Origin of the sequence: Mycobacterium sp. SP-6446 (assembly GCF_001954045.1) — a bacterium.
Taxonomy (GTDB): domain Bacteria; phylum Actinomycetota; class Actinomycetes; order Mycobacteriales; family Mycobacteriaceae; genus Mycobacterium.
On the sequence record NZ_MBEM01000184.1, the window covers coordinates 1 to 57,671 of the forward strand.

Genomic DNA, 57,671 nt, shown 5'->3' on the forward strand with positions numbered 1-57,671 from the left:
CGGGCAGGTGCTCGCGGCGGTGACCGCCCGGCAACCCAACGAACTCGCCGCGCAGCGCGCCGCCGACCGCGGTCATGGCCACCAGGGCGGATAGCCCAATGATCAACTGGGACAGCCGGAATCGCCGCCAGGGTCGTTCTGGAGGCGGTTCGATCACGTTGAGACGCATCGACCAGCCGGACGGGCCATCCTCGTCGTAGGCGGCCGGCGTGTACGGCAACCGCACATCGCCGGGATATTCGGTTTGAGACCAAGCCAATTCGCGATCCGTCATCGCGTCGTGGTCGATCACCAGCACGTCGCCGGCCGCGAGTTCGGTGACGTCGCCGCCCGCAGACGTGGTGAGCAGGCCGAAGGATGTGCGCGTGCGGAGCTCCACTTCCTCACCCCGGGAAGCCAACATCAAAGCGCCGGCCGCCGCGGCGACCGCCGGCTGCGACGGTGTGACGACCGGTCGGCGGGAATGCACCGAAAGGCGCTCGGTGACAAGCGGAATGCTGGCGCCGCCACCGACGGTGACCACCGCCGCGAGGTCCGTCCAGCTCTTGCCCTGCCGGGCCAGCATGTCGTCGAACGCATAGATGAATCCGCTCAGGCGATCCTGTATCAGGTCGCCCAGCTCGTCGCGAGTGAGCCTCATGCTGCATCGGCGGCCACCGAGCTCGGCGCCGAATTCGATCACCGTCTCGGTGGACAGCCGCTCCTTGGCCACGCGGCATTGCTCGCTGAGCAGGCCGAGTTGGCCGACGGCCGCGGTGCTGGCGGGGTCGATACCGCTGCCGTGTCCGAGTTCCTCGAAGACCCGAAGCAACAGCGCCTGATCGATCTCGTCGCCGGAGAACTCTGCGTAACGCAATGTGGGACTGACGGGTTCGAAATCGCCGGCGATGCTCACCAACGTCGCGGACGTGCCGGATCCGCCGAAATCGAGCAGCCCGACCACACCGGTCGCCGCGAGGCACAGCTCGGCGTTCGCGGCCGTCAACGAGGCGATCGTGTCCGAGACCAACCGGGGCGCCACGCCGCTGCGGACGAAGCCCAGATGCGTTCGTAGCCCGTCACGCAGCGCCTGCACCGTCGACGGCTGCCAATATGCCGGAACCGCAATGGAGATCTCCGAGGAGGCCGCGTCCGCACCGGCGGCGAGCACCATCGCGTCCAGGGCCTCGACCAACAACAGGTCCGGGTCGTGAGCGGACCCGTCGGGGGAGATGAGCGCCACCGAATCACCGACCCGCTCCACGAAGCCGCGCATGAGCACGCCTTGTTCGCTCAACGGCAGATTGTCGTCGAGCAGACCGATTTTCGGCGCGCAGTGCGGATACAGCGTGAGCACAGCGCGGCGTGAAACCGGTGGACTTCCGTTACTGGCGGCGACCAGGTTTGTGGTCCCGATCGACAACCCGAGCGGGTCGTACATAGATCGAAAACTTTCGTCTATAGGGGTCGGTGGCCAGCGTTAACCTTAGCCGTGGACACGCTCAAAGCAGATGGCTTGCAATGCCATTGGTATACGCTCGATGCGGTTGTGTCACCGAAGCGGTACCGAAAACCCCTTGACAAGGGGCGTGAAGTCACACCACCGTCAGCGGCAGCGAACGCCTCGGCTCGAACTGGAATGACGCTCCGCGACTGACCTTCGCCACCGATACCTCTGGCAGTTCGGCTGCGGGCGTGTCGGTTTCAATCACTTCCGCGATCCAGTCGGTATCGGTGCCGCAAACCTCAACGGCGAGCCGCGGATTCACGGCCGTCGCAATCGCTTGCAGCGGGTGCGCGGATCCGGGTGAGCACAGCGATATCCAGGCGCCGTCGTCGTGTGCCGGCGAGGCGTGCACGACCAGGCGGTTAGCGTCGGTCTCCGCCACGACATAGCCTGCCGGGTTCAGCAGCGGGTGCAGCTCGAGAACCCGCATCGCCCCGTCGACCCCGTCGGGTAACCCGAGCGCGCGATGAATCCGCTCCGCGGCCAGCCCGGCCAGGCCGATCAGGCCGCGGGTGCCGATGGACACGGCTTCGGCGTTGTCGGCCGCGCGTGCCCGCACCGCGACCGCGAACGACAGGTACAGCAGGTGCATCTGCAGGCAGATCTCGTCGGCCATCCGGACCAGCGCCGAGTGAGAGAACGCGGCGAAGTCGAAGTCGGACAGCAGCGCACCGGAGTAATCCGGCTGGCCCTCGTCGGATCGATCGATGGGGTCGAGTTCCCATGTCGCAGCGCGGGTTTGACGGACGATGTCCAATGCCGGAATGCTCTTGGCCTCGGGATAGGACTCGTCGATGATCACCGTCCACGCACAATGCGGATGACGATCCGCGGGAACCCGCGGCGGCCGGTGGATGGGGCGCATCTGCGCGCGGGGGTTGGTCGCCACCGCGGTGGCGTCGAACGTCGGGTCCTCGATGGTGTGGCACATCCCGAACACGTATTCCTCGCCCATCGGCTCCACGTCGAGCAGGGCGCCGCAGTGGTCGAGTTGAAATTCGCCGTGCCAGCGGTCGTGAATGGTGTAGCGGAAATCCATGAATTGCGGCGGGGCACCGATGTCGAGCTGCAGGCCCTTGAAGATGGTGGGCACGTCGTCGCCCTCGTAGTTCAGCGCGCGCTGCATCCGCTTGGTGTAGATCGGGCTGGCGCCCGCCCACTCCTCGATGGCGATCTGCACCATTTCCTCGCGGCCGAACGCATTGATGCACCAGGCCATCCCGGAACGGTCGATCATGTGCCCGATCAGGAGCAGCTCGGGAACCAGGACGGTCAGCTGCTCGCGCGACAACGACGCGTATCGGGATCCGCTCACCGCCCAAAAATAGACTCGACTATGTTATAAAGTCAACAATGTCCATTGCCGCAGGCCAGACAACCGGGCGCACGGTCGGTCCCACCCGGCGCACCACCGCGCCGCGCAAACGCGGCGACGATACCCGCGCGAAGATCATCGACGAGACGGTCCGCTGCATCGTGGAGGAGGGCTTCGCCGCGGCCACCGCCAAGCACGTGGCCGAACGCGCGGGCGTGACGTGGGGGGTCATCCAGTACCACTTCGGCGACCGCCACGGCCTGTTGATGGCCGTCGTCGACGACGGAGTGGACAGACTGATCGAGAGCCTGTCGTCGGCGGACGTCAGCGAGCTGCCGCTGCGCGAGCGCATCGAAGTCGTCGTCGACACCGCGTGGAGCTGTTACAGCAGCCCCACTTCGATGGCCGCCTTCGAGATTCTGCGGGTGACGCGCGGCGGCCCGGGCGAATCCTCGCGGCGGCATCTGCTCGAGATGAACTCCGCGATCGGCCAGCTCGGCCGGCTGATCACCGAGGATCCCGCGAATGCCGGTGTGGCCGAGGTGATCTGGGCCGCGCTGCGGGGTGTGGTGCTGGCGCAGATGATCACCGGCACGCCCATCGATTGGAGCCTGGAACGACGCGCCCTGATCGACATGGTCACCCGTGTGCTGCAATGACGGGATGACCCCTCAAGACTTCGCGGACATCGAAGCCATCAAGCAAGTCAAATACCGCTACCTGCGTGCGCTGGACACCAAGCATTGGGACGACTTCGCGGACACGCTGGCCGAGGACATCACGGCCGACTACGGCCCGTCGATCGGCAACGAACTGCACTTCACCAACCGCGCCGACCTCGTCGAGTACATGCGGACATCGCTGCCCCTCAACGTCATCACCGAGCACCGGGTGACCCATCCGGACATCACCGTGGACGGCGACACCGCCACGGGCAGCTGGTATCTCCAAGACCGGGTCATCGTCGCCGACCTCAACTTCATGCTGATCGGCGCCGCCTTCTACCGCGACACCTACCGGCGCACCGACGCCGGTTGGAAGATCAGCGGAACCGGTTACGACAGGACCTACGACGCCACAATGTCGTTGGAGGGCATGGACTTTAAGATCAAGCCCGGCCGCGCGCTGGCGACATAAAGCCCGACTATTTCGTAATCGCGATTACCGCGCCGGGTTGCAGCCATTTCATGATCGACACCAGCTGCGCGTCGTCGATCGCGACGCAGCCCTCGGTGGGGGCGCCGTCGGTGGTGTGGAAGAAGAACGCCGCGCCGCCGCCGGGAACCTTGTTCTTGTTGACGCCCATCACAACCGCGTGCTTGTACTGCGGGATTTCCAGGTTCTCGCTGTCGGCCGTGTTGAACGGGCACTGCGACTTCTGGCAGACCTGCATGGAGTTGAACGTGGGGCTGTGGTCGTCGCCGCTCCACCAGTGGTTCGGTCCGACCTGCGTGTACGGCAGACCGGTGCCCGGATTCGGCGCCGTGCCGAAAGCGGAGTCGAGGGAGTAGACGCCCATCGGGGTGGCCGGAACCCCGCTCTTGGCCTGCGGCGCCATGCCCGCCGAGCCGACGTGGGTGGGAATGCCGCTCCGCAGGTCCTGCCAGCCGGCGGCGGTGCGTTGCCAGACGTCCATCGTCGCGTTCGAACCGCCGGTGCTCACCACCGAAACCACTTGTGTGGCATTGCCAACCGAGTTGGCGAACCAGGGGGTGGCCGCGCCGCTCACCGGCGCGAGGAATACCGACGCACATATCACGCACGCCGCGGCGCACAGCAAAGCTAGCAGTCGGCGCATGAAGTCAATGGTCAGGTGGCGGCAACCCCAGGTCAAGTTAAGTTTTGGGCCCGATTGTGTCACCCTGGCGTGATCAACCGGCGCCGAGCGTGGGCACCGGCGGCCAAGACGCGCGGGCTATACCGAGTCATACTGGCGTCATGGCGGTCTTTGTCCGGAGGTTGTTCGGCATCGGCAAGCTACCCGAAGACCTGCACGCTCAGGTCGAAGCGGAGGGCCTCATCTATCTCGCCGACTACGTCGCGGTGACCCGGCGGTTCAGCGGCGTGATACCGGGCGCGCGGTTGCCGCACAGCGTGGCCAGCTACTCGGGCTCGCTGGTGTTCACGTCGGAGCGGGTGCTGGCGACGTTGTCGATGCTGCCGAAGCTGGCCGGTCCGACCGTCGACGTGCGCTGGGACGCTCCCCAGACGGGCGCGGCGAAGGCCGAGATTTCGGCGACCGGATTGGAGGTCAACCTCGATGTCGCCGAGGTCGACCCGAAGTTCAGCGGCGAACTCGAGCTGCACTACAAGGCGACCATCCCGGAGGACGTCCTCGACGTGCTGCCGCTGCGGTCGCTGGCCTTCGACGTGCCGGCCGAATACGTGATTCGGGCGGTCGGCGTCACTTATAGTCCGTGAGCGTGATCCGGGGCCAGGGCGGCTGCCGGAGCACCGCCAAGCTGGCGATCACCGCCGCCAACAGGCCGGTAAGCACTCCGATCAGCGCGACCCGGTTGGAATCCACGGCCGCCACCCAGCGCGCCTCGCCGCCGCGGATCACGAACACACCGACCGGTTTGGCCACCGGGATCACCGTGGCGCCGTCGGGCGTCTGGTACGGCTGGCCGTAGCCACCTGCGACGCTGCCGTCGGTGGGCAGCTGCTCGAATGCGGGGAAATTACCGGAAAGCTTCACGCGACACTCCCTTCGTGACGAACCGCTCCGAAGCATTTTCCTCCGCCGCGATTCTTACGATGGCCGTGTGAGTGATCACGCATTCAATCCGCAGGAGCGCCGTGCCGTGTACCGGGTGATCTCCGAGCGCCGCGACATGCGCCGGTTCGTACGGGGCGGCGTGGTGCCCCATGACGTGCTGGTTCGTCTGCTGCAGGCGGCGCATGCCGCGCCTAGTGTCGGCCTCATGCAGCCGTGGCGCTTCATCCGGATCACCGATGACCTGCTGCGAAGGCGCATTCACGCGCTCGTCGACGAGGAGCGCCCGCGCACCGCCGCCGCCCTGGGAGAGCGGGGCGAGGAGTTTCTGGCGCTCAAGGTCGAGGGCATCCTGGACTGCGCCGAGCTTTTCGTGGTCGCGCTGGGTGACGACCGTGGTCGGCACGTCTTCGGCCGGCGGACGTTGCCGCAGATGGATCTCGCGTCGGTGTCGTGCGCAATCCAGAACCTGTGGCTGGCGGCCCGCTCGGAAGGCCTCGGCATGGGCTGGGTCTCCCTGTTCGAGCCGCGCCGGTTGGCGGACCTGCTGGGCATGCCCGACGACGCCGAACCGGTGGCCATCCTGTGCCTGGGCCCGGTGCCCGAATTTCCCGACCGCCCGGCGTTGGAACTGGACGGCTGGACCGTCGGGCGGCCGCTGTCGGAGTTCGTCTCCGAAAACCACTGGGGCCAGCCGGCGCGGGACAACGGCGCGGTGACGATGTGACGGAGTCGACGGGCGAGAACGTCCTGATCGTGCATTGGCACGACCTCGGACGCCACCTCGGCGCCTACGGCAACCCGGATGTGTCCAGCCCACGCCTGGACAAACTTGCCGCCGAGGGCATCCTGTTCACCCGCGCCCACGCCACCGCGCCGCTGTGCTCGCCGTCTCGGGGATCGCTGTTCACCGGGCGCTACCCGCAGAGCAACGGGCTCGTCGGCCTGGCCCACCACGGCTGGGAATACCGCAGCGGAGTCCGCACCCTTCCCCAGATATTGTCCGGATCGGGTTGGTACTCAGCGCTTTTCGGTATGCAGCACGAGACGTCGTATCCGAAGCGGCTCGGGTTCGACGAATTCGACGTGTCGAACTCCTACTGCGAATACGTGGTGGACAGGGTCCGGGACTGGCTGCATCAGGGCGCGCCGGCGCTATCCGAGCAACCGTTCTTGTTGACGGCCGGGTTCTTTGAAACCCACCGGCCCTTCTCGCGCGATCGCTATGCGCCGGCCGACCGCGCCGCCGTCGACCTGCCCGACTACCTGCCGGACACTCCCGAGGTACGCCAGGATCTCGCGGACTTTTACGGATCCATCGCCACCGCGGACGCCGCGGTGGGCGAGCTCCTGGACACGCTGGCCGAGACCGGACTGGACGCCAACACCTGGGTGGTGTTCCTGACCGATCACGGCGCGGCGTTCCCGCGCGCCAAATCCACTCTGTACGACGCCGGAACGGGCATCGCCATGATGATCCGCCCGCCCACCAACCGGAACATCGCGCCGCGGGTCTACGACGAATTGTTCAGCGGCGTGGACCTGGTCCCCACCCTGCTGGACCTGCTGGGCCTCGACATCCCGGCCGAAGTCGACGGCGTATCGCACGCGCACGCCCTGCTCACCCCGGACAACCACGCCGACCCCGTGCGCGACCACGTCTACACGATGAAGACCTATCACGACTCTTTCGACCCGATCCGCGCAATTCGCACAAAGGAATACAGCTACATCGAGAACTACGTGCCGCGGCCGGTGCTGGACCTGCCGTGGGACATCGAGGAAAGCCCGTCCGGCATAGCCGTCGCGCCCTTCGTCAAGGCGCCGCGTCCGCAGCGCGAACTCTACGATCTGCGCGCGGACCCCACCGAGACGGTCAACCTGCTGACCGGTGGCGGCACCGGGATGGAGGTGATCGCGTCCGATCTGGCTGTGCGCCTGCATGATTGGCGCCAACGAACCGGAGACGTCATTCCTTCGGACTTCGCCGGCACCCGCATCGCGCAGCGCTATACCGAGACATATCTACGGATCCACCACAGGGCGCCGACTAGCCGCTCGGCGATCGCCGTCGACCGCGGTGTCGAGGAAGAGGCAGCGCCGCCCGAGCAATAGTTGCGTTCAGCGTGAAGCTAATTCGCGGCGATTCTGCCGCAATGAGTTGCGCGGTAGGCTAATCCGATGTCCGCGACGTCCTATCTGGTACTCGCCACACAGCGCAGCGGCAGCACCCTGCTCGTGGAATCGCTGCGCGCGACCGGATGCGCCGGGGAACCGCAAGAGTTTTTCCAATACCTGCCGTCCACCGGCATGGCGCCCCAGCCCCGGCAGTGGTTCGCCGATGCCGAGGACGAGTCGATCCTGCGGCTGCTCGATCCGCTTGTTCCCGGCACCCCGGACCCCGCGACGCCGGAGGCGTGGCGCGAGCACATCCGTAGTTCCGGCCGTACGCCCAACGGCATCTGGGGCGGCAAGCTGATGTGGAACCAGACGCCGCTGTTGCTGGAGCGCGCGGCTAAGCTCCCGGACCGCTCGGGTGACACCCTGGGCGCGGCGATCCGCGATGTGATCGGCAGCGAGCCGGTCTACGTGCACGTCTATCGACCGGACGTGGTGTCGCAGGCGGTGTCGTTCTGGCGCGCCGTGCAGACCCAGGTGTGGCGGGGCCGGCCGGACCCCGAGCGCGACTCGCGGGCCGACTATCACGCGGGCGCCATCGCACACATCGTCAGGAACCTGCGGGGCCAGGAAACGAGCTGGCGCGCTTGGTTCGCCGAGGAAGCCATTGAACCGATCGACATCTCCTACCCGGTGCTGTGGCGCAACCTGACTTCGATCGTCGCCGACATTCTCATCGCCCTCGGACAGGATCCGAAGCTGGCTCCCCCGCCGATGCTGGAACGGCAGGCCAATCAGCGCTCCGACGAGTGGGTCGACCGCTATCGGGAAGAGGCGCCGGCGCTGGGGCTACCCACCTGAGGGTTGCGAGCCGCCGACCTGGGCGACGATGAACACCCGCCGGAACGGGAAGATCGTCGTCCCGTCGGACCGGGCGGGATAGGCATCGTCGAGCAACGGGATGAGTTCCTGGCGAAATTCCTCCCAGCTCTCGTCGTCGAGGCGCTCGCGGACCGGGACCAGCGCGGTGCCGGTGATCCATTCCAGCACCGGGTGCTCGCCGGTCAGCTGGTGCAGATACGTGGTCTCCCAGACGTCCACCCGGCATCCGGCGTCCATCAGAAGATTGGCGTAATGCGTCGGTGACTGGACCACCGCCCCGACACGAAATGGTATGTCGCGCATGGTTTTTGCGTAGTGCTCGCGGCGAGCCACCGCCCGCACCGCGGCATGCGACGGCGTGTCGAAGTTGGCCGGGATCTGGGCGCCGATCCAGGATCCGGGCGCCAGTTCACCGGTCCAGCGCAGCAGCAGGTCGGCGTGTTCGGGCACCCAGTGCAGCGCCGCGTTGCTGATCACCACGTCGGTGTCGGGCTTGGGCTTCCACTCCCGCAAGTCACCGGTGGTGGCGTCGATGCCGCGCTCCCGGGCGGCCGCGACCATCTCGGGTGAGCTGTCCATCGCCTCGATCACCGCGCCGGGCCAGCGCTTGGACAGGTACTTGGTCAGGTGGCCGGGGCCGCAACCGAGGTCGACGACGCGGCGGGCGCGCTCGGCACCTACCCGCGAAAGCAAGTCGTAAAACGGGCGGCTGCGATGGTCGGCAAACGCCAGGTAGACGTCGGGATCCCACATGGCGGTCCTCCTGATCGATACCGTCGCTAGTCCGCTGATAGACAGAACCGTATTACCGTATGCGCTCCCGGCGCCGCCCGAGTGGGCCCGCATTCCACAGCGCCGATCCGAAACCGGCCAAGCGCCCCGGCCCCTCGGGCTAGCATCGGCGTTCGTGACGTTCGATCCCACGCCCATTCCGCTTCCCGACGCGCCCGGCGCCGACGTCCCGCCCGGCGCCGAGGGATTGCCGCCGCGCTCTGCCTTGTCGCCCCGCGATCGGATGGTCGTCGAGGCATCCGCGGTCGGGGATCTCGCGCTGCGCACCTGGGTCTCGTCGGTGCTGGCGACCACGGTCGCACCGGTCGTTCTCGCCACCTCGGTGCGCCGGGCCGCCTCCACCGAACGCGACAACCTGAACTTCTACGCCGAGTTGGCGGCCGAGCACGACCCGGCGACGTCGTTTCCGGCGCCCACCGAACTGCCGCGGGTGTCGTCGCGGCCGGCCAGTCGGCTCGCGGAGTGGATTGCCCGCGGCACCGTGGACAACATCGCGTTCCCCAGCAGCTTCACGGCGATCAATCCCGCCATGCGCGGGCAATGGAGCGCGTGGGGGTCGAACAACACCGTGCGCGCGCAGCACTGGCGGCACGACGACGGACCGCGCCCAACGCTGTGCGTCATCCACGGTTTCATGGGATCGTCGTATCTGGCGAACGGGCGATTCTTCTCCCTCCCTTGGTATTACCGGTCCGGCTACGACGTCTTGATGTACACGTTGCCGTTTCACGGCCAACGGGCCGAAAGGTTCTCGCCGTTCAGCGGATTCGGCTATTTCGCCGGCGGACTGAGCGGCTTCGCGGAGGCGATGGCCCAGGCCGTGCACGACTTCCGTTCCATCGTGGACTATTTGCGCCACACCGGCGTCGAGCGCATCGCGCTGACCGGGATCTCGCTGGGCGGTTACACGTCCGCGCTCGTGGCCTCGGTCGACGACCGGCTCGAGGCCGTCATTCCCAACTGCCCCGTCGTCACTCCCGCGACGATGTTCGACGAATGGTTCCCCGCCAACAAACTTGTCGGGCTCGGCCTGCGGCTGTCCAAGATCAGCCGTGAGGAGCTAGACGCCGGACTGTCCTATCACTGCCCGCTGAACTACCGGCCGCTGGTCGACCGTCGGATGATCATCACCGGTCTGGGTGACCGGATGGCCCCGCCGGACCAGGCCGTGATGCTGTGGCGGCATTGGGATCACTGTGCGCTGCACTGGTTTCCGGGCAGTCATCTGCTGCACATCAGTCAGCTCGACTATCTGCGCCGGATGACCAGCTTCCTGCACGGATTCATGTTCGACTGACGGCCTCGGTCCGCGGTTCCCGGTGCTTCCCGGCCGCCGCGCTGGGCCAGCGCAGCCGTGTCAGCAGGTCGGCGGGTGCATCCGTGTGCCCGTCGAGGCGTTCCGTGGACGACAAATCCAGCGCCGCCAACGCCGGCTGGTGGTTTCCGTGTTGCGGCGTCAATCCGTCCAGCGGTGCACCGCTTTTCGGCGGGGCCTCGGTGAGGAATGCACATGCGGCCGCGATCGTGGCGCGGCTTCCCGGCCCGGAGGCGGCGATCTCCAGGGCCGTGCACGTCTCGCGCGCCGGATAGGACCGGATCGCGTCCAAAGTGTCCGCTAATCCGTCGTCGACGCTGACTTGGTATGCCGCAATGTAATCCGAGCCGCCGCGCTGCACACCGCGCCACGTCTCGCGGACATTCGGGGTGAGCAACCGAGGCACGTCGTCGGGCCCGACGGTGCCGGCCTCCCACCCGAGCTCACGAAGATGATCGGCGAGCCGGCGCACCGCGACCTCGGCCGTCTCGTGCAACGGGATCCGCGCCGAGCGCGCCCGCAGCGCCGTCAGATTGTCGGCGGCCGACACGGTGAGCCCGATCCAGGTCTCCCGGCGCGACGCGTCGGATTCGTTGCCGCGGCTGGTGATTCGGATCTTGTCGGCGCGGATGCCGTAGCGATCCAGATACCCGGCGATCACCGGCAGCGGCAGGGCATCCGAATCGCCGACCGGGGCCCCGATGCGCAGCAGCGCGGTGGTCTTGGTGGCGGGCCCGGACCGCGGTACGAATCCGCTCCGGCGTCCGATGATCGCGAGCCGGCGGCCCGCGATGGTGGTGAAGTACAGTCCACGCGACCAGCCGAATAGCACGATCACGGCGAAGGCGGCGATACCGAGCAGCCAGTAGTCGCGGGTGGACTGCCAGGGGTAGGCCAGCACCGCGGGCACGACGGCCAACGCCGCCAAGGTGATTCGGCCGCTTCCTGGAACCGGTGGCGCACTCACGGGGTGGTCTCCTTTCGTCGGACGATCGCGGCGATGCCGGCGACGGCCGCGACGAGCAAAGCCAGCGCGGCGGTCCCGACGAACGCGACGGTCCGTGGTGTGGTGTCTCTCGGCGCCGGCGCCGGCGGTACGGCCACCGGCTTCGCCGTGGCCGCGCCGGGCCCGTTGCCGGCGGGCAGCTCCCAGGTCAGCGCCGCCACCGCGTCGACGCTGCCCGCGCCGACGACATTCGACGGCGCGCGGGCACCGTTGTGCGCGGTCGCCGTGATGCGGTGGATCGCCTGGGCGGCCGTCAGATCTGGGTACTTGCTGCGGACCAGCGCCGCGACGCCGGCCACATAAGCGGCCGCATAGCTGGTGCCGCTCAGTGCGATCTGTTGCTGATGGTCGTCGGGCAGGCCGTTGGCGAGACCGCCGCCGTCCCGGTTGCTCAGCGACGCAATGTTTTCGCCCGGTGCCGCGACACCCACCCACGGTCCCGCCATGGTGAATTTCGAGGCCTGGCCATCCGGTGTCAGGGACGCCGCCGACAGCACGTACGGCTGCCACCACGACGGGATGGAAACCGACGCGACGCCGGCCCAGTTCCGCGGATCACCGGGACGCCCCAGGTCGGTAAGCGGGTTCGATTCGCAGGACGTTCCGCCGCCCACCGATCCCGTCGCCCCGGTATTGCCCGCGGCGGCCACGATGACCGCGTCCTTGTCCACGGCCGCATACCGGACCGCCGCACCCAGCGCGGCCTGGTCGACGGGCCGGTCGGCGGGCAGGCAGGTCACCGTGGAGATGTTGATCACCTTCGCGCCCAGGTCGGCCGCATGCACGATCGCGCGGGCCAGCGTCGCGACGTCGAAGGAGGCGCGCGCCAGCATCGGATCCCCGCCCGGCGTCCTCGGTGAGAACTTGGCCGACATCGCCCGCAGCGACAGCACCCGCGCCGCGGGCGCTACGCCCGAAAAGCCGTCTTCGCCGGCGGGCTGCCCGGCGATGATGCCGGCGACCAGGGTGCCGTGCCCGTCGCAATCGGTCAGGCCGTCGGTCGTCTCCACGTAGTCACCGCCGGGTTCGACGTTGGGCAGCCGCGGGCCGGGTCGTACCCCGGTGTCGATGACCGCGACCAGCTGGCCTTCGCCGCGGGAAAACTGCCAGGCCCCAGGCAGATTCAGCATCGCCTGGCTGCGCGTCACCACACCGGGATCGGTGCCGGGGATGACACCGGAGGTAGTGCACGGGCCGCGCTGCTCCATCGACTCCCCGGGTCCCGGGGTGCCGCCGGGCGGTGGCACGCCGGGGTCGACCGCCGGCGGACTCACCGCGAACGCGGGCGGAGCGGCCCACGCCGCGACGGCCAGAGCCGCCGTGGCGCAGGCTAATCCGGTTCGAATCATCGATTGAGTACCCAGCCGAACAGCCCCACCAGGTACGCCATGACCGGGATCAGCGAGCCGTCGAGCCCCGCCGCGACGAAGCCCAGCAGCCGGCGCGCCGGCAGCGAATAGCTTTCCGGCGACGCGATGCCCGGGTTCAGCGCGACCACCACCCACACGAGCATGAGCGCGGTCAGCACGAGCACCGCGCCCAGCGCGGCGCCGTAGCGTCCCGTCGCCGCGTAGAGCACGGCGAGGACGCCGGCCGCCAGATACGGCTGAGCGAGCAGCCACGCCTTGCACGCGGCCGAATCCCACACTCGGGCACGCAGGATCGATGCGGCCGCCGTCGCGGCCACCACGTACCAGCCCACCCCGCTCAATGCCTCCGGGCGCAGCGCGATCGCCACCGATCCCAGGACACTGAGCAGCACCGCGGCGGCAATGAAACCGCTCTGATGGGCGTCGCTGATGCGGACGCGGCGCGGGAAGTCCTCGAGCACCCGCAGCGACGGGGCGGACGGGGTTGGGTCGCCCGGCGCCGGGATGACCGGCAGCGGGAAGCGCGCCCACACCGCGGACAGCTGAGCCGCCTTGATGGTGACCAGCAGGGCCGCCACGATCAGGCCGCACCCGATGGTCAATACCGGTAGGCGCCAAATCAATTCGGCACCGGACGCGAGCAGCAGTCCGGCACCGACCACCGCGGTCGCGGTGAAGAAGCCGACGATCCGCTCGCGCTCGGCGCTGGGAACCATCAGGGCGATCAGGGACCAGGCGGTGACACCGGCCGCGACCAGCATCAGCTGCGCCGCTCCGAATTTCCCGGGCACCGCTAACGCCAGCGCGGCGCCGATCGGCGCCAGCGCCGTGATCGACAGCGCTGTCCCCGTCCCCCGGGGCCTGACCAGCAACCCGGCCAGCGCCGTGATGGCCGCGATCACACCGACCGCGATCAGCCCGGCCAGCGCGCCGGTCGCCACCCGGTAAGCGACCCCCAGGCCCGTCGCAAGTAGGGCCACCGTGATCACCGCGGCCAGCGCTCCACGCTGGATGTGCGCTGTGCCCCAGGGCTTTAGCCGCGAGGCCGAGAAGATCATGGCGGCGTCGGCGATGTCCTCGACGATCCCCGGCGCGGCCGGACCGACGGGCACCGGCTGCAACGCCAACAGATCCCCGTCGACGACCCCGACGGTGTCGAGACTGGCGTCCAGGCTGAACGGCGCCCCTCCCACGGGGGCGAGGCTCAGCTGGGAACCGGCCTGGATGTCGCCGGCGTCATCGGGCTCGTCGGGCGCCGCGGGAACCACCAAACGCTGTACCGCGGGCAGGATTTCGCGCAGCGGCAACTCCGCGGGCAGCGCCATCTCCGTCAACCTACTGTCCGCGAGGATGGCCACGCGGACGATAGGCATGACGGTGCCGGACGTCACTGGACCCTCGAATACTGGGGCCGTTCCTGGGACATCGTGCTCTCTTTCTATCTAGTTGCTGCTATGAGTATTGGGCGGAAAAGTCTCGGGACAGCCGCTGGCCGGGGAACCATTGGCCATCCGGCAGCTGGGCGGTCAGCTGTTCGACGGCGCAGGCGATGGCAAAGGGCGTGCCCGGGCTGAAGGTCGAAACCCACTCGCCGTCGAACGCGCGCGACGGGCTGACCAGTACCCGGCCCTCGGCGGTGTCGACGATGCTCATTCCGACGTCGGTGGTGGCGTGCTGCCCGTCGCGGCGGCAGCCGGCGACGATCTCGACGTAGCTGCGTGGACCGGCGAACACCGACTCCACCATGCGTCGTGCCGAGCTCGGGATGCCCAGGTAGTCAAGGACTTCGGCCAGCGGCGCGCCGGACCGCAGCCGCTCGTCGGCCCGCGCGCCGACGCGGGCCGGCATGCTGAACTCCTCGAACCGGGCCGGCGGCCGCTGCGCCAGCCCGACACCGAGGACCGGGACCAGCGCGCGGGGATCGTCGATATCCATCGCGGTAAACGTGATCAACTGCGCGCTGCGCAGCGCGACGATGGTTTTGGAGCCTGCGCCGGCGCGCCGCGCGACAACGCCGCGCAGCAGCTCGCCGGTGCCGGTGGCCGCGCCCGGGCCGATGTAGCGCAGGTCCAGCCACCGGTCCGGGAAGCACACCGCCCTGATCCAGTCCGCCACCGCCGGGTTGACGGTGCCGGTCTTGGAGCCGTCATCGGTCACCAGACCCATGCGGATCAGGTCGGCCCTCTGACGTTGGAGGAACGCGTCGCGTTGCGCGGCATCACGATACGGCGTGGTGATCGCCAGCACCCACGGGAAGCTTCCCGCCCCAATGCTTTCCGCGATGAACCACGCGTGATCGACCGTCAACTCGACGGCGTTGGGTTCGACGCTCATCTAGTCGGAACTAACCGCCCCATTTGGCGGCCTCGGCGGTGTCGCGAGCCAGCATGGCCATGGTGTTGGATTCGTGCGTGGTGGACATCGCCTGGTAGGCGCGCACGAGGTCTTCCATGGCCTGGTTCCACTGCGCTTGCCAAGCCTGGTAGGTCAGCCCGGTGTCGCCCTGCCACGCATTCTGCAGCGCGGCCTGTTCGGTGGCGATATCGGCGCCCAGCCCCTGCAACGTGCCGGCGTAGCCCGACATGTCCCCGGCGTGGGCCAGCATCGCCGGGTAGTTGTACATAATCTGCGACATCACAAGTCCTTTCGCGTAGGTCGGTGGGATCAGAACCCGGTGTAGCTCGAGGCCGCCGCGGCGTCGGTGGCCACATAGGTGCCCGCGGCGTCGCCGAGGTTGGCCTGGGCGATGTCCAGCAAGGTGTTGACGCGCGCCGCGACCTCCACGAAGCGGGCGTGGGCGGCCTGGAACGCGGCCGAGGCCTCACCCTGGTGGAACGCCTGCGCCGACAGTGCCTCCTGCTCGGCCTGGCTGATCGTGCTGCGCATCAACGCCGTCTTGGCGCCGAACGCCGATTGCGCGGCCACCAGCTGCGGAATATGAGCATCCAGAAGACTCATAGTGATTTCTCTCCCTTCGGATTTCGGTTACTGACTCCTGCTAGCCGTCTCGTGAACTATGTCCGGCCCCCTTCCCCGTCGGGTTCGCTCGGGCCGTCGTGTTCCCAGGTTCCCGGCACCATCGGCATCCGCGGGCCGCCGCCGAACTCGTCGCCGGCCAGCTTGGCCAGCCCCGCCGCCTGCAGCCCCTCGTCCTTGTGTGCAGTCCCGGCGAACCCCAACCGTCCGGCGCCATTCCCGGAGGCGATTGCGGCGGCGAGCCGCTCGTCGTCTCCGTAATCGGGAGGGACGCCGACGTCTGAGTCCATGTCCGCATATTCGTCGCCGTACTCGCGCATTGCGGCCCGCCGGCGCCGTCGCGCCCGCGCTTCGGCGCGACTGGGCGCCGCCGCGGCCGCCGCCGGAACGGTCGCGGCCGGCGCCTTGATGCCACCGCGGCCACCCACCGTTGGGCCGAGCCCGGTTTCGGGATCACCGCCGCCGCCCACGATGTAGGCGAAGCTCCCGGTAGCCGCGACCGGGGCCGGCGCAGTAGCCGCGGCGGAACTCGCGGCGGCCGTGGATGCCGGTGCCCCAGCGGGACTCGCGATCGGCGCCGCCATACCCGCCGCCGGCAACACCGAGGACCCCTTGGGGGCCACAACTGCCGGCGCACCATTGACGCCCGGCGCGACCGGCGCGAGCTCGGGACCCATCAACAGGAAGTAGCCGATGCCGATCGCCAGCGGCAGCACGAACGGGGCGCTCAAGATCATCGCCCACGTCGGCCAACCAAGCAGGTTGGTGATCACCTCGTAGGCGACGAAGAAGAGGAAAGGGAAGCCGCCCAGGGCCCCCGCCGGATTGGTCAGGAAATTCTGCAGGAGGTTGATGAAATCTTGAACGACATCTTGGAGGAATTTGAACAGCTGCCGCAGCAGGTTCGACAGCCAGGAAAAGGGACCGTCTTGCGTGGCGGTGACCGCGGCGTTGTTGACTTCACCGGCACCGGGATTCACCACGTTGGGCGCCGGCGTGGTTCTCGGCGCCGACGCCATCGCCAGTCCCGAGGCGGCCTGATAGGTGCTCATCACGGTCGCGGCCTGGCCCCACATCCGCACATAGTCCGCCTCGTTGAGGGCGATCGGAATCGTGTTGATCCCAAAGAAATTCGTCGCCACCAAAACACCGTGAATGATGTGGTTGGCTGCCAGCTCCGCCAGCGTGGGCATGGCCGCCAGAGCGGCGACGTAAGAGGCCGCCGCGACCTCGTGCTGCGCGGCCACACCCGCGCTGTCGACACTGGCCTGCTCGAGCCACGCCAGATACGGCACGTGTGCGGACACATACCGCTCCGCACTCGGGCCCTGCCATGCGGCGGCCTGCACCGCTCCCACCAGCCCACCGAGTTCGGCTGCCGCCGAAGAGTATTCGGCGCTGAGCGCGGTCCACGCGCTGGCGGCCGCCAGCAGCGGCCCCGGTCCAGGACCGGCGCTCAGCAACGCCGAATGTACTTCCGGCGGCGAAGCCATCCAGATGGGCGAGGTCATTGTCAGCCGCCCGCAACCCCGTACGTAGCGGCAGCCGCGGCGTCGCCCGCGAGATAGCTCGCCCCGGCTTGGCCGACGCCGACACCGGCGCGGCCCAGCTCCTCGACACCCTGGGCGGCGACGGCCTCGTGCTCCTGGCCCTGGGCGCTGAACCCGGCGGCCGTCTGCAGGGACACCGGATCCGCGGCCGGCGGTACCACCGCGGTGATCGCCGGCGCGGCGGCGGCATGGGCGGCCGCCAGCCGCGCGGTCAGCGCCTCCACCGCCGCGCTCGCCGCGGCCAGCCCCTCAGGAACCACTTGCAACGTCATGGCTACTCCTGTCCTCTCGTTTCACTAACCATCAGTGGGCGAAGCCGTCGCTGCCGCCCTCGATCACGGACTCGGCGACCAGCGGGTTGACCAGCTGCACGTAGGCCGGAGTGTCGCTGTCGCCCAATAGGATTGCCCGTCCGGCGGGCAACCGGGCAAACCGCTGGCCCCGGATCTTGCCGCTGTCCTGTGGGTTACCGGCGAGCATCAGCGTGGTCGCCTGCAAGTCGTTGAAGCGGCGCAGCAGCGGGTTGGTCATCAGTCCGTGCCCCGACCCGGTTGCGCGTGCCGTGACGATCACTCGCAGCCCCAGATCCGCGGCCTGCGCAAGCTGCCCGAGCAGCGGGGTCCACGGCCGCTGTCCGAGGTAGGGACCGCTCATCGCCGGGGCATCCGGCACCTGGTCGACGTCGTCGATGATCAGGTAGTGGGTGTGGCCGTCGAAGCTCCAGCGCGCCAGCTCGGCCGGCGACAGTCCCGCGGGCGGGCGGCGCGAATCGATGAGCTGGGACAGGCCAAGCATCGCGGGGATGATCCGGTCGATGTTGGCGGTGTATTCGTTGTCCGGGAACAGCGGTTCGTCGACCAGGTGCAGCCGCCGGTCCAGCACGGTGAAGGCAACCTGGTCGGGCGTGGAGTTCTCGCGGATGGTGCGGATGATGTGCCGCAGCAGGGTCGTCTTCCCAGACTTGCTGTCGCCGAACACCATTAGCAATGGGTTGTCGGTGAAGTCGAGGACGACGGGCGCCAGGTCCTCCTCGCGCTGGCCGATAACCACCCGCTCCGGGCCTCGGTAGAGCGCCCCGACCGCATCGGGCGTCAGGTTGGTGGGCAGCAACCGCACCGGCGGCGCGGCCATGTCGGGGTAGCGGGCGTTGATCGCGGCCACCTGGTCCAGCTCGGGAGCCGCGAACAGGAAATGCTCCGCGGCCATCGTCAGCCCACGGCCAGGCTGGTCGTGCGGCACCGCGTCGGCCGGGCGGCGCAGCGCGCCGACCATCCGTACGTTGCTGTCCCGCGCGTCGTGCAGCCTGAGCTCGAGGCGCAGACCCAGGCCGTCCCGCATGGCCAGCGGCACCTCCAGCCAGCTCGGCGTGGTGATGATCACGTGGATGCCGTACGCCAGCCCGACGTTGACCAGTTCGGTTACCTTGGCCAGCAACGGATTCCGGGTGTTGAACTGGTCGGTGTTGTCGCGGCCGAAAGCGTAGAGGTTGTCGATGATCAGGAACACCTCGCCGAAGCCGTCGTCAGGCGCCGAGCCGTACCTGTCCCGGAACACCTCTCTCCGCTGACGAGACAGCAGCAGCTGCTCGAGTTCGCCGAAGGTGCGGCGGATGCGTTCGGGCTCCAGCGCCGACGCGACGCTGCCGACATGCGCCAGGTCCTCCAGCGCCCGCAGCTGCCCGCCGCCGTAGTCCAGGCAATAGAACGTGACCTCGCGCGGCGAGTGCAGGCTCGCAGCCGACATGATGAACGTCTGCAGCGCGGTCGATTTGCCGGACTTGGCACCGCCGTGGATGACCATGTTCCCGGCCGACGAGGTCGCGTCGAACACCAATGGGTCGCGGCGCATCTCGAACGGTTTGTCGATCTCGCCCAGCGGCCAACGCCACTCCCGTTGCGGTATCCCGGCCCGGGCCAGCGCCGCGGTGAGCGGGATGGGTTCGTCGAGCGGCGGCAGCCAAAGCTGCGGCGCCCGCGGCCCATAGCGTGCCAGCTGTTCGCCGATCGTCGCGATCAGCTTGCGTGGCGGCCCGGTCGTCTCCTCGTCCGCGGCGTCGGAGATCACTGTTGTCTGATCCGGCTCCACCCGCGCCGCGGTGAACAGCTTCGGCTCGGGAACTGACTGCACCACAAGCGCTTTGGCCGTTTGTGGCGGATCGTAAATTCCGTCGACATAGGTGCTGCGGAATTTGATCGGGGCCGCGCCGGGGGCGGGCACCAGGAAGCCCACGCCCTTGTGCTCCTTGCCCGACTCGATGTGGTAAGCGTCCTCCACGCCGATGATCTGGCGAGAAACGCTGGGACTGGCCACCTTCAACCCGATTCGGTACGAGGTGTTCTTGTCGATGTCTTTGATCTTGCCCACGTCCAGCGTCTGGGACGCGAACAGTATGTGGATGCGGAACGAGCGGCCCTTGCGTGCCACGTAGTCGAACAGCTCCGCGTATTCCGGATGATCGGCCAGCATGAGGGTGAACTCGTCGGCGACCACGAACAGCGTTGGGATCGGCGGCAAGTCATGCCCGGCGGCGATCGCGTTCTCGTACTCGACGACCGAGTTGAACGCGCTGCCCTGAACCTGACGGCCGGCCTCGCGCAGCAGTGACTCGCGGCGCGCCACCTCGCCCCGCAGCGTGTCGGCGAACCGGTCGGCGAGCGACTTCTTCTCGGCCATGTTCGAGATCACCGCGACGACCTGCGGGAAGTTGCGGAAACTGTCCGCGCCGGCCTCGCCCTTGAAGTCGGCGTAGATGACGATCAACCGGTCCGCCGAGTGAGTCGTCAACAGCGACAACAGAATCGACATCAGGGTCTGCGACTTCCCGGAGCCGGTCATACCGATCATCAGGCCGTGCGGGCCCATGCCGCCCTCGGCCTCGTCCTTGAGGTCGAAGAACAGCGGCTCACCAGTCGCGGTGACACCGATCGGCACGCGCAACTCGTCGTCGCGTCGGCGCGGCGCCCACAGCGTCGGCACGTCCAGCTGCGACGCATCCGGGATGCCCAGCAGCGTGCTGAAGGTCGCGCCGCGGGTCGCCGCCGAGCGCAGCCCAGTGTGGGTGGGGTTGGAATCCCACCGCGACAACTGACGGGCCAGGTGGGCGGCCTCGTCCGCGCTGAGTTGATCGGCGGCGTCGATATAGCGCTGCCAGCCGCCGGTCTGCCAGCGGTCGATGGCGCCGCCCGCCACGCGCAGGATCGGCTTTTCGGGGTCCGAATACTGTTCGCGATGCGGCGGCGTGTCGGAGCAGTGCACGACCGTGACCCCCGCCCGGCCCAGGGCCAGCGTCGAGGCGTTCACGTCGAAGTCGGGATCGTCGACGACGATCAGCAGATGGCGCGAGGCATCTGCGGGCCCGCCGGTGAAGGCCGGGCGATCGACAAGGGCCGGTCCCAGCAGCGCGATCAGCTCGTCGGGTTTGCTCGACAGGTAACGCGCCGGCCCGACGCCGTCGAGCTCGCCGGGAATGTCGACGTGCGGCAACCACTTCAGCCAGGACCAGTCGCGGCCCTCCGGGTCGCGGCTCGCCAGTGCCACCCCGAGCACGGTCGGGTCGTGCCACGTCACGGCCTGAGCGATCCAGGCGCGCAACGCCGCCCGGACCTCGTCGGCCTCTCCCAGCACGGTGATCCGCGAGACCTTCGTCAGGTCGATTCCGGTCGGCACGTCGCGAACGGTGCGCTGGGTGTCGAGCAGGCTGCGTAGAGCGCTGTGCGACACCGGTTCCAGATCGATCTCGTCGGCGGTGTCCTTGACCCGCAGCGCGGTGGCCAGCGGCGCCTCGTGCCGGCCGGCCCGCACCACCAGGAAGTCGGCGTCGTGCGGGTCACGCTCCCACTGACGGCGCGATCCGGGCACCGTTGAGAGGGTGGTGGGGTCCGGGTGGGACCACAGGGCGGCCGCGCGTTGCTCGGCGGCCTGGGTGCGGATGTTGTCCCGCACCACCGACAGGTAGCGCAGGTAGTCGGCTCGTTCGGCGTCGACCTCTTCGGTGCGGGTCTTGTTGCCGGTGCCGCGGTACATCGCGGTGGCCGCCAGCAGCAACACGAACGGGAAGAACAGGGTCTGCGGCGAGATCACCCGCATCCCGGTGGCGAACAACGCGACGACCATGCCGACGATCAGCATCACGATCACGACAGGCATCGCCCGCCGCAGCATCGAGGGCGGAATCACCCGGGGCAGCTCGGGCGGCGGCTCGATGCTGATGCTGCCCTTGCGGGTGCTTGGCGGTGCCAGCCTGCGCCGGGCTTCGAAGATCAGTCGGCTCATCGGGGTTCTCCTTCGGCTCCCCGTTCAGCAGAAGCCGGCCGGCCGGGCCTGCTGTCGGGTGGCAAGCCGTCGTGGGCGAGCAGCGCGTCGGCGCGCGATAGCGTCGGGCCGTTCGCGAACAGCGACAGCATCGACCAGGGGATGGGGATTGCGGGCGCGTTGAGGCCAAGGGCTTCAACGGTTTTGCCGTGTCCGGCGGCTCCGGTCGCGCTGTCGGCCTCGTTGTCGATTCCGTAGCGCACCCCGGTGTCGGAGACCCAGAACAATGCCCCGGTGCCCGGCGACGTCGGGCCGCCGCCCACGGTCTGCGTGAAGTAGCCGGTGCCGGGCGCCAGCGCGACCCGGGTGGCTGTCGCTGGGGAACCGCCGCCGATCAGGTCGAGGGTGCGCACCGCGTCGGGCACCGGCAGCGCCGAGCCGGAGAGCAGGCTCAACGAGCTGGTGGCGGCGCCGGCCGGTTTGCTCCAGTACGCACACGTGACGGGGTTCTTGGACGCGTCGACGAGGGCGATCTGGCGGTCGGGATAGCGCGTGGTGTCCAGCATCCGCGAGACCGGGAGCTTCGCCACTTGGTCTGCGCCGATCCGCGGAGGTTGGTCCAGGCCATAGGAATTGGTGTTGCGCAGGATCGCGGCGAGCACCGGCGAGATCGGCTGCAGGCCGTCGGGCAATACCGCGTAGTAGCGCGCCGCGCCCGACGGGCTCTGCTCCAGGGCGTACGACACCACCACGGCGCCGATCGGGGCGGGGACGCCGAAGTTCGCGGGCGCACCGGCATTCGGGATGCCCGGCGCCGTCAGGGACGGAGCTTCGGGGATCGCATTGAACAACCCGGCGGCGATGGGCCGCGGCGCGGGCAGGTCGGAGGCACCCAGGCCCAGGGCGTTGGTGACCGCGTGGTTGGTCAGGTCGAGCTGGCTGCGCCGGCCGTCCCACAGCAGCCAGGTGCTGCTGCCCTTGTCGTTGGCGAAGTCGACCAGGACCGCCTGACCGGATCCGAGCGTCGCCGCCCGAGCGCCCCGACCGTCGGGGGGGCCGGCCATTACGGTGACACCGGTGCTGTGGGCGGCGTGTCCGCCTTGGGCGGGCTCGCTGACCGCGTCGCACACCGTCCAGTTCGCGTCGTGCGAGGCGTTCTGCACCATGCGTTCCGGGGCGCCCGGAATGCCGATCAGGTTGCCCCGCGGAAACCGGTCCAGCTCACTGCTTTTCACTGTGGTGGGGTTCACCGGATGGCCGACGATCAGCCGGGCCGACGTCAGGTTGAGCACCGGGTGCAGGTCGTCACCGACCCGCACGTACAGCGCGGCGGTGGAGCGGTCGGCGAGGACCGCGTTGTTGCCCACCTGACCGTTGGGCCGGATCAACGAGAACACGAAACAGCCCACCAGTCCGGTGGCCAGAATCAGGACGCCCATCAGCACCGCGCGCGACTGGGTGCGCAGCGGGTCGACGAGCATTCTGGTGTCGTGCAAGGCAATTCCGGAGGCGATGCGGCGCATCACGAAACGCCAGCCGGTCACCTGATGACGGGTGACGAAGCCGCGGCGGTAGACCACCTGGTCGGGGTTCTCGTTGACGGGGGTTCGCGAGGAGAACGAACGCCGCTCGTCCGGTGGCTCCGGGTTGGTCATGCCGGCTCCTGCAGACCGAGCCCTTGCAGCAGCGGCTCAACCGAATTGCGCACGTCCTCGGCGGTGATCGTCATCAGCTCCTCATCGGTGAACTCGCCGGTCTCGGCGTGCTCGGAGTGGTCTAGCCGGAATTCGCGTTCCTCTTCGGACTTCTCGACCACGTTGCGCACGAAGCGGCCGTTGCCTGCGATATCCAGGCCGCGCCGTTCGACGCCGGCGGCGTCCGGTTTCGAGGAGTCGGCCAGATGCGCGAACAATGCCTCGAGATCCTGCAGCGCGGCCTGGTCGAACGCGCTGTCGCGCTTGGCGGCCATGAAGTTGGCGATCTCGATCAACTCAGCCGGTTTGTATGACGGGAAGTCGATGCTGCGGGTGAAGCGCGACCGCAGACCCTGGTTGGTGTCAAGGAACCGATCCAGGTCGGCGCGGTAGCCGGCGACGATGACCACCAAACGGTCTCGGTCGTTCTCCATCCGCGCCAGCAGGGTATCGATGGCCACCAGGCCGAAGTCGTTCTTGGCACCGGTGGCAACCAACGCGTAAGCCTCGTCGAGGAACAGCACCCCGTCCAGTGCGCTGTCGATGATCGCGTTGGTCTTGGCCTCGGTCTCTCCGATGTGCTGGCCGATGAGGTCGGCACGGTGCACTTCCTTGATGTTTTCCCGCTTCAAAAGGCCTAGGCCGCAATAGATTTTGGCGACCACCCGGGCGATGGTGGTCTTGCCGGTTCCCGGCGGCCCGGTGAAGACCAGGTGGTGGGTGCGCTGCGCGACCTCGAGCCCGCGCTGCTTGCGCACCAGCTCCATGGCCACCGCGCTCTTCAACCGGGCCACCTGGTCCTTGACCTTGTCCAGGCCGATGAATTCATCGAGTTCGCGTTCGGCCTCGTGGAGCAGCACGCGCTTGCGCTCCTGCGCCCCGGGGTCGACGAAATCGCCGGGGCTGGGCTCGGTGTCCGGATCCCATGGGTCGGTGCGGGCTTCGATCCGGGCCGCGGTGGTGGTGACGATTCCAAAACTGGTGTCGGACAAGGCTTGTTCGACTTGCTCGTTCTCCGGGTGCGCCGCGTACAGATCCTGCAGCACTTCGGCCGCCGACTCCTCGTCGACGTGGGCCCGGAGCACCAGCGCTTTGGCCAGTGCGCCGTCGAGCGCCGCCACCGCGACGGGGCCCTCGGGTTCCTCGAGATACGACAGGGCCGGCGCGAACATGCCCAGCCGGGCCAGCGCGGTGCCCAGGGTGATCTTCGCCGCGTGGGAGAAGGCCTCGTCGAGGTCGGCGTCGTTGACGATCGGCGTCAAGAGCTTGACGACGTCCGACCAACGCGCGGCGCGGTAGTTGACCACCACCGAGACCCAGCGGGCCTCACGCCAACTCGGGCGGCGCTCGATGACGGCCGAAACCAACTTGTCGGCATCGGCGAATTTCCCGGCCTCCGCCAGGGCCGCCGCGTAGGCGAGGGCGAAATCGTCCGGGTCCGTCGCGCGGAACTGCAAATACAGGCCGGTGTCGTAGCGGAAGCCCAACGCCCCGGGCGCCAACTCCACCTCACGCTGCAACACCCCTGCGGTGCGCGCCGTGCGCCACACCGCGTCCAGCACCCGGAGGGACAGGTCGCCGGCGGCGGCCAGCCCCGTCCACGCGTCGCACTGCTCGTGAGCGATCCGGGTCAGCGCCGTGAAACCCGAACGCGCGGCCACCAGGTCGGCGGGACGCTGCCGTTCATAGATAGAGATGCCAAGCGCCCGGCAGCACGTGGCAAACCGGCTGACGATGTCGGCGTCTACCCTGCCGTCGGGCCGGGAATTGGCGGGCCGAGCCGTCAGCATCCCCGTGTCACCGCGTTCCACGGCAGCTTCCTCGCATTTGTGAGCCTCCCCTAACCTGACCGCCTGAAGTTAGCATTGCATAAGCTAACTGTCGAGGCTTCTGCGCTCCCTTGATTCGCCGCACAGCTCGCTGTCCGGGGGCCATTGATCAGGGCATTCGGCACCATCATCGACCCCCTTCCGGTTGCGCCCGACTAAGCAGGGCAAGCTTACTGAAAATGGTTTTCATTAGCAAAATATTTAGGTTGTGTCTTCCGGTCCGTCCGGTTGCCAGGTACTGGGCACCATCGGCAGCGCCGGCCCATCGCCGAATTCGTCACCCGCGAGCGTGGCCAACCCCGTGGCCGCGCCCGTCTGCCTGTGCGCCGTTCCGGCGAAACCCCGTGGCCCCGCGCCACGCTCGGACGCCACCGTCGAGCTCTCCCGGCTCGCGTCGGGACCCGCACCCCGTTCGGAGTCCAGATCCATGAATTCGTAGCCGCGGTAATGGTCGTCCATCGTTGCGCGCCGCCGCCGGCGCGCCCGTCGCTCCCCGCGCGCTGACGCGGCGGCCGCCGCAGCGGCCGAGGCTGCGTCGGGCTCCGACGCCTTCCGCCGCGCACTCGTGCTCAGGCCGGTGTCCGTCCCGATGGTGGGACCGCCGACCAGGTAGGGATAGGCGACGGCCTCGACACCGGTGACCGGCGGCGGCGGTGGGGGTGGGGGTACAGCTGTCGCGGCGGTCGCGGGGGCGGGCGCCGACGTCGGGGTGGAGGACGGCGCCGGGGCCGTGGCCGCGGGAGCGCTGACGACCGGGGTGGCGGTGACCACGGGCGCGCCGGGCGCTTGGGGCAGCGGTGCGGGCACCGCGGCGGCGGGGGCGGGGGCCACGTCGGGCTGGATCCCGGCCAGCAGGCCGAAACTTGCGATGCCTGCCCCAACTGCCGCCGGTACCAAGAAGGGAATCGTCGCGAGCTGGGGGAAGGTCTGCAGGGCCTCGCCGAGGTGCTCGAATTCGTCGGCGATGAGCAACGGAATGTCGCGGAACAAATCCTCTATCGCATCGAGCGGGTCCGTCTGAAATTCCTCCAAATCCCTTCCGATGGTTTGGAATATCTCGAGGATGCGGTTGACCCACCAGCTCAGCTGGGTCGGGTCGCCGCCGTCGTTGTCGACGATTCCGCCGTCATCGTCGCTGTCGTCGCCGCTGCCGTCGTCGGCATGCATGATGACCGGTGCCGGATCGGTTTGCGGTGCCGATGCCACCGCCGCGGTGGACACCGCTTGATAGGTGGTCATCGTGGTGGCCGCCTGGACCCACATGCGCGCGTAGTCGGCCTCGTTGACGGCGATCGGAATGGTGTTGATCCCGAAGAAGTTGGTGGCGACCAGTACCGCATGCACGGCGTGGTTGGTGGCGAGCTCGGGCAGCGTGGGCATCGCGGCCAACGCCGCGGTGTAGGCGGTGGCCGCGACGTCGTGCTGGGCGGCCGCCGCCGCGCTGTCGGCGCTGGCCCGCGTCAGCCACGCGAGGTAGGGCGCGTGCGCGCTGACATATTGCTCGGCGCTCGGGCCTTCCCACGCGCCGGACTGGACCGCCGCCAAGACTCCGGTCAGTTCGTCTGCCGTCTCGGCATAGGCGGCACTCAACGAACTCCACGCGCCGCTGGCCGCCAGCAGGGCGCCGGGCCCGGGCCCGCTGCTCAGCAGCGTCGAGTGGACCTCCGGTGGCAGTGCCATCCAAACCGGCGCGGTCATTCGCGGCCTCCCGGGACCCTGGGGGTGAGATCAACGGCCGCCTGGGCTGTTAGGCGGCGCAAGCATCACGCCGCTAGTAGTCGGCCGGCGGCCCGGGAAAGTTCCCGGCCGCGGCCGATTCATCGGAGATTCTTCGCGCGGCCTCAGGCCTTGACGGCACTCACCAGGGTGTTGCGGGCGATCATCGGGCCGGATTCGGTGTCCGGTTCGGGCACCGGCCTGCCCACTTCGCGCAGATAGTCGGCCAGCGGCGTACCGACCGCGGTCCAGCCCCGCCCGCCGAACCATTCGTCGGCCGGCGCGCACCGCTCGTTGTAGACCAACCGGAAAAACAGGCGCTGGTCGCCCTCGGCGGCGGCGGCGCGTTCCTCCTCGACCGCGGCCTCGAACTCGTCGGGCGGCAGCGGCGCCCCGTCCTCGACCGCGACGTGGCTGCCGTGGCCTGCCAGGCCGTCGACGCCGGCGAACAGCTGCTCCTGTGCGTCGGCGGGGAGATAGATCAGCAGGCCCTCGGCAATCCAGGCCGACGGCTTGGCCGGATCAAAGCCGCTGGCCCGCAAAGCTTGTGCCCAGTCCTCACGCAGATCGACAGCGACCTCCCGGCGCTCGGCACGCGGCTGCACACCGTGGCTGGTGAGCACCTCACGCTTGAAGTCGAGGACCTCGGGCCGGTCCAACTCGAAGATCGTCGTCCCGACCGGCCAGTCCAGCCGGTAGGCGCGGGAGTCCAGTCCCGCGGCCAGGATGACGATCTGCCGCACGCCGGCGTCGGCGGCCCGACGGAAATATTCGTCGAAGTACCTCGTGCGAGCGCCCTGGAAGTTGACGAAATGCCGGCCGAACTCCGCCGTCTTCAGCGGGTGATCGGGAGCCTTACCGTCGAGAACGTCGGCCGCTGGGCCGCCGACGGCGCGGCAAAACAACTCGGCATATTCGTCGACCACCAGCGGCTCGGGCTTCTGCGCCTCGAGCGCCCGCGCGGTCGCCACGAACAACGCCGTCGACCCGACACTTGTTGTGATATCCCAACTATCGCCTTCGCTGCGCACCCAACCGACACTACGCCGACGGGCCGTCACGGCCCGTTCTCATCGCTCCGGTCCGGGTCCCAGCTGCCGGGCAGCATCGGCATCTTTGGGCCGCCATCGAATTCGTCACCGGCCAGGGTGGTCAAGCCCGCCGCCTCGGCGGCCGCCCGCCCGGGCGCGGTGCCGGCGAACCCCAGATTGCCGGCCCCCCGTTCCGACGCCGCGGTCGGCGGCGACGCATCCCAGTCCGGGTCGACGTCGATGTTCATGTCCATGAACTCGTCGCTATGGCCACGTTGTCGCGACCGCTGGCGCCGCCGCGCCCGCGCCGCGTCGCGTGCCGCAGTCGCTGCGGCCAACGCGGCGGCATCGGGCTCCGAAGCCTTCTTCTTGGCGCCCGAGCTGGCGCTGGCGCCGATTGCCGTGCCGAGTCCGATGCGGGGAGGCCCCACGACGTACGGGGGCACGAACGCCGTCCCAGTTGCGGCCGGCGGCGCCGACGGTGGCGCGACGCTGGCCACCGCGCTCGCCGTGGGAGCGGGCGCGGGCGCCGGGGCCGGCGCAGCCGCCGCGGCGGGCGCGGCAATGGGAGTCGATCCGAGCACCGGTACCAAGGCGGGCGGGGCCGCGACGGGTGCCGGTGCCGGCACGACCGCGGGCGCGGGTAGTGCGGCGAGCCCGGCGAGCCCCGCGAAACCGCCCAGGGCCCCGAAGGGCGCCGCCACGATGAGGGCGGGAACCACCAGCAATTCCGGCTGGGTGCCCAGGAAGCTGGCGATCTGCGCGATGTGGGTCGGCCAGTCGAACATCTCGAGGGCGACCAGGTACTGAAAGGCCAACGCCGGATTTGTCTGCAGGTAGACGAAAAACTGCTGAAAGTCCTCAAAGAGCTCGAGGGCGCGGACGACCCAGTAGATCGGTTCTGCCGGATTCGTGTATTCGTCGTAGGGAATGCCATTCACCATCGCGTGGGCGGGGTCCCAGTTGATGCCGAAGTTCTTCAGAATGTTGGCGATGAAGTCATCGATCGGGTTGTCGACGGTGGGGTCGGGGAAGGGGTTCTCCCCCGAATCCTGGGTCGAGGCATCGCTTTTCACGATCTGCGGAGCGGGCGCGGTTTGCGGCGTCGCGGCCAACGCCGCGCTGGATACTCCTTGATAGGTCGCCATCGTGGTGGCTGCCTGGACCCACATCCGCGCATAGTCGGCCTCGTTGACGGCGATGGGGATGGTGTTGATCCCAAAGAAGTTGGTAGCGACCAAGACTCCGTGGACGACGTGGTTGGCGGCGAGCTCGGCCAGTGTCGGCATGGCAGCCAGCGCCGCGGTGTAGGACGTCGCCGCCGTCTCATGCTGAGCGGCAGCAGCAGCGCTGTTCGCGCTGGCCTGGGTCAGCCATGCGAGATAGGGGGCGTGGGCGGCCACGTAGGACTCGGCGCTCGGGCCCTCCCATGCGCCCGCCTGCACGCCGGCCAACAGCGTGCTGAGTTCCTGTGCCGCAGAGGCGTATTCGCCGCTCAGCGAGTCCCACGCACCCGCGGCCGCCAGCAGCGACCCCGGCCCCGGGCCACCGCTGAGCAGGGCGGAGTGCACTTCCGGCGGTAGGGCCATCCAAATCGGAGCTGTCACGGCCACCCCTCGGGCTGGAGAGTTTTACCAGACCGAGAGCTTAATGAAAATGATTGTCGTTATCAAGCGGACGCGCTGGGCGCTAGACCAGGGGGCGCCCCGTCCTGATCCGGCGGTCGACGTCCCACAGCAGGACGTTGAACGGGAACCGCCGAATGAATCGCGGCAACAGCCGGTTGGCCGTGCGCAAGACCGCCATCAGCCGATCGAACCGCCGCTGCCTGGCGGCATCCCACGGCAACCGCATCTCGTCGCGAAACCGCTGCGGCAAGAACCCCGTCGTGATCAGCAGCGCGAAGTCGTCCGACATGCGTTGCAGCGGGCCCGGCAGCGCCACCCCGCGCACCCGGCCCGCGGCGATCGGGTACAGGTAGTCGCGCACGGCGTCGTCGATGTGCACCTTGGCCAGCGACTCCTGCCAGTACCGGTCGAAGGCGGCGCGATCCGGCGGCCACATCTCGGGCGGCACCTGCAACGTGGTGGCCAGCGACATGCCCTCGCGGTAGTGGCGGTCGGCATCCTCGCCGTCCAGCTCACCGATGAAGATGCGGTAGATATCGACCCCGCCCTTGTACAGACACGCCCCCACCCACAACTGCAAATCCACGTCGAAAGCGTTGTATTGCACCGGGCTTTCAGGCGTGGAGTACACCTCCGCATGGGCCCGGTTCACCGCGCGGCGAAAGGCCTCCTTCTGCGCATCGCTGCCCGCCGTGGCCACCGCGAGGTAGGTGAAGGTGGTGCGCGCCCGTTTGATGGGGTGCAGATCGACGCGGCCACTCTCGACCCGACTCTCCAGCACGCCGTAGCCGACGCCCGGACGCGCCAGTTGCATGATCACGTTCGCCGGGCCGGCCAGCAGTGCCACGCCCATCAATCCCTCGTCGATCCCCAGCGACCGGACGCGCCGCCGCCGCTGCGGACGGGGCGGATCGGCGATCGCGCGCTCGACGTGCCGCTGGTGGACATGCATTGCCAAGGTGAACCTCCCGCGGCCGCCGCCGAGCTAAATGTGAGAACGCTTGTTTCCTGATATTGTCCTCACGCCGCGCCGCTGTCAAGATGGTCTTCATGAGCGAGAGCGCGCGGCCCTACCGCGGGGTGGAGGCCGCCGAACGGCTCGCGGCTCGCCGCGGCCGGCTATTGGCCGCCGGCCTGGACCTACTGGGGGCGGAACGGCAGGACGTCTCGGCCCTGACCGTGCGCGGCGTGTGCCGCCGGGCCGGCCTGGCCGCGCGGTACTTCTACGAAAGCTTCACGGACAAGGACGAATTCGTCGGCCGCGTCTTCGATTGGGTCGTCGCCGATCTGGCCGCCACCACGCAGGCCGCGGTCGCGGCGGTACCGGTGCACGAGCAGACGCGAGCGGGAATGGCCAACATCGTGCGGACCATTGCCGGCGACGCTCGCGTCGGGCGCCTGCTGTTCAGCACCCAGCTCGCCGATCCCGTGATCGTGCGCAAGCGCGCCGAGTCCACCGCACTGTTCGCCATGCTCTCCGGCCAGCACGCGGGCGACGCGCTGCGGATGCCGGCAAACGACCGCATCAAGGCGGGGGCGCACTTCGCGGTCGGCGGCGTCGGCCAGACGATCAGCGCGTGGCTGGCCGGCGACGTCCGGCTCGAACCGGACCGGCTGGTCGATCAGCTGGCCTCGCTGCTCGACCGGCTCGCCGACCCAAACCTGTACGGCCTCACGGAAACAACGGGAGCTGCCACAGCCGCATCCCGGGCTTCAGCAGCCAAAAGCGCATCATCGTAAGGCGCACGACCCGGAGCGCACCGGTGATCAACAGGATCGCCACCGGCACCTCGATCCCCAGCGCCGTGATCACCGACAGCCGCAGGTCGTTGGGGCCCGCGGTCAGCAGGTCGAACCATGCGTCGCAGATCAGCAACACCCCGGCGGTGAACGCCGCCAGCACCAGCAGCTGGCGACGCAGGTACCCCAACACGGCCGTGGCCGCCATGAAGACGACCAACAAAATGTCGAAACCCACCCACGTCACCGGCCAGTTGTGCGCGACGTAATTCTCCGGCAACGTCACCGACAGGTACACGAGCCAGGGGATCATGGCGATCGAGCCACCGATCATGACGCCCAACCGGATACGCCGAATCCGACTGATCAGGTCCGGGTCAATCAGCTCGCTCAGTGGTTGCTCGAGCCGCGAGATCAGTTCCCGCCGCTGTGCGGGCGTCAACGCCGCGATCTGTTCGTCGGTCAAAACCCCGTCGGTCATCATTGCCATCCCCCGGATTGCGCACGGTCTTGCCAGTCAGCGTACGGCCTGGACCCGAGGTCGCCGGTCGGCCGCCGTCTTCGGCACCGCCTGCGCGTCGCTGTCGGTGAATTCCTTGACCCAGCAAGCGAATTCCAGCGTGATGCCGTCGGGATCCTGGAAGTAGAACGAGCGCACGTACACGCCGGGATGCACCGTCGCCGACACCTGCATCTCACTCTCGTCGTGGTTGAGCACCGGACCCACGCGCACGCCCTTTTCCTTGAGGCGCCGCCGATAGGCGTCGAACTTCTCGGCCGGTACATGAAACGCCAGGTGGTTCATGGTGCTCACCGCGCTGGTGATGTCACCGATGCCCGGGATGGCGCCGGGCGACGAGATGCCGGGCACCCGGTCGGCGGCGTCGGCGAACCAGAAAAAGGCGACGCAGTCGCCGTTGCCGGCGTCGAAGAAGAAGTGCTGCCCCTGACCACCGGGCAGATCGAGCGATTTGATCAGCGGCATGCCGAGGATGTTGCTGTAGAAGTCCACGGTGCGCGCCATGTCCGAGCACACCAGCGCGACGTGATTGATTCCGCCGAGCTCGAATTCCGTGTTGGTGTTGTGCGGCTTGATCATCTTGCGGCTCCCATCGAGGTGCAGGCCCTGGCCAAGATTAAGATCTGAATCTAACATCAGGTTCAGTTTTGCTCCAGGGAGGTGCGCCACGTGTTGACCGCGGCAGAGCCCAATCGCCGGCCCGGCCAGGCCGCCGACTTCCCGACGCACCGGGGCCGCCGCACGCAAGCCGCGATCGACGCGGCCGCCCGAACGGTCATCGCGCGCAAGGGCATTCTGGCCACGACCATCGCCGATATCGCGGCGGAGGCGGGCCGCTCGGCGGCCTCGTTTTACAACTACTACGACTCCAAAGAGGCGATGGTCCGGCAGTGGGCCCTGCGCTTCCGCGACGAGGCCAACCAGCGCGCGCTGACGGTGACCCGGCATGGTCTGTCGCATCGCGAGCGGGCATACGAGGCCGCCGCCGCGCACTGGCACACCTACCGCCACCGGCTCGCCGAGATGATCGGCGTGTCCCAATTGGCGATGGTCAACGACGACTTCGCCCAATACTGGGCCGAAATGTGTGCGATACCAATCTCTTTCATCACCGAGACGGTGCGACGGGCCCAGGCCGAGGGCTACTGCCCGGAAGATGACCCGCGGCTCATTGCCGAGGCGATCGTGGCGATGTTCAACCAGTTCTGCTACATCCAGCTCAGTGGGGCACGCTCCGAGCCCGACGATCGGGCCTGCATTCAGACGCTTGCCAACATCTACTACCGGGCCATCTACTCCCCAGGAGAGCCGCTGAAGTGACTCGTCATACTCCTGCAGCAGGAGTCATCCGAGAGTTCATCGGGCTGCCGTCTCCCACCGCGGGACGCGCCGGCGCCGGGGGTCATCCGTGTCAGGGCCTGTACCACCGGGCAGTCGGGCGCAAGCCGAAGGTGGCGATGATCGCAACGCATTACCAGATCGACTTCTCCGAGCATTATCTCGCCGACTACATCGCGACCCGCGGCATCGGGTTCCTCGGCTGGAACACCCGGTTCCGTGGTTTCGAGAGCAGCTTTCTGCTCGACCATGCCCTGGTCGACATCGGCGTCGGGGTCCGCTGGCTGCGCGAAGTCCAGGGCGTGGATACCGTTGTGCTGCTCGGCAATTCGGGAGGCGGCTCCCTGATGGCCGCGTATCAGTCCCAGGCCGTCGAACCGAACGTGACCCCGCTCGAGGGCATGCGTCCGGCGGCCGGGCTGGGCGAGTTGATCCCCGCCGACGGGTACGTGGCCACCGCGGCCCACCCCGGGCGCCCCGAGGTGCTGACTGCGTGGATGGATGCCGCGGTCGTCGACGAGAACGATCCCGTCGCCACCGATCCCGAGCTCGACCTGTTCAACGAGGCGAACGGTCCCCCGTACTCGCCGGAGTTCCTGGCCCGCTATCGTGCGGCGCAGACCGCACGCAACCATGCCATTACCGACTGGGCCGAGATGGAGCTCAAACGCGTTCGCGCCGCGGGGTTTTCCGATCGACCGTTCACCGTCATGCGAACCTGGGCCGATCCCCGCATGGTCGATCCGAGCATCGAGCCGACCAAGCGTCAGCCGAATCTGTGTTACGCGGGCATCCCGGCCAAGGCCAACCGCTCCGCGCACGGCATCGCCGCGGCCTGCACGCTGCGCAACTGGCTGGGCATGTGGAGTCTGCGGGCGGCGCAAACCCGCGCCGAGCCGCATCTGGCCCGGATCTCCTGCCCGGCCCTGGTGATCAACGCCGACGCCGACACCGGCGTCTTTCCGTCGGATGCCCAGCGCATCTACGATGGGCTCGCCGCCACCGACAAGACCCAATGCTCGATCGACACCGACCACTACTTCAGCACCCCGGGCGCGCGCACCGAGCAGGCCGATACCATCGCCAAGTGGATATCCAAACGGTGGCGCTAACAATCTCGTGAGAGTACTGGCCCATTTTGTCCCCGGCGACAAGGTCCTAAATTTTGTTGCGCCCGAAGCGGATTGGCTGGACATTCGTTGGTGCGCCGACGATGACGAGACCGCCTTCTACCGGGAGCTGCCGGACGCGCAGGTGATCTGGCATGTGCTGCGGCCCCTGTCGGGCGCCGACCTGCGGCGCGCGCCACGGCTGCGGTTGGTGCACAAACTCGGCGCCGGAGTCAACACCATCGACGTGGAGACCGCGACGAAATGCGGTATCGCAGTGGCCAATATGCCCGGCGCCAACGCGCCGTCGGTGGCCGAGGGCACGGTGTTGCTGATGCTGGCCGCCTTGCGCAGGCTCCCGGCGCTGGACCGCGCGGTGCGCCGCGGTGCCGGCTGGCCGGCCGATCCCGAACTCGGCGAGACGGTACGCGACATCGGCGGCTGCACCGTCGGCCTGGTCGGCTACGGCAACATCGCCAAACGTGTCGGCGACATCGTCACCGCGATGGGCGCCACCGTGCTGCACACCAGCACCCGCGACGACGGGCGGCCCGGCTGGCGGCGGCTACCCGAATTGCTGGCGGCCAGCGACATCGTCTCGCTGCACCTACCGTTGCGCGCCGACACCGTCCATCTGCTGGACCGCGACGCGCTGGCCCGGATGAAACCGGATGCGGTGCTGGTCAACACGTCACGCGGAGCCGTCGTCGACGAAGTCGCCCTCGTCGACGCGTTGCGTGGCGGCCGGCTTGCCGCGGCGGGCCTGGACGTCTTCGACGCCGAGCCGGTCGGGCCCGACAATCCCCTCCTGGGCTTAGACAACGTGGTGCTCACGCCGCACGTCACCTGGTACACGGCCGACACCATGCGGCGGTATCTGGTCGAGGCCGTTGCCAACTGCCGCCGGCTGCGCGACGGGCTTCCATTGGCCAATGTGGTCAACCAACCCACCGGTTGTTAGCTTGGAAGGCGCTGGCCGAAACACAGCGTGGGAAGGCGACCAATGCCGATCGCGATAACTCCTGAGCATCAAGACCTGGCCGATTCGGTGCGATCTCTGGTGGCGCGCGTCGCGCCGTCGGAGGTGCTGCACGAGGCCATGGAAACACCGATCGAGAACCCGCCACCGTACTGGCGGGCGGCGGCCGAGCAGGGCCTGCAGGGGGTTCATCTGGCGGAGTCCGTCGGCGGGCAGGGATTCGGCATCCTCGAGCTGGCCATCGTGCTTGCCGAGTTCGGCTACGGCGCGGTACCCGGACCATTCGCGCCGTCCGCGATCGCCAGCGCACTCATCGCCGCGCACGACCCGGACGCCAAGGTGCTCGCCGACCTCGCCTCCGGCGCGGCCATCGCCGCCTACGGGCTGGATTCCGGGCTGACCGCCACCAGGCAGGGTGACGCGCTGGTGATCCGCGGTGAAGCGCGCGCCGTGCCCGCGGCGGCGCAGGCGTCGGTGCTGGTGCTACCGGTGGCGATCGACAGCGGTGACGAATGGGTGGTGCTGCGCGCCGACCAGCTGGAGATCGAGCCGGTGCAGAGCGTCGACCCGCTGCGCCCGATCGCGCATGTGCGGGCCAACGCCGTCGAGGTCGGCGACGACGCCGTGTTGAGCAGCCTGACCATGGCGACGGCGCACGCGCTGATGACCACGCTGCTGTCCGCGGAGGCGATCGGTGTGGCGCGCTGGGCCACCGACACCGCGTCCCAATACGCCAAGATCCGCGAACAGTTCGGCAGGCCGATCGGCCAGTTCCAGGCCATCAAGCACAAGTGCGCGGAGATGATCGCCGACACCGAGCGAGCGACGGCCGCGGTGTGGGATGCCGCGCGCGCCATCGATGAGGCAGGCCAAAACAATTGGGACACAGCCGGTTCCGGGGTCGAGTTCGCCACCGCCGTGGCCGCGACGCTGGCTCCGGCGGCCGCCCTGCGCTGCACCCAGGACTGCATCCAGGTGCACGGCGGCATCGGGTTCACCTGGGAGCACGACACGAACGTCTACTACCGCCGGGCGGTGATCCTCGCCGCGTCCTTCGGCCGCCGGTCGGAGTACCCGCAAAGGGTGGTGGACACCGCGACCACCACGGGGATGCGCGCCGTGGATATCGACCTGGACCCCGATACCGAAAAGCTGCGATCCGAAATCCGGGCCGAGGTGGCGGCGCTCAAGGCGATGGACCGCGAGCCCCGCAAGGTCGCGATCGCCGAGGGCGGGTGGGTGCTGCCCTACCTGCCCAAGCCGTGGGGCCGGGCGTCGAGCCCGGTCGAGCAGATCATCATCGCCCAGGAGTTCACCACCGGACGGGTCAAGCGGCCCCAGGTCGGCATCGCCGCCTGGATCATTCCGTCGATCGTCGCGTTTGGTACCGAGGAGCAGAAACAACGTTTCCTGCCGCCGACCTTTCGCGCCGAAATGGTCTGGTGCCAACTGTTTTCCGAGCCGGGTGCCGGGTCGGATCTGGCGGGGCTGACCACCAAGGCGACGCGAGCCGACGGCGGGTGGCGCATCACCGGGCAGAAGATCTGGACCACCTACGCGCAGTACTCGCACTGGGGCGCGCTGCTGGCGCGGACGGATCCGTCGGCGCCGAAGCACAACGGCATCACGTACTTCCTGTTGGACATGAAGAGCGAGGGCGTCACGGTCAAGCCCTTGCGCGAGCTCACCGGCAACGCGATGTTCAACACCGTCTACATCGACGACGTGTTCGTGCCCGACGATTGCGTGCTGGGTGACGTCAACCGGGGCTGGGAGGTCAGCCGCAACACGCTGACGGCGGAGCGGGTCTCGATCGGGAGCAGCGACGCGAATTTCCTTGCCACCCTGCCGGAGTTCGTCGAGTTCGTCCGTGACGGCCAGTTCGACCAGATAGCGCAACATCGGGCCGGGCAATTGATCGCCGAAGGTCACGCCGCGAAGGTGCTCAACCTCCGCTCGACGCTGTTGACACTGGCCGGCGGCGACGCCATGCCGTCGGCGGCGATCTCGAAGCTGCTGTCGATGCGCACCGGTCAGGGTTACGCCGAATTCGCGGTGTCCTCGTTCGGCACCGACGCCGCGATCGGCGACCCCGAACAGTTGGCGGGCAAGTGGGACGAGTACCTGCTGGCCAGCCGCGCCACCACCATCTACGGGGGCACGTCGGAGGTGCAGCTCAACATCATCGCCGAGCGGCTCCTGGGCCTGCCCCGCGACCCATAAGAAGAATCCATGCCGACCCGAGGCCGGTCTCGGGTCGGCATGGATTGCCTTTGGGTGGGGGGCCATGCCGGCCGCGCGGTGGTAGGCCGGCATGGCGCTTCCCCCCTCAGCGTGGCCGGGTCAACCTAAACGCTCGGCAGGACAAGGCTGACCACGCCACGCAGTGCTAGCGGCTGGCTCACCACCACCAGTTCCACCACTGCTGCGCGGGCCCCCACCAGTGCCCGGGAGCCCAGAAGCCGCGACCAGGCGGGATGTTGCCCCAACCGTTGCCGGGATGACCCCACCATCCGACATCGGGGCCGTGCCAAACCGGGCCGGGAACCCAACCGGGGCCTTTACCCCAACCGGGACCAGGTCCGTGACCCCAACCGGGGCCGGGGCCAGGGCCATGGCCTCCGCCGCCATGGCCACCTCCACCCCCGCCGGGGCGGTCGGGGATCACGCCGGGGCTAAGCGGCGCGCCGCCGTGCGGCCCGGCGTTGTCGAAGCTTGTCGCTGGGGTCGGCGCTGGGGCGGCTTGTGCCGCGGGTGCGCTGCCGACCAGCATCGCCCCGGCCAGCGCGCCGGCACCTACCGCGGCTGCCGCGGCGTTACGCATGGATCGCAGTGAAATCATTTCTCGACCTCCCTCCACGATCCGTCAAAAACTGATACTTAAAACGTTACCCACAAATTCTCAGGCAAACAACAGCCGATACGCAAATCACAGTAGTAAATTAGTTCGGCATCGTATTTCATGATATTTCCAAATACTGAGATCAGTAGAGTTAACTTTAGCGTCGCACCAGTAAGACAACCATCTACTGACTTACTGAGGTACGTATCTCCGGCTTTACGTAACTCCTGAATTAATGCCGAGGTGGAATGGTAGTAAATTCGCCTTCGCGGATCGCCCAGCGAACTTCGTAATTACGTCCTGCGGGTATCGGGGCCGTCCCCCGCCGGCGGGCCGGATGCGTCGGTGGCTCGCGGCGCGACTCGGGGCGACTTTAGTGACAGAATCGGTAGCAGACACATACTGATTTACTGACTTGCCTCCACGAAGGGACGGCCGCCGCAGTGAGCTTCAACCCCAGCCGCACACCCGGCACGCCTTCGGACGACGCGACGACGACCGAGCGCCTAACGAGCTTCCGGCAACCGGGCGCCCCACGGATCACCGGCCCAACCCCGCGGTCACGCGACGCAACCGAACGGCCGATCCGCATCCAGCGCACCCGGCGCACCGTGGATCTCCCGGCAGCCACACACCGGGCCCTCGACATTTGGCAACGGGACGCGGCCGACCGCCTCGGGGTCGCGAGGGTAACCGGACAAGAGGTCCTCACCGCGCTGATAGACCGGCTACTGGCCGACCCAAAGCTCGGGGCCGAGATCACCCGCGCCATCCAGGAACGGCGCTGAGCAGCCGCCCCGTGACCGGCCGCTAGTCGATCTCCATCTCCCGCAGCTCGCGCTTGAGCACCTTGCCCGTAGGGTTGCGCGGCAGCTCATCGAGGAAGACCACTTCCCGCGGCACCTTGTAGCGCGCCAGGTGGTCGCGCACGTAGTGCTTGACGGTGTCCTCGTCGAGGTCGGCGTCCTCCTTCTTGACCACGAAGGCGCGCAACCGATGACCCCACTCCTTGTCCTCGACACCGATGGCGGTGGCCTCCACGACGTCCGGATGCCCGCTGATCAGGTCCTCCACCTCGGCGGGGAAGACGTTCTCACCGCCGGAGACGATCATCTCGTCGTCGCGACCGCTGACGTACAGCAGGCCGTGCTCGTCGAAGTACCCGACGTCGCCGGACGACATCAGGCCGTCGATGATCTGCTTGTGGCCGCCACCGGTGTAGCCCTCGAACGGGAACGCGTTGCCGACGAAGATCCGTCCCACCTCGCCCTGCGGCTTCTCGTTGCCGTTGTCGTCGAGGATCTTGACCTTGACGCCCTTGACCACCGGTCCGACCGTCGCCGCATTCTTTTCCAGGTCCTTGGGCCCGGCGATGGTGGCGAACGCGATCTCGGTCGAGCCGTACATGTTGTAGATGACCGGACCGAAGTCCTTGAGCGCGCGGCTCGCCAGCTCGGCGCCCAGTTGCGACCCGGAGATGAAGATGATCTTCAGGCTGGACAGGTCGGGCTTCTTGTCCATCTTCTCGATCGCGTCCAGCAGCCGCGACAGCATCACCGGCACGACCACCATCGCCGTCGCCTTGTGCTTCTCGATGTCCTCCAGCACCAGCGGTGGCTTGAACTTGCGCCGCAGCACCAGCGTCGACCCCAGGAACATCGCGATGGTGCCGTGCAGAAAACCCAGCGCGTGGAACATCGGGGCGGGCAGCGAGGTCACCTCGCCCGCCTTGAACGGCACGTGCGACAGGATGCCCCCGATTGGCGCCAGCGTTGGCGGGGTGCTGCGGTTGGCGCCCTTGGGGGTGCCGGTGGTGCCGCTGGTCAGGATGATGATCGACGAGTGCTTGCTCGCCTTCGGGGCGGGCTTGTTGCTGCTGCGCTCGATCAGGTCGGCCAGCGTTTCGTCCTTACTTCCGGACGACTCGTCGCTGTCGGGGTTGGTCCCGAGGGCGCGCAGCTTGCCAAGCTCCGGTTCGGCTTTGCTGACGGCCTTGGTGTACTCGTCGTCGTAGATGATCAGCTTGGCGCCTTCGCGCTCCGACACCTCCTTGATCTGCGGGCCGGAGAACTCGCTGTTGAGCAGGATGATGCGCGCGCCGACCCGCGCGGCGCCGAAGTAGGCGATCAGGAACCAGCGGGTGTTGCGGGCCAGGATGGCGACGCCGTCGCCGCCCTTGACGCCCTTCTCGAGCAGCCCATTGGCCACCGCGTGCGCGGCCTCGTCGAGCTCGCGAAAACTGAATTCGCCGTCTTCGTCGATGCACGCCGCACGGTCCGGATGACGCCGGGCATTGAGCGACGGCAGCATGCCGAACTCGCCCCACTTGTAGATGTCGGCGGCCATCGCGGCGACGTTCTGCGGCGGCTCGATCCGGAATGCACCCGCTTCGAAGATCTTGCGCACGTAGTGCAGTTCGGCCGAACCGCGCTCGAGATACTGCTGAACTTTCGCCACGGTTTGCCCGGGCAGGCCGATGAGGTTAGGCATGACTTCACCATATGTGACGCAGGTCGCAATGGGCCGAGAAAATTTTCCCGGAATTACCATGAACCCCATGACCGCTCCGGTGTCACTCGACGTGGCCGGGCGCGAGGTCACCATCACCCATCCGGACAAAGTGGTCTTCCCCGGCGACGGCGGCGCGGGCCGCCACACCAAGCTCGACCTGGTCCGCTACTACCTATCCGTCGCCGACGGGGCGCTGCGCGGTGTCGCCGGCCGGCCGATGATTCTGAAGCGCTTCGTCAAGGGGATCTCGCAAGAGGCGGTGTTCCAGAAGCGTGCGCCCAAGAACAGGCCGGACTGGGTGGACGTCGCCGAGCTGCGCTACGCGTCGGGCACCTCCGCCGAGGAGGCCGTCATCCACGACGCCGCCGGGCTGGCGTGGGTGATCAATCTGGGCTGCGTGGACCTCAACCCGCATCCGGTGCAAGCCGTCGACCTCGATCACCCCGACGAATTGCGGGTCGACCTGGATCCGATGCCCGGGGTGCCCTGGCAGCGGATCGTCGACGTCGCGCTGGTGGCCCGCGAGGTGCTGGAGGACTACGGGCTGACGGCGTGGCCGAAGACGTCCGGGTCGCGCGGCTTTCACATCTACGCGCGCATCGCCCCCCGCTGGGGCTTCCGTCACGTACGGCTGGCGGCCCAAACCGTGGCCCGGGAGGTGGAGCGCCGGGCGCCCGAGGCGGCGACGAGCCGCTGGTGGAAGGAGGAGCGCGAGGGCGTCTTCGTCGACTTCAACCAGAACGCCAAGGACCGCACGGTCGCGTCGGCCTACTCGGTGCGGGCCACCGCCGATGCCCGGGTGTCGACGCCGCTGCATTGGGACGAGGTCGCCGGCTGTAAGCCCGAGGCGTTCACCATCGCCACCGTGCCGGACCGGCTGGCCGACCTCGGTGATCCGTGGGAGGGCATGGACGACGCCGTCGGCGAGCTGGATCGGTTGCTGATGCTGGCCGAGGAGCTGGGGCCGGCGGAGAAGGCCCCGCGAGGGGCGAAAGGCAGCACGTCGCGCGGCGACGGCCGTCGCCAGTCCTCGAAGCCGCTCATCGAGATCGCCCGCACCAAAACCCGGGACGAGGCGATGGCCGCGCTGGACATCTGGCGCGGCCGCTACCCCGCCGTCGCCGACCGGCTGCACCCGGCCGACGTTCTGGTCGACGGGATGCGCGGGCCGAGCTCGATCTGGTACCGGATCCGGATCAACCTGCAGCACGTGCCGGCCGACCAGCGCCCGCCGCAGGAAGACCTGATCGCCGACTACTCCCCTTGGGAGGGCTACACGCCGCCGGCTTCCAGACGGGGCGCCGCGGATGCGGGACAATCGCCTCATGCAGGCGACTGAGCCGCCCCTGGGTCTGCGGGAGCGCAAGAAGATCAAGACGCGCCAGGCCATCAGGCGCGCGGCGTTCCGCCTGATCGAGCAGAACGGCTACGCCGCCACCACCGTCGAGCAGATCGCAGAGGCCGCCGAGGTGTCGCCCAGCACCTTCTTCCGGTACTTCCCCTCCAAGGAGTCGTTGCTCTTGGCCGACGATCTGGACCCGCTGATATTGGCGGCCTTCGAGTCGGCGCCGCCCGACCTGTCGCTGATCCAGGCGTTCCGCCGGGCCTATCAGGACGTCATGGCGCAGCTTCCCGCCGACCAGCTGGAGTTCGAGAACACCCGGCAGCGGCTGATGTTCTCGATACCGGAACTCAAGGCGGCCATGTACGACGAGTACTACCGCACCGTCAACGTCATGGCCGAAGCGATAAGCCGCCGAATCGGCCGGCCCGCAAGTGATTTCGAGGTCCGGGTGTTCGTCGGTGCGCTGACCGGCGCGATGATGGCCGCCTTCGACAATGCGCCACAGACGGCCGAAACGGTCTATCGGGCGATGGACTTCGTGGATGCCGGAATGCCGCTGGGCTGAGCGGCTAAACCGCGCGGCGCCGCAGGTGAGAGGGCGAAACGCGATACTCTCACGCGATGAGGAATCGGCGAGGATTCTTGCGGCTCGCCGGGGCCGCAGCGGCGGTCGGGGTCGCCGCCGTCTCGCCGGGTTGCTCGTCGCCCAGGCCGTCGCCGGGTTCCGCTCCCCGCGGATCGGTGACGGTCAGCCACCTGTTCGGCCAGACCGTCGTCAAAGAGCCACCCAAGCGCGTCGTCAGCGCCGGCTACACCGAACAAGACGACCTGCTCGCGGTGGGCGTGGTGCCCATCGCGGTCACCAATTGGTTCGGCGATCAACCGTTCGCCGTGTGGCCGTGGGCCCAGCCCAAACTCGGCGACGCACATCCGGTGGTGCTCAACCTCGACAACGGGATTCCGGTCGACCAGATCGCCGGGCTGAAACCCGATCTGATCGTGGCCGTCAACGCCGGGGTGGACGCCGACACCTATCAGAAGCTGTCGGCGATCGCCCCGACCATCGCGCAATCGGACGGCGACGCGTTCTTCGAGCCGTGGAAGGAGCAGGCCACCGCCATCGGGCAGGCGGTGTTCCAGGCCGACCAGATGAGGTCACTGATCGACGCCGTCGACAAACAGTTCGTCGCGGTCGCCCAGAAGTATCCGCAGTGGCAGGCCAAGAAGGCATTGTTGATGCAGGGCACGCTTTTTCAGGGCACGGTGGTCGCAACCACCGCGGGCTGGCGCACGGACTTCCTCAACCAGATGGGCCTCGTCATCGCCGACAGCATCAAACCGTTCGGCACCGATCATCGCGCCGTCATCCCGCGCGACCAGATCAAGACGGTGCTCAATTCCGCCGACGTGGTGATCTGGACGACGGAAAGCCCGGACGACCAAAAGGCGATACTCGCCGACCCCGAGGTGGCGGCTTCGCAGGCGACCGCGCAGAGTCGCCACATCTTCACCACCAAGGACCAGGCCGGGGCGATCGCGTTTTCCTCGCCGCTGAGCTACCCGTTGGTCGCCGACCAACTGCCCCCGCAGATCAGCAAGATCCTGGGTTAGATCCCACTGTTTGAGCGTTTGCTAAGGCACCTCTGGCAGTGCTCGAAAATCCCCCGGCATTCCCTCGACCTGCCCGGATTCCGAGGTTACCGTCGAGTAATGAGCGTGACTGACCTCAGCAGCGGCCTTTCCCGGGGCCTGCCCACGGAGCTGGTCGGCAACACCGTACTCGACTACGGCGACCGAGCTCTGATGGTGCAATGTGGCAGCACCGCAGAGGTATTGGCGTGGGCCGACGCGTTGCGCGCCGCGGCGCTGCCCGGCGTGGTCGACATCGTCCCGGCCGCGCGCACCGTGCTGGTGAAGCTCGACGGCCCGCGTAACCAAGGGGTCATTCGGCGACGCCTGCGCAAGATGCCGGTCACCGCCACCGAGACCGCGCCCGCGGATCGCCGCGCCGACGTGGTGATCGACGTCGTCTACGACGGCCCGGACCTCGCGGAGGTCGCCAGCCACACCGGGCTGTCCACCGCACAGGTGATCAACGCCCACACCTGCACCCTCTGGCGGGTCGGATTCAGCGGATTCGCACCGGGTTTCGCGTACCTGGTGGACGGCGATCCACGCCTGCGGGTACCGCGCCGCTCCGAGCCGCGCACCTCTGTGCCGGCGGGTTCGGTCGCCCTTGCCGGCGAATTCAGCGCGATATACCCACGCCAGTCGCCCGGCGGCTGGCAACTCATCGGCCACACCGACGCGGTGCTGTGGGACCTCGAGCGGCCCAATCCGGCGTTACTGACGCAGGGCATGTGGGTCCAGTTCCGCGCGGCATGACCAGGGAGGGCGCCGTGACAAATCCAGACATCCAGCTCGAAATCCTGCGCACCGGACCGCTGGCCGTCGTCCAGGACCTCGGGCGCGCCGGGCTGGCCCACCTCGGTGTCGGACGCTCCGGGGCCGCCGACCGCCGTTCGCACACACTGGCCAACCGGCTGGTCGCCAACCCCGACGACCGCGCCACCGTGGAGGTGACGTTCGGGGGATTGTGCGCCCGGGTCCGCGGCGGCGACGTCGACATCGCGGTGACGGGCGCCGACACCGACCCCACCGTCGACGGAATCACGTTCGGCACCAACAGCATTCAGCATGTTCGCGACGGTCAGGTGATCTCCCTGGGCGCCCCTCGAGCCGGACTGCGGACCTATCTGGCCGTGCGCGGCGGCATCTGTGTCGAACCGGTCCTGGGCTCGCGCAGCTACGACGTGATGTCCGCGATCGGCCCGTCGCCCCTCGCGGCTGGAGACCGGCTGCCGATCGGCGAGCACACCGACGACTACCCCGAACTCGACCAGGCGCCCGTGGCGGCGATTACCCGGCATCTGGTGGAACTGCGGGTGGTGCCCGGGCCGCGCGACGACTGGTTCGTCGATCCCGACGCACTGGTGCATACGATCTGGATGGCCTCGGACCGCAGCGACCGGGTGGGGATGCGGTTGGAGGGCCGCCCGCTGCAGTATCGCTACCCGGATCGCCAGCTGCCCAGCGAGGGTGCGACCCGGGGCGCAATTCAGGTGCCGCCCAACGGTTTACCGGTGATCCTGGGACCCGATCACCCGGTCACCGGCGGCTACCCCGTCGTCGGCGTGGTGATCGACGAGGACGTCGACAAGGTCGCCCAGGTGCGGCCGGGCCAGTACGTGCGGTTCCACTGGGCGCGGCCCCGCATTCCGGTCGGGGCCGGGGCGCAGGTTAGCTCGGCGGATTGGCAGTTCTCGTAGTACCAGGCTATGGACAGGGCTGGTAGACAAGGGGTGTGACCGCCCAGGTTCACACCGCTCGCCTGGTCCATACCGCCGATCTCGACATCGAGACTCGGCAAGACGTCTGCCAGATGGTCACCACCGCCTTCGCCGGCGACTTCACCGAAAACGATTGGGAGCACGCACTGGGCGGCATGCACGCCCTGATCTGTCGGCACGGCGCGATCATCGCGCACGCCGCGGTGGTGCAGCGGCGACTGCTCTACCGCGGAACCGCGTTGCGCTGCGGCTACGTCGAGGGTGTCGCGGTGCGGGAGGACTGCCGCGGCCAGGGCCTGGTGCACGCGCTGCTGGATGGCGTCGAGCAGGTGGTCCGCGGCGCGTACCAAGTGGGGGCCCTCAGTTCGTCGACCCGGGCGCGCGGGCTCTACGCGGCGCGCGGCTGGTTGCCCTGGCGCGGCCCCACGTCGGTACTGGCCCCGGCCGGACCGACCCGCACACCCGACGACGACGACACGATATTCGTGCTGCCGGTCGGAATCAGTCTGGATACCTCCGCGGACCTGATGTGCGATTGGCGCGCGGGAGACGTGTGGTAACTGCTATTCGGCGAAAGCCCTATAGCACGAAATGTATTGCAGCTCACACCGAATTCCACAGCGCGGCCTGCGTCATAGAGCGTTCGCGAATCCGCTTGTCCTTCAGCGATTTACCAGATAACTGGGATTCAATTGACAGGCGATTTCGGCGGAATCGAGTTGACTGGTTTCCGTCGCGAATGTGAGCATCGAAACCTGCGGCGCACGACGCGGCCGCCTTACCGCGCCAACCCAAATCCCGTCCACGAAAGGCGAATACCGCATGGGCCGCAGCCACCGCATCACGGACTGGGATCCCGAAGACACCGCGGCCTGGGAGGCGGGCGACAACAAAATCGCCCGCCGCAATCTGTTGTGCACGATGGCGGGTGACCACGCCGCGTTTTCCATTTGGTCGCTCTGGTCGGTGATGGCGCTGTTCATGCCCGCGTCCGTGTATGGCTTTTCCGCGGGCGACAAGCTGTTGCTCGGTGCCGTCGCGACGCTGGTCGGAGGTTGCGCTCGCATCCCTTACACCCTGGGCATCGCGTCCTTTGGTGGCCGCAACTGGACGGCCTTTTCCGCTTTCGTGCTGCTGATCCCCACCGTCGGCACCATCGTGCTGCTGGCCAATCCCGGCCTGCCGCTGTGGCCCTATGTCGTGTGCGCCGCGCTGACCGGGCTGGGCGGCGGCAACTACGCGGCCTCGCTGGCCAACGTCAACGCCTTCTACCCCCAGCGCCTCAAGGGCGCCGCGCTCGCGATCAATGCCGGCGTCGGCAACCTCGGCGTCGCGGTGATCCAACTGGTCGGCCTGCTGGTGCTCGCCACGGCCGGTCACCAAGCGCCGTACATCGTGTGCGCGGCGTATCTGGTCCTGCTCGCGATCGTCGGCATCGCGGCCGCGCTGTGGATGGACAACCTCGACCACGGCATCGAGGTGCACACCATGCGCTCGGTCCTCTTCGAACGCGACACCTATGTGATCTCGCTGCTCTACATCTGCACCTTCGGCTCCTGGATCGGGTTCGCCTTCGCGTTCGGCCAGGTACTGCAGGTCAACTTCGTCGCCGGCGGCGAAAGCGCGTCGCACGCATCGCTGCACGCCGCGCAGATCGCTTTCGTCGGACCGCTGCTGGGATCGCTGGCGCGGATTTACGGCGGGAGGCTGGCCGACCGGTTCGGCGGCAGCCGGGTCACCCTCGGCGTCCTCGCCGGCATGATCCTGGGCGCCGGGTTGCTGGTCACCATCAGTACGCTCGACGACCGCAGCGGCCGCGGCGGTCCCTTCGCGATGATCGGCTATGTCGTCGGCTTCGTCGTGCTGTTCATCCTGTCGGGGATGGGCAATGGCTCGGTGTTCAAGATGATCCCGTCGGTCTTCGAGGCGCGCAGTCGCTCGCTCGACGCCGGCGAGGCACAACGCCGGCACTGGTCGCGCGCGATGTCGGGATCGCTGATCGGTTGGTGCGCCGCGGTCGGCGCGCTCGGCGGCGTCGGGATCAACTTGGCGCTGCGCGAGTCCTACCTCCGCAGCGGCACCGAAACGTCGGCGTATTGGTTGTTCCTCGCGTCCTATGTGGTGGCCGCGATCCTGACGTGGACCACCTATGTTCGCCGGCCGGTCAGCGCGCAGAGCGTCGGCGGAGCGGCGCTCGACGCCGAGCCGGCACGGGTGTGACGGTGGTCGCAGCGAGGGCAATGCGTCAGAAATTGTGCGGTAACGCGGCGGAAACGTCCTAGGCATACACAGTTGATATGGCCCAGCAGCCCTCTGCGCCACTGACCGGCTATCGCATCGCGGTGACGTCCGCGCGCCGCGCCGAGGAGCTGTCCGCGCTGCTGCGCCGCAACGGAGCCGAGGTCTTCAGCGCGCCCGCGATCAACATGATCGCACTGCCCGACGACGATGAATTACACGGCAACACCGAGGCGTTGATCGCCAAGCCACCCGACATTCTGGTCGCGCACACCGGCATCGGCATGCGCGGCTGGCTGGCCGCCGCCGAGGGGTGGGGGCTGGGCCATCAGCTCGTCGAGGCGCTGACGTCGGCCCGGATCGTGGCGCGCGGACCGAAGGCGACCGGTGCGCTGCGCGCCGCCGGGCTGCACGAGGAATGGTCGCCGAAATCCGAATCCTCCACCGAGTTGCTGAAATACCTGCTCGAATCCGACATCTCGGGCATGCGGGTGGCGGTCCAACTGCACGGCGCGGCCGACGCCTGGGATCCGTTCCCGGAATTTGTCGGCGGATTGCGTTCGGCGGGCGCGGAAGTGGTGCCCATCCGGGTGTACCGGTGGAAACCGACGCCGTTGGGCGGCGAGTTCGACCAGCTGGTCACCGAGCTTGCGCGACGGCAATTCGATGCCGTCGCGTTCACGTCGGCGCCGGCCGCGGCGGCGGTGCTGGAGCGCAGCCGCGACTTGGACATCGAGGACCAACTGCTGAAGGCCCTGCGCACCGACGTGCACGCGATGTGCGTGGGCCCGGTGACCTCCCAGCCGCTGATGCGACAGGGCGTCCCGACGTCGTCCCCCGAGCGAATGCGGTTGGGGGCCTTGGCCCGCCACATCGCCGAAGAGCTGCCGCTGCTGGGCTCATGCAACGTGAAGGCCGCCGGTCACCGCGTGGATATCCGGGGAACCTGCGCTCTGGTGGACGGTTCGGTCAAATCGCTGTCGGGGTCCGGGATGGCGATCCTTCGTGCGCTGGCGCAACGGCCGGGTGATGTCGTCGCCCGCGACGACCTGTTACGGGTGCTGCCCGGCACCAGCAACGACCCGCACGCCGTGGACACGGCGGTGCTGCGGTTGCGGACCGCCCTGGGCGACAGGAACATTGTCGCGACGGTGGTCAAGCGCGGCTACCGGCTCGCCGTCGACGAACCGGCTGGACTGGCATGAACCTGATACTGACCGCACACGGCACCCGCGCACCGGGCGGCGTCGCGATGATCGGAGACCTTGCGGCGCAAGTGAGTACGCTGCTGGACCGGACGGTGCAGGTGGCGTTCGTCGACGTGTTGGGGCCCACGCCCAGCGAGGTGCTCTCGCAGGCCACAGATGGACGGCGCGCCATTGTGGTGCCGGCGTTTTTGTCTCGCGGATATCACGTGCGCACCGATCTGCCCGCCCACGTGACGGCCAGCGGGCATTCCAACGTCGTCGTCACCCCGGCGCTGGGGCCGAGCGGCGAGATCGCGCGGATTGTCTTTTACCAGCTGATGGAATCGGGTTGGCGTCCCGGCGATTCCGTGATCCTCGGTGCGGCGGGCACCTCCGATTCCCGGGCGCGCGCGGACCTGCACACCACCGCGACATTGTTGTCGGCGCTCACCGGATCACGGGTGACGCTGGGCTTCGCGGCCACCGGCGGTCCCTATGTGCATGAGGCGGTCGAGCACGCTCGCCGCGACGGCGCCCGTCGGATCGCGGTCGCCTCGTACTTGTTGGCCGACGGGCTGTTTCAGCAACGGCTCCGTGATTGCGGCGCCGACGTCGTCAGCCGACCGCTCGGCACCCATCCCGGCCTGGCGCGGTTGATCGCGAACCGATTCCGTAGGGCCGTGCCGCACCCGAGCCAACGGCCGCGGCTGAGGTCGAAATCCGTGGAGCACAAAGCCTTGCACCCGAGGCGCGCCGAGGCTCGCAACGCTTGATCTTTGCTTGCTGACGGGTGATCCTGGCACCATGTCCCGTCGCGAAGAGCCGTCGCGTGGGCTCCTTGACCCGGTCGCCAAGATGCTGCGTTTGCCGTTTGGCACACCGGAGTTCATCGATCGGATCGTCACCGGCGGGGCCAATCAGGTGGGCCGCCGAACGCTGCACATGCTGATCACGACCTGGGATGCCGCCGGCGGCGGCCCGTTCGCTGCGAGCGCGGTCGCGTCGACCGGCATGGCCAAGACCGCCGAAATCGTCCAAGGCATGTTCATCGGCCCGGTTTTCGGACCGCTGCTGAAAATCCTGGGCGCCGACAAGGTCGCCGTGCGGGCGTCGCTGTGCGCGTCCCAGCTGGTCGGCCTGGGCATCCTGCGCTACGGCGTCCGATCCGAGCCGCTGCACTCGATGTCGGTGGACGCGCTCGTTGACGCGATCGGGCCGACGATGCAGCGCTACCTAGTCGGGGATATCGACTAATCGATCAGGGGGTTACGCGCGCGACCTCGATGAGGCGATCGTCCGTGACGCGCACCGGGTACACCGGCACCGAGACCTCCGGGTCGTCCAGGCAAATGCCGTCCTCGAGCGCGAAAGCCTGCTTGAGGATGGGTGATTGGACGGTGGCGCGGCCACCGCGGTCCCCGACGATGCCGCGCGAGATCACCGCCGCGCCGGAGAACGGGTCGACGTTGCCGACCGCGTGCACTGATCCGTCGTCCAGCCGGAACAGCGCCACCTGCGAGCCGTCGTCGAGCAGCACGCCGACACCGCGACCCGGAATGAGGTGGTCGTAGGCGCAGGCGATGGTCCACACCTGAATGTCGTTGAGAAGTGTCATAGTTCCTCCCTCGTCACCCGCGGACCCGCGGCATCCCAATAGGCACTGGTACTTTGCGACCGGCGCGCTCGGTAAACGCCACCGTCGAGTCGACGGCGTCTGGGGCGTTGACGAAGGACACGAACCGCGACATCTTGTCCGGGTCCTCCAGCACGCCTTTCCATTCGCACTTGTAGTTCTGCACGTGCCGCGCCATCGCGGCTTCGAATTCCTCGGCGAGTCCCAGCGAGTCGTCGCACACGACCTCGCGCACGTGATCGAGCCCGCCTTCGAGCGATTCGACCCAGGGCGCGGTGCGCTGCAGCCGGTCGGCGGTGCGGATGTAGTACATCAAGAACCGGTCGATGTAGCGGACTAGCGTCTCGGTGTCGAGGTCGCTGGCCAGCAGCTGCGCATGCCTGGGAGTCATGCCGCCGTTGCCGGCGACGTAAAGGTTCCACCCCTGCTCGGTCGCGATGACGCCGACGTCCTTGCTGCGCGCCTCGGCACACTCGCGCGCGCAACCCGAGACGCCGAGCTTGATCTTGTGCGGCGCCCGCAGGCCCCGGTAGCGCAGCTCGAGGTCGATGGCCAGCTGCACCGAATCCTGCTGCCCGTAACGGCACCAGTCGCTGCCCACGCAACTCTTCACCGTGCGCAGCGCCTTGCCGTAGGCGTGGCCGGATTCCATGCCGCCGTCGACGAGCCGCTTCCAGATCTGCGGCAGCTGATCTACCCGCGCGCCGAACAGATCGATCCGCTGGCCGCCGGTGATCTTGGTGTAGAGCCCGAAGTCCTGGGCGATCTGGCCGATCAGGATCAGATGCTCGGGCTTGATGTCGCCGCCGGGGACCCGCGGCACCACCGAGTAGCTACCGTTCTTCTGAATGTTGGCCAGGAAGTGGTCGTTCGAATCTTGCAGCGACGCCTGCTCGCCATCGAGGATGTGCTCGGAGCCGGTCGAAGCGAGGATGGACGCGACCACGGGCTTGCAGATGTCGCAACCCTTTCCGCGACCGAAGCGCTCCAGCAGGCCCGAGAAGGTCCTGATCTCGGTGGCGGAGATGATCTCGAAAAGTTCGGCACGCGACTGGCTGAAGTGTTCGCACAGCGCCTTGGACTGTTCCACGCCCTCGGCTTCCAACAGCTGCTTGAGCAGCGGCACGCACGACCCGCACGAGGTGCCGGCCGCGGTGCACGACTTCAGCGACGGAACATCGGCGCAGCCGTCGGCGATCGCGCACTTCAGCTCGCCCTTGGTGACGTTGTTGCACGAGCAGATCTGCGCCGCGTCCGGCAGCGCCCCGACCCCCAAAGCCGAAGCGCCCCCGGCGGATTGCGCCGGGGCGATCAGTGCCAGCGGGTCCCCGGGCAGCTCGCTACCGACCATCGGCCGCAACACGCCGTACGACGAGGCATCGCCCACCAGCACCCCGCCCAGCAGGGTTTTGGCGTCGTCGGAGAGCACCAGTTTGGCGTACGTCTGATTCACCGCGTCGTTGATGGCGACCTCGAGGCAGTTCTCGGTCGTCCCCATGGCGTCACCGAAGCTGGCGACGTCGACACCCAGCAGCTTGAGCTTGGTCGACAGGTCCGCATCGGGAAACTCCGCGGCGCCGTCCAGCAGCCGGTCCACCACAACCTCGGCGGAGGTGTAGCCGGGGCCCACCAGGCCGTAGCAGCGCCCCTCGATCGCGGCGACCTCACCGATGGCGTATATGTCGGGATCGCTTGTCTGGCAAGACAAATCGGTCATCACGCCGCCCCGCTCGGCGATCGTCAGCCCGGCGGCCCTGGCCAACTCGTCGCGGGGCCGGATGCCGGCCGCGAAGATCACCACGCCAGCGTCGATGACGTCGCCGTCGCTCAGGCGTACCCGCACCGAGGTCGAGCCGTCCGGATGCTGGATGTCTTCGATCGAGTCGGTGCCCGTGCCGACGTGTACCGCGATCCCAAGCTCGGTGATCATCCGGGCCAGCAGCGCGCCACCGGCCTCGTCGATCTGTTGAGCCATCAGTCGCGGCATCATCTCGATGACGTGTGTCTGCAACCCGAACTGGCGCAGCGCATTCGCGGCCTCGAGTCCCAGCAGGCCGCCGCCGATCACAACGCCGGCCAGGTTGTGAGCGCAGTCACGGGCGCGCTCGGCGCCGGCGCGGATGGCGTCGAGGTCGTCGAGGGTGCGGTAGACGTGGCACGCGGGCAGGTCGTGACCCGGCACCGGCGGCACGAAGGCGAACGAGCCGGTGGCCAGCACCAGGGCGTCGTAGCTGTGCCGTTGGCCGTCCGCGGTGATCACCGACTTTGTCGCGCGGTCGATTTCGGTCACGCGCGTGTTCAGCAACAGGCGCACCCGCTCGTCGCCGGAGTAGTCGTTACCGGGCAGGGCCAGCAGGCCGCGGTCCCAGCTTTCGGTGTACGACGTCAGGCCGACACGGTCGTAGGCCGCATCGGCCTCCTCGGCCAAAACCGTAACCCGCCAAGACCCGTCGGCGTCGCGGGCGCGGAGCGCCTCGACGAAGCGGTGCCCCACCATGCCGTGCCCGACCACGATGATGTGGCGCGCGGCACAGGGTGCGGACGGGGTTCCGACGGAAGCCATGCCAAGAGAGTAGAAGCGAGAAATTAAGGAAACGTCGCTCAATGTGACACTCGTATGACGGCCACCTCACACCTCACGCGCGCCGTTGTGAATGTGTTCTCTCACGGTGAACGGCCAGGTGGAACTTTAGCGTGACCGACTCAAGTTTGTACTAGTAGCCGGCCGGCAAGGCGCCGGTCACAGCAAACTCACAACAGAGCTCAAGGAGACGGACATGAGTAACCTCGCATTGTGGTCGCGACCGGCCTGGGACACCGACCGGTGGCTGCGTGACTTTTTCGGTCCCGCCGCGACGGCGGACTGGTTCAAGCCGGTAACCAGTGGCTTTACACCCGCTGCGGAGATCGTCAAGGAGGGCAACGACGCGGTGGTGCGTCTGGAACTGCCCGGTGTCGACGTCGAGAAGGACGTCAACGTCGAGGTGGAGAATGGCCACTTGGTCATCCATGGCGAACACCGTGACGAGCGCTCCGAGGAGGAGAACGGCCGCACGTTGCGTGAGATTCGTTACGGTTCGTTCCGCCGGTCGTTCCGGCTGCCCGGCCACGTCACCAGCGAGGCCGTCGCGGCTTCGTATGACGCCGGCGTGCTGACGGTCCGGGTCACCGGCGCCTACGCGGGGGCCCAGCCGCAGCGCATCGCGATCAGCAAGTAATTCCGGCAATCAAGAGTGAATCCGGCGGGGCCGCAACGGCTTCGCCGGATTCACCGTTTCCGGAGAACACCAAAACGTTTGATCGACAACGGTTTCCGTTGCCGGGTCAACCCCAGCGGGCGAGCAACTCGCGCGCCCGGCCCGCGAGCGCGGCCTGCAGGAACGGGCCGAAGCTGATCCGGCCGACGCCCGGCGGGCCGAATGACGCCGGGTCATCCTGGTCGGGCAGCGCGATCGCGTTGATCGGCAGCGGCAACTCGGTGGCCAAGCGCCGCAACGTCTCCGGGTCGTGACGCCCCACCGGGTAGAGGACATCGGCACCCGCGGCGGCGGCCTCGGTCAGCCGTGCCACGGCCCGGTCGACGCGGTCGGCGTCGTCGCCGTCCTTGCGCAGGAAGAGATCGGTGCGGGCGTTGATCACCATATGGACGCCGGCCGCGTCGGCGGCCGACCGCAGCGCACCCACCAGTTCGGCGTGCTCGGCGGCGGACCGCAGCCGCTTGCCCTCGGAGTGCACGGTGTCCTCGATGTTCAGTCCGACGGCGCCCACGCTGAGCAGGCCCTCGATCAGCCGCCCGGCCGGCTGGCCGTAGCCGGACTCGATGTCCACCGATACCGGGGCGTCGACGGCCGCGGTGATCTGGGCGACCCGGGCCAGGACGTCGTCGAACGACATGCCCTCGCCGTCGGGTTTGCCGATCGAGTCCGCGAGCGGATGGCTGCCCACGGTCAGCGCGACGAATCCGGCGTCCGTGGCGAGGCGCGCCGACCAGGCGTCCCACACCGTCGGAAGGATGACCGGGTCGCCCGGCCGATGCAGTTCGAGCAGCGCTGCGGCGCGGCGCACCAGTGCGGTCTGACCTGTCATGGTGTTTGCCCCCTGGGGCGTGCGGAGTGACCTGCCTCACGCGCGGTCGGTGGGGTGGATAGTATCGGGAGCGTACTGTGATCCGTAACACCCTTCTGCCCTAGGAGATCCGTTGTCGAGCCCCGCTGACACCACCGAACTCGCCGAACTGCACGACCTCATCGGCGGTTTGCGGCGGTGCGTCAGCTCCCTGAAGGCGCGCTATGGCGACAGCCCGGCGCTGCGCCGCATCGTGATCGACGCCGACCGGATCCTGTCCGACATCGAACTGCTCGATACCGACGTCTCCGAATTGGATTTGGCTCGCGCCACGGTGCAGCAGTCCGGCGAGAAGATCACCATTCCCGACACCCAGTACGACACCGACTTCTGGCGCGATGTCGACGACGAGGGTGTCGGGGGTCACAGCAGGTCCTGACAACCAAGCCCCCCGTAAAAGGGAGGGCTCTCTCTGTGTACCCTTCGACCAGACAGCCCGTTCGAAGAGGAACACTAGATGAGCGCACCAACGGCGAACCGTCCTGCGTCCGGCGTTTTCTCAGCCACCCGCGCGCAATTGCCCGAAAGGACACTTCGCACCGACCGCTGGTGGCAGCCGCCGCTGGTGACCAACCTCGGTCTGTTGGCGTTCATCCTCTACGCGACCACCCGCGCTTTCTGGGGCAATAGCTATTGGGTGGACAAATACCACTACCTGACGCCGTTCTACTCGCCGTGCGTCAGCGCGTCCTGCGAGCCGGGTGCCAGCCATCTGGGCGTCTGGTTCGGCCATTTCCCGTGGTGGATTCCGTTGGGAATGCTGGTATTACCGTTCCTCCTCGGGTTCCGGATCACCTGCTACTACTACCGGAAGGCCTACTACCGCTCGGTGTGGCAGTCGCCCACGGCATGCGCGGTGCCCGAACCGCGGGCCCACTACACCGGTGAGACCCGGCTCCCGCTGATCATTCAGAACAGCCACCGCTACTTCTTCTATGTCGCGCTGGTGGTCTCGTTGATCAACACCTACGACGCGATCATGGCGTTCCACTCCCCCTCCGGATTCGGATTCGGTTTGGGCAACGTCATTCTGGTGACCAACGTGCTGCTGCTCTGGGCCTACACCGTGTCCTGCCATTCGTGCCGGCACGTCACCGGCGGGCGGCTCAAGCATTTCTCCAAACACCCGGTGCGGTACTGGATCTGGACACAGGTCAGCAAGCTGAACACCCGGCACATGCAATTCGCATGGATCACGCTGGGGACGCTGGCGCTCACCGACTTCTACATCATGCTGGTGGCCAGCGGCACCATCACCGACTTGAGATTTGTTGGCTGATAAGCCAATTCGCCGATTACTAGATTAGAAAAGCTGAGCGAGGTTTCATGACTGAGGTCGAGCGGCACAACTACGACGTCGTCGTCATTGGTGCCGGCGGCGCGGGTCTGCGCGCGGTCATCGAGGCGCGCGAGCGTGGCCTCAAGGTCGCGGTGGTGAGCAAATCCCTGTTCGGCAAGGCCCACACCGTGATGGCCGAGGGTGGCTGCGCGGCGTCCATGGGCAACACCAATCCCAAGGACAATTGGAAGACCCACTTCGGCGACACCATGCGCGGCGGGAAGTTCCTCAACAACTGGCGGATGGCAGAGCTGCACGCCAAGGAGGCACCCGACCGGGTCTGGGAGCTGGAGACCTACGGCGCGCTGTTCGACCGCACGAAGGACGGAAAGATCAGCCAGCGCAACTTCGGCGGCCACACCTACCCCCGGCTGGCACACGTCGGCGACCGCACCGGCCTCGAGCTGATCCGCACGATGCAGCAGAAGATCGTCTCGCTGCAGCAGGAGGATTACGCCGAACTCGGTGACTACGAGGCGCGGATCAAGGTGTTCGCCGAGTGCACGATCACCGAGCTACTCAAAGACGGCGACGTGATCTCCGGGGCCTTCGGTTACTGGCGCGAAAGCGGGCGGTTCGTCGTGTTCGAGGCCCCGGCCGTGGTGCTGGCCACCGGCGGAATCGGCAAGTCGTTCAAGGTGACCTCGAACTCCTGGGAGTACACCGGTGACGGCCATGCGCTGGCGCTCCGGGCCGGCGCGTCGCTGATCAACATGGAGTTCGTGCAATTCCACCCGACGGGCATGGTGTGGCCGCCGAGTGTGAAGGGGATCCTGGTCACCGAAGGCGTCCGCGGTGACGGCGGCGTGCTGAAGAGCTCCGACGGCAAGCGGTTCATGTTCGAATACATCCCGCCGGTGTTCAAGGGCCAGTACGCCGAAACCGAGCAAGAGGCCGACCAGTGGCTCAAGGACAACGACTCGGCCCGTCGTACCCCCGATCTGTTGCCCCGCGACGAGGTCGCGCGCGCGATCAACTCGGAGGTCAAAGCCGGCCGCGGCACCCCGCATGGCGGGGTCTACCTCGACATCGCATCCCGGCTCACGCCCGAGGAGATCAAGCGACGGCTGCCGTCGATGTATCACCAGTTCAAGGAGCTGGCCGGGGTCGACATCACCAAGGAGGCAATGGAAGTCGGGCCGACCTGTCACTACGTGATGGGCGGTGTCGAGGTCGACGCCGACACCGGTGCGGCCACGGTCCCCGGGCTGTTCGCCGCCGGCGAGTGCTCCGGCGGCATGCACGGCTCCAACCGGCTGGGCGGTAACTCGCTGTCGGACTTGCTGGTGTTCGGCCGCCGCGCTGGCCTCGGCGCCGCTGACTACGCGCGGGCGCTCAGCAGCCGCCCGGCCGTCTCCGACGAGGCGATCGAGGCGGCCGCGAAAAGGGCGCTGGCCCCGTTCGCGGGACCGACGAATGGCGCCGCCGCCGAGAACCCCTACACGCTGCAGCTCGAACTGCAGCAGTCGATGAACGACCTGGTGGGCATCATCCGCAAGGAGAACGAAATCTCCCAGGCGCTCGAGCGGCTCGCCAAGCTTCGCGAGCGGTTCAAGAACCTGCACGTGGAAGGCCACCGCCAGTACAACCCGGGCTGGAATCTGGCCATCGACCTGCGCAACATGTTGCTGGTCAGCGAGTGCGTCGCGAAGGCCGCACTGGCGCGCACCGAGAGCCGCGGCGGGCACACCCGCGACGACCACCCGTCGATGGACGCGTCCTGGCGCAAGGTGTTGCTGG

The 57,671-nt window shown here is 68.0% G+C and carries 54 protein-coding genes (1 of these 54 running past the window's edge); 27 read left to right on the forward strand and 27 right to left on the reverse strand.

Annotated elements, in window-relative coordinates; genetic code table 11:
* Positions 1 to 1,420 (reverse strand): Hsp70 family protein (locus A5736_RS16670; protein WP_076247434.1); only part of this gene is annotated, 1,420 nt, incomplete at its 3' end.
* Positions 1,421 to 1,574: 154 nt separating this feature from the next.
* Positions 1,575 to 2,801, reverse strand: a complete 1,227-nt coding sequence (locus A5736_RS16675; RefSeq protein WP_076247435.1) for a hypothetical protein — start codon at positions 2,799 to 2,801, stop codon at positions 1,575 to 1,577.
* Positions 2,802 to 2,839: 38 nt separating this feature from the next.
* Between A5736_RS16675 and A5736_RS16680 the strand changes: the two genes are divergently transcribed.
* Both A5736_RS16680 and A5736_RS16685 read left to right on the forward strand, forming a co-directional pair.
* Positions 2,840 to 3,460: a TetR/AcrR family transcriptional regulator gene (locus A5736_RS16680; protein ID WP_076123689.1), complete on the forward strand. Its 621-nt coding sequence runs from the start codon at positions 2,840 to 2,842 to the stop codon at positions 3,458 to 3,460.
* A complete protein-coding gene (locus A5736_RS16685; RefSeq protein WP_076123688.1) occupies positions 3,447 to 3,938 on the forward strand; it encodes a nuclear transport factor 2 family protein in 492 nt (163 codons plus the stop codon). The genes A5736_RS16680 and A5736_RS16685 overlap by 14 nt, the downstream gene beginning before the upstream one ends.
* Positions 3,939 to 3,945: 7 nt before the next feature.
* Here the strand turns inward: A5736_RS16685 and A5736_RS16690 are convergent, their stop codons facing one another.
* Positions 3,946 to 4,599, reverse strand: a complete 654-nt coding sequence (locus A5736_RS16690; protein ID WP_076247437.1) for a L,D-transpeptidase — start codon at positions 4,597 to 4,599, stop codon at positions 3,946 to 3,948.
* Between the two features lie 140 nt (positions 4,600 to 4,739).
* Here A5736_RS16690 and A5736_RS16695 point away from each other — a divergent pair, with 140 nt between their 5' ends.
* A complete protein-coding gene (locus tag A5736_RS16695) occupies positions 4,740 to 5,222 on the forward strand; it encodes a hypothetical protein (RefSeq protein WP_076123686.1) in 483 nt (160 codons plus the stop codon).
* On the opposite strand, the gene A5736_RS16700 is transcribed toward A5736_RS16695, so the two are convergent.
* Complete coding sequence (locus A5736_RS16700) at positions 5,206 to 5,499, reverse strand: hypothetical protein (protein WP_369805046.1); 294 nt, start codon at positions 5,497 to 5,499, stop codon at positions 5,206 to 5,208. The two genes, A5736_RS16695 and A5736_RS16700, sit on opposite strands and share 17 nt — an antisense overlap.
* Positions 5,500 to 5,566: 67 nt before the next feature.
* On the opposite strand from A5736_RS16700, the gene bluB reads away from it, so the two are divergent.
* From bluB to A5736_RS16715, 3 genes are all read left to right on the forward strand, one after another.
* Positions 5,567 to 6,244 (forward strand): 5,6-dimethylbenzimidazole synthase, encoded by a 678-nt coding sequence (bluB, locus tag A5736_RS16705; RefSeq protein WP_076247438.1) that lies wholly within the window; start codon positions 5,567 to 5,569, stop codon positions 6,242 to 6,244.
* On the forward strand, positions 6,241 to 7,632 hold the full coding sequence (locus A5736_RS16710; RefSeq protein ID WP_076123684.1) for a sulfatase: 1,392 nt from the start codon (positions 6,241 to 6,243) through the stop codon (positions 7,630 to 7,632). The genes bluB and A5736_RS16710 overlap by 4 nt, the downstream gene beginning before the upstream one ends.
* Positions 7,633 to 7,698: 66 nt before the next feature.
* Positions 7,699 to 8,496: a Stf0 family sulfotransferase gene (locus A5736_RS16715; RefSeq protein WP_076123683.1), complete on the forward strand. Its 798-nt coding sequence runs from the start codon at positions 7,699 to 7,701 to the stop codon at positions 8,494 to 8,496.
* Here A5736_RS16715 and A5736_RS16720 read toward each other — a convergent pair.
* Positions 8,485 to 9,270: a trans-aconitate 2-methyltransferase gene (locus A5736_RS16720; RefSeq protein WP_076123682.1), complete on the reverse strand. Its 786-nt coding sequence runs from the start codon at positions 9,268 to 9,270 to the stop codon at positions 8,485 to 8,487. The genes A5736_RS16715 and A5736_RS16720 overlap by 12 nt on opposite strands.
* A gap of 154 nt (positions 9,271 to 9,424) precedes the next feature.
* On the opposite strand from A5736_RS16720, the gene A5736_RS16725 reads away from it, so the two are divergent.
* A complete protein-coding gene (locus A5736_RS16725; RefSeq protein WP_076247493.1) occupies positions 9,425 to 10,606 on the forward strand; it encodes a S9 family peptidase in 1,182 nt (393 codons plus the stop codon).
* Here A5736_RS16725 and eccE read toward each other — a convergent pair.
* The 15 genes from eccE to A5736_RS16800 all read right to left on the reverse strand — a co-directional run bounded on the left by eccE (position 10,593) and on the right by A5736_RS16800 (position 30,627).
* Positions 10,593 to 11,591, reverse strand: a complete 999-nt coding sequence (gene eccE, locus A5736_RS16730; protein WP_083667509.1) for a type VII secretion protein EccE — start codon at positions 11,589 to 11,591, stop codon at positions 10,593 to 10,595. The two genes, A5736_RS16725 and eccE, sit on opposite strands and share 14 nt — an antisense overlap.
* The gene (mycP, locus tag A5736_RS16735; RefSeq protein WP_076247440.1) at positions 11,588 to 12,979 is read right to left on the reverse strand and encodes a type VII secretion-associated serine protease mycosin; all 1,392 of its coding nucleotides are present in this window, start codon (positions 12,977 to 12,979) and stop codon (positions 11,588 to 11,590) included. Before mycP ends, eccE begins: the two co-directional genes overlap by 4 nt.
* Complete coding sequence (eccD, locus tag A5736_RS16740) at positions 12,976 to 14,373, reverse strand: type VII secretion integral membrane protein EccD (RefSeq protein ID WP_139333372.1); 1,398 nt, start codon at positions 14,371 to 14,373, stop codon at positions 12,976 to 12,978. Before eccD ends, mycP begins: the two co-directional genes overlap by 4 nt.
* A 79-nt stretch (positions 14,374 to 14,452) precedes the next feature.
* Positions 14,453 to 15,334, reverse strand: a complete 882-nt coding sequence (locus A5736_RS16745) for an ESX secretion-associated protein EspG (RefSeq protein WP_076247443.1) — start codon at positions 15,332 to 15,334, stop codon at positions 14,453 to 14,455.
* A gap of 10 nt (positions 15,335 to 15,344) precedes the next feature.
* On the reverse strand, positions 15,345 to 15,635 hold the full coding sequence (locus A5736_RS16750) for a WXG100 family type VII secretion target (RefSeq protein WP_076116046.1): 291 nt from the start codon (positions 15,633 to 15,635) through the stop codon (positions 15,345 to 15,347).
* Positions 15,636 to 15,664: 29 nt separating this feature from the next.
* Positions 15,665 to 15,958: a WXG100 family type VII secretion target gene (locus A5736_RS16755; protein ID WP_076123678.1), complete on the reverse strand. Its 294-nt coding sequence runs from the start codon at positions 15,956 to 15,958 to the stop codon at positions 15,665 to 15,667.
* A gap of 56 nt (positions 15,959 to 16,014) precedes the next feature.
* On the reverse strand, positions 16,015 to 17,487 hold the full coding sequence (locus A5736_RS16760) for a PPE family protein (protein WP_076247445.1): 1,473 nt from the start codon (positions 17,485 to 17,487) through the stop codon (positions 16,015 to 16,017).
* Between the two features lie 2 nt (positions 17,488 to 17,489).
* Positions 17,490 to 17,798 carry a PE family protein gene (locus A5736_RS16765; protein WP_076123676.1) on the reverse strand — a complete coding sequence of 103 codons (309 nt, stop codon included), beginning with the start codon at positions 17,796 to 17,798 and terminating at the stop codon, positions 17,490 to 17,492.
* Between the two features lie 31 nt (positions 17,799 to 17,829).
* A complete protein-coding gene (gene eccCa, locus A5736_RS16770; protein WP_076247446.1) occupies positions 17,830 to 21,798 on the reverse strand; it encodes a type VII secretion protein EccCa in 3,969 nt (1,322 codons plus the stop codon).
* Positions 21,795 to 23,432 (reverse strand): type VII secretion protein EccB, encoded by a 1,638-nt coding sequence (eccB, locus tag A5736_RS16775; RefSeq protein WP_076247448.1) that lies wholly within the window; start codon positions 23,430 to 23,432, stop codon positions 21,795 to 21,797. The genes eccCa and eccB overlap by 4 nt, the downstream gene beginning before the upstream one ends.
* Positions 23,429 to 25,282 (reverse strand): type VII secretion AAA-ATPase EccA, encoded by a 1,854-nt coding sequence (eccA, locus tag A5736_RS16780; protein ID WP_076247450.1) that lies wholly within the window; start codon positions 25,280 to 25,282, stop codon positions 23,429 to 23,431. The genes eccB and eccA overlap by 4 nt, the downstream gene beginning before the upstream one ends.
* Before the next feature lie 219 nt (positions 25,283 to 25,501).
* Positions 25,502 to 26,998 carry a PPE family protein gene (locus A5736_RS16785; protein ID WP_076247452.1) on the reverse strand — a complete coding sequence of 499 codons (1,497 nt, stop codon included), beginning with the start codon at positions 26,996 to 26,998 and terminating at the stop codon, positions 25,502 to 25,504.
* Positions 26,999 to 27,141: 143 nt separating this feature from the next.
* Complete coding sequence (locus tag A5736_RS16790; RefSeq protein WP_076123671.1) at positions 27,142 to 28,047, reverse strand: class I SAM-dependent methyltransferase; 906 nt, start codon at positions 28,045 to 28,047, stop codon at positions 27,142 to 27,144.
* Between the two features lie 26 nt (positions 28,048 to 28,073).
* Entirely contained in the window at positions 28,074 to 29,654 is a 1,581-nt protein-coding gene (locus A5736_RS16795; RefSeq protein WP_076247495.1) for a PPE family protein, read from the reverse strand.
* An 82-nt stretch (positions 29,655 to 29,736) separates the two neighbouring features.
* A complete protein-coding gene (locus A5736_RS16800; protein WP_076247454.1) occupies positions 29,737 to 30,627 on the reverse strand; it encodes an oxygenase MpaB family protein in 891 nt (296 codons plus the stop codon).
* A 98-nt stretch (positions 30,628 to 30,725) separates the two neighbouring features.
* Between A5736_RS16800 and A5736_RS16805 the strand changes: the two genes are divergently transcribed.
* Positions 30,726 to 31,415, forward strand: coding sequence for a TetR/AcrR family transcriptional regulator (locus A5736_RS16805; protein WP_139333371.1), 690 nt, complete (start codon positions 30,726 to 30,728; stop codon positions 31,413 to 31,415).
* On the opposite strand, the gene A5736_RS16810 is transcribed toward A5736_RS16805, so the two are convergent.
* Positions 31,348 to 31,896 carry a hypothetical protein gene (locus A5736_RS16810; protein ID WP_076247497.1) on the reverse strand — a complete coding sequence of 183 codons (549 nt, stop codon included), beginning with the start codon at positions 31,894 to 31,896 and terminating at the stop codon, positions 31,348 to 31,350. The two genes, A5736_RS16805 and A5736_RS16810, sit on opposite strands and share 68 nt — an antisense overlap.
* 36 nt (positions 31,897 to 31,932) lie before the next feature.
* A complete protein-coding gene (locus tag A5736_RS16815; RefSeq protein ID WP_076123668.1) occupies positions 31,933 to 32,514 on the reverse strand; it encodes a VOC family protein in 582 nt (193 codons plus the stop codon).
* A 90-nt stretch (positions 32,515 to 32,604) separates the two neighbouring features.
* On the opposite strand from A5736_RS16815, the gene A5736_RS16820 reads away from it, so the two are divergent.
* From A5736_RS16820 to A5736_RS16835, 4 genes are read left to right on the forward strand one after another with little or no spacing between them, the layout of a single operon-like run.
* On the forward strand, positions 32,605 to 33,255 hold the full coding sequence (locus A5736_RS16820; protein ID WP_076123699.1) for a TetR/AcrR family transcriptional regulator: 651 nt from the start codon (positions 32,605 to 32,607) through the stop codon (positions 33,253 to 33,255).
* Complete coding sequence (locus tag A5736_RS16825; protein WP_076123667.1) at positions 33,252 to 34,385, forward strand: alpha/beta hydrolase; 1,134 nt, start codon at positions 33,252 to 33,254, stop codon at positions 34,383 to 34,385. The genes A5736_RS16820 and A5736_RS16825 overlap by 4 nt, the downstream gene beginning before the upstream one ends.
* Positions 34,386 to 34,392: 7 nt before the next feature.
* On the forward strand, positions 34,393 to 35,343 hold the full coding sequence (locus tag A5736_RS16830; protein ID WP_076247456.1) for a 2-hydroxyacid dehydrogenase: 951 nt from the start codon (positions 34,393 to 34,395) through the stop codon (positions 35,341 to 35,343).
* A 42-nt stretch (positions 35,344 to 35,385) separates the two neighbouring features.
* A complete protein-coding gene (locus A5736_RS16835; protein WP_076247457.1) occupies positions 35,386 to 37,584 on the forward strand; it encodes an acyl-CoA dehydrogenase in 2,199 nt (732 codons plus the stop codon).
* 178 nt (positions 37,585 to 37,762) lie between these two features.
* Here A5736_RS16835 and A5736_RS26420 read toward each other — a convergent pair whose 3' ends face one another.
* The gene (locus A5736_RS26420; protein WP_217695759.1) at positions 37,763 to 38,203 is read right to left on the reverse strand and encodes a hypothetical protein; all 441 of its coding nucleotides are present in this window, start codon (positions 38,201 to 38,203) and stop codon (positions 37,763 to 37,765) included.
* Positions 38,204 to 38,646: 443 nt separating this feature from the next.
* On the opposite strand from A5736_RS26420, the gene A5736_RS16840 reads away from it, so the two are divergent.
* Entirely contained in the window at positions 38,647 to 38,991 is a 345-nt protein-coding gene (locus A5736_RS16840) for an ATPase (protein ID WP_233148003.1), read from the forward strand.
* A 22-nt stretch (positions 38,992 to 39,013) separates the two neighbouring features.
* Here the strand turns inward: A5736_RS16840 and fadD2 are convergent, their stop codons facing one another.
* Entirely contained in the window at positions 39,014 to 40,693 is a 1,680-nt protein-coding gene (fadD2, locus tag A5736_RS16845; protein WP_076123663.1) for a long-chain-fatty-acid--CoA ligase FadD2, read from the reverse strand.
* A 58-nt stretch (positions 40,694 to 40,751) separates the two neighbouring features.
* On the opposite strand from fadD2, the gene A5736_RS16850 reads away from it, so the two are divergent.
* The 10 genes from A5736_RS16850 (at position 40,752) to A5736_RS16895 (ending at position 50,088) form a co-directional block, all read left to right on the forward strand.
* Complete coding sequence (locus A5736_RS16850; protein WP_076247458.1) at positions 40,752 to 42,053, forward strand: DNA polymerase domain-containing protein; 1,302 nt, start codon at positions 40,752 to 40,754, stop codon at positions 42,051 to 42,053.
* A complete protein-coding gene (locus A5736_RS16855; RefSeq protein ID WP_076123661.1) occupies positions 42,040 to 42,624 on the forward strand; it encodes a TetR family transcriptional regulator in 585 nt (194 codons plus the stop codon). The genes A5736_RS16850 and A5736_RS16855 overlap by 14 nt, the downstream gene beginning before the upstream one ends.
* 56 nt (positions 42,625 to 42,680) lie before the next feature.
* On the forward strand, positions 42,681 to 43,670 hold the full coding sequence (locus tag A5736_RS16860) for an ABC transporter substrate-binding protein (protein WP_076247460.1): 990 nt from the start codon (positions 42,681 to 42,683) through the stop codon (positions 43,668 to 43,670).
* Between the two features lie 99 nt (positions 43,671 to 43,769).
* A complete protein-coding gene (locus A5736_RS16865; RefSeq protein ID WP_076247461.1) occupies positions 43,770 to 44,444 on the forward strand; it encodes an allophanate hydrolase subunit 1 in 675 nt (224 codons plus the stop codon).
* A 29-nt stretch (positions 44,445 to 44,473) separates the two neighbouring features.
* On the forward strand, positions 44,474 to 45,388 hold the full coding sequence (locus A5736_RS16870; protein WP_254848395.1) for a 5-oxoprolinase/urea amidolyase family protein: 915 nt from the start codon (positions 44,474 to 44,476) through the stop codon (positions 45,386 to 45,388).
* 35 nt (positions 45,389 to 45,423) lie between these two features.
* Positions 45,424 to 45,969 carry a GNAT family N-acetyltransferase gene (locus A5736_RS16875; RefSeq protein WP_076123657.1) on the forward strand — a complete coding sequence of 182 codons (546 nt, stop codon included), beginning with the start codon at positions 45,424 to 45,426 and terminating at the stop codon, positions 45,967 to 45,969.
* Between the two features lie 262 nt (positions 45,970 to 46,231).
* Positions 46,232 to 47,629: a NarK/NasA family nitrate transporter gene (locus A5736_RS16880; RefSeq protein ID WP_076247499.1), complete on the forward strand. Its 1,398-nt coding sequence runs from the start codon at positions 46,232 to 46,234 to the stop codon at positions 47,627 to 47,629.
* 77 nt (positions 47,630 to 47,706) lie between these two features.
* The gene (locus A5736_RS16885; RefSeq protein WP_076123656.1) at positions 47,707 to 48,852 is read left to right on the forward strand and encodes a uroporphyrinogen-III synthase; all 1,146 of its coding nucleotides are present in this window, start codon (positions 47,707 to 47,709) and stop codon (positions 48,850 to 48,852) included.
* On the forward strand, positions 48,849 to 49,607 hold the full coding sequence (locus A5736_RS16890) for a sirohydrochlorin chelatase (protein WP_076247465.1): 759 nt from the start codon (positions 48,849 to 48,851) through the stop codon (positions 49,605 to 49,607). The genes A5736_RS16885 and A5736_RS16890 overlap by 4 nt, the downstream gene beginning before the upstream one ends.
* Positions 49,608 to 49,638: 31 nt before the next feature.
* The gene (locus A5736_RS16895; protein ID WP_076058296.1) at positions 49,639 to 50,088 is read left to right on the forward strand and encodes a hypothetical protein; all 450 of its coding nucleotides are present in this window, start codon (positions 49,639 to 49,641) and stop codon (positions 50,086 to 50,088) included.
* A gap of 4 nt (positions 50,089 to 50,092) precedes the next feature.
* Here the strand turns inward: A5736_RS16895 and nirD are convergent, their stop codons facing one another.
* Both nirD and nirB read right to left on the reverse strand, forming a co-directional pair.
* A complete protein-coding gene (nirD, locus tag A5736_RS16900) occupies positions 50,093 to 50,449 on the reverse strand; it encodes a nitrite reductase small subunit NirD (RefSeq protein WP_076247466.1) in 357 nt (118 codons plus the stop codon).
* Between the two features lie 13 nt (positions 50,450 to 50,462).
* A complete protein-coding gene (gene nirB, locus A5736_RS16905) occupies positions 50,463 to 53,030 on the reverse strand; it encodes a nitrite reductase large subunit NirB (RefSeq protein ID WP_076247468.1) in 2,568 nt (855 codons plus the stop codon).
* A 214-nt stretch (positions 53,031 to 53,244) separates the two neighbouring features.
* Here nirB and A5736_RS16910 point away from each other — a divergent pair, with 214 nt between their 5' ends.
* Positions 53,245 to 53,685 (forward strand): Hsp20/alpha crystallin family protein, encoded by a 441-nt coding sequence (locus A5736_RS16910; RefSeq protein ID WP_076247470.1) that lies wholly within the window; start codon positions 53,245 to 53,247, stop codon positions 53,683 to 53,685.
* A gap of 106 nt (positions 53,686 to 53,791) precedes the next feature.
* Here A5736_RS16910 and A5736_RS16915 read toward each other — a convergent pair whose 3' ends face one another.
* On the reverse strand, positions 53,792 to 54,553 hold the full coding sequence (locus A5736_RS16915; RefSeq protein WP_076247471.1) for an isocitrate lyase/phosphoenolpyruvate mutase family protein: 762 nt from the start codon (positions 54,551 to 54,553) through the stop codon (positions 53,792 to 53,794).
* 112 nt (positions 54,554 to 54,665) lie between these two features.
* Here A5736_RS16915 and A5736_RS16920 point away from each other — a divergent pair, with 112 nt between their 5' ends.
* The 3 genes from A5736_RS16920 to A5736_RS16930 form a co-directional block, all read left to right on the forward strand.
* The gene (locus tag A5736_RS16920) at positions 54,666 to 54,971 is read left to right on the forward strand and encodes a hypothetical protein (RefSeq protein WP_076123650.1); all 306 of its coding nucleotides are present in this window, start codon (positions 54,666 to 54,668) and stop codon (positions 54,969 to 54,971) included.
* Between the two features lie 78 nt (positions 54,972 to 55,049).
* A complete protein-coding gene (locus A5736_RS16925; protein ID WP_076123649.1) occupies positions 55,050 to 55,871 on the forward strand; it encodes a hypothetical protein in 822 nt (273 codons plus the stop codon).
* 47 nt (positions 55,872 to 55,918) lie between these two features.
* Positions 55,919 to 57,671, forward strand: partial view of a fumarate reductase/succinate dehydrogenase flavoprotein subunit gene (locus A5736_RS16930; protein ID WP_076247473.1) — the 5' portion only. 167 nt of this gene lie beyond the right edge of the window; 1,753 of the gene's 1,920 nt are visible here — the first part of the coding sequence; the start codon lies at positions 55,919 to 55,921; the stop codon falls past the right edge of the window.

Coding starts and splice junctions, on each gene's coding strand:
- A5736_RS16680 (WP_076123689.1), top strand. CDS start 2,840: ATGTCCATTGCCGCAGGCCAGACAACCGGGCGCACGGTCGGTCCCACC.
- A5736_RS16690 (WP_076247437.1), bottom strand. CDS start 4,599: ATGCGCCGACTGCTAGCTTTGCTGTGCGCCGCGGCGTGCGTGATATGT.
- A5736_RS16695 (WP_076123686.1), top strand. CDS start 4,740: ATGGCGGTCTTTGTCCGGAGGTTGTTCGGCATCGGCAAGCTACCCGAA.
- A5736_RS16715 (WP_076123683.1), top strand. CDS start 7,699: ATGTCCGCGACGTCCTATCTGGTACTCGCCACACAGCGCAGCGGCAGC.
- A5736_RS16720 (WP_076123682.1), bottom strand. CDS start 9,270: ATGTGGGATCCCGACGTCTACCTGGCGTTTGCCGACCATCGCAGCCGC.
- mycP (WP_076247440.1), bottom strand. CDS start 12,979: ATGATTCGAACCGGATTAGCCTGCGCCACGGCGGCTCTGGCCGTCGCG.
- eccD (WP_139333372.1), bottom strand. CDS start 14,373: ATGCCTATCGTCCGCGTGGCCATCCTCGCGGACAGTAGGTTGACGGAG.
- A5736_RS16745 (WP_076247443.1), bottom strand. CDS start 15,334: ATGAGCGTCGAACCCAACGCCGTCGAGTTGACGGTCGATCACGCGTGG.
- A5736_RS16750 (WP_076116046.1), bottom strand. CDS start 15,635: ATGTCGCAGATTATGTACAACTACCCGGCGATGCTGGCCCACGCCGGG.
- A5736_RS16755 (WP_076123678.1), bottom strand. CDS start 15,958: ATGAGTCTTCTGGATGCTCATATTCCGCAGCTGGTGGCCGCGCAATCG.
- A5736_RS16760 (WP_076247445.1), bottom strand. CDS start 17,487: ATGACCTCGCCCATCTGGATGGCTTCGCCGCCGGAAGTACATTCGGCG.
- A5736_RS16765 (WP_076123676.1), bottom strand. CDS start 17,798: ATGACGTTGCAAGTGGTTCCTGAGGGGCTGGCCGCGGCGAGCGCGGCG.
- eccCa (WP_076247446.1), bottom strand. CDS start 21,798: ATGAGCCGACTGATCTTCGAAGCCCGGCGCAGGCTGGCACCGCCAAGC.
- eccB (WP_076247448.1), bottom strand. CDS start 23,432: ATGACCAACCCGGAGCCACCGGACGAGCGGCGTTCGTTCTCCTCGCGA.
- A5736_RS16785 (WP_076247452.1), bottom strand. CDS start 26,998: ATGACCGCGCCGGTTTGGATGGCACTGCCACCGGAGGTCCACTCGACG.
- A5736_RS16800 (WP_076247454.1), bottom strand. CDS start 30,627: ATGCATGTCCACCAGCGGCACGTCGAGCGCGCGATCGCCGATCCGCCC.
- A5736_RS16805 (WP_139333371.1), top strand. CDS start 30,726: ATGAGCGAGAGCGCGCGGCCCTACCGCGGGGTGGAGGCCGCCGAACGG.
- A5736_RS16810 (WP_076247497.1), bottom strand. CDS start 31,896: ATGACCGACGGGGTTTTGACCGACGAACAGATCGCGGCGTTGACGCCC.
- A5736_RS16815 (WP_076123668.1), bottom strand. CDS start 32,514: ATGATCAAGCCGCACAACACCAACACGGAATTCGAGCTCGGCGGAATC.
- A5736_RS16835 (WP_076247457.1), top strand. CDS start 35,386: ATGCCGATCGCGATAACTCCTGAGCATCAAGACCTGGCCGATTCGGTG.
- A5736_RS26420 (WP_217695759.1), bottom strand. CDS start 38,203: ATGATTTCACTGCGATCCATGCGTAACGCCGCGGCAGCCGCGGTAGGT.
- fadD2 (WP_076123663.1), bottom strand. CDS start 40,693: ATGCCTAACCTCATCGGCCTGCCCGGGCAAACCGTGGCGAAAGTTCAG.
- A5736_RS16850 (WP_076247458.1), top strand. CDS start 40,752: ATGAACCCCATGACCGCTCCGGTGTCACTCGACGTGGCCGGGCGCGAG.
- A5736_RS16855 (WP_076123661.1), top strand. CDS start 42,040: ATGCAGGCGACTGAGCCGCCCCTGGGTCTGCGGGAGCGCAAGAAGATC.
- A5736_RS16860 (WP_076247460.1), top strand. CDS start 42,681: ATGAGGAATCGGCGAGGATTCTTGCGGCTCGCCGGGGCCGCAGCGGCG.
- A5736_RS16865 (WP_076247461.1), top strand. CDS start 43,770: ATGAGCGTGACTGACCTCAGCAGCGGCCTTTCCCGGGGCCTGCCCACG.
- A5736_RS16880 (WP_076247499.1), top strand. CDS start 46,232: ATGGGCCGCAGCCACCGCATCACGGACTGGGATCCCGAAGACACCGCG.
- A5736_RS16885 (WP_076123656.1), top strand. CDS start 47,707: ATGGCCCAGCAGCCCTCTGCGCCACTGACCGGCTATCGCATCGCGGTG.
- A5736_RS16890 (WP_076247465.1), top strand. CDS start 48,849: ATGAACCTGATACTGACCGCACACGGCACCCGCGCACCGGGCGGCGTC.
- A5736_RS16895 (WP_076058296.1), top strand. CDS start 49,639: ATGTCCCGTCGCGAAGAGCCGTCGCGTGGGCTCCTTGACCCGGTCGCC.
- nirD (WP_076247466.1), bottom strand. CDS start 50,449: ATGACACTTCTCAACGACATTCAGGTGTGGACCATCGCCTGCGCCTAC.
- nirB (WP_076247468.1), bottom strand. CDS start 53,030: ATGGCTTCCGTCGGAACCCCGTCCGCACCCTGTGCCGCGCGCCACATC.
- A5736_RS16910 (WP_076247470.1), top strand. CDS start 53,245: ATGAGTAACCTCGCATTGTGGTCGCGACCGGCCTGGGACACCGACCGG.
- A5736_RS16915 (WP_076247471.1), bottom strand. CDS start 54,553: ATGACAGGTCAGACCGCACTGGTGCGCCGCGCCGCAGCGCTGCTCGAA.
- A5736_RS16925 (WP_076123649.1), top strand. CDS start 55,050: ATGAGCGCACCAACGGCGAACCGTCCTGCGTCCGGCGTTTTCTCAGCC.